Origin of the sequence: Rhodococcus sp. 105337, assembly GCF_012844225.1 — a bacterium.
Taxonomy (GTDB): Bacteria; Actinomycetota; Actinomycetes; order Mycobacteriales; family Mycobacteriaceae; genus Rhodococcus.
Map to the genome: position 1 here is coordinate 57,672 of NZ_JABAGQ010000007.1, position 57,671 is coordinate 115,342.

Annotated in this window: 54 protein-coding genes and 2 tRNA genes (2 of these 56 cut by a window edge); 19 read left to right on the forward strand and 37 right to left on the reverse strand. The window is 67.1% G+C overall.

The window, feature by feature from the left end:
* The 3 genes from HF886_RS12925 to HF886_RS12935 all read right to left on the reverse strand — a co-directional run.
* Nucleotides 1-442 carry the beginning of a PhoH family protein gene (locus tag HF886_RS12925; RefSeq protein WP_169652573.1) on the reverse strand. It extends 839 nt beyond the left edge of the window, so 442 of the gene's 1,281 nt are visible here — the first part of the coding sequence; it begins with the start codon at nt 440-442; its stop codon lies beyond the left edge, outside the window.
* A 329-nt stretch (nt 443-771) separates the two neighbouring features.
* A complete protein-coding gene (glyA, locus tag HF886_RS12930; protein WP_169652505.1) occupies nt 772-2,067 on the reverse strand; it encodes a serine hydroxymethyltransferase in 1,296 nt (431 codons plus the stop codon).
* A 94-nt stretch (nt 2,068-2,161) separates the two neighbouring features.
* Nucleotides 2,162-3,352 (reverse strand): DUF885 domain-containing protein, encoded by a 1,191-nt coding sequence (locus HF886_RS12935; RefSeq protein ID WP_169652506.1) that lies wholly within the window; start codon nt 3,350-3,352, stop codon nt 2,162-2,164.
* 174 nt (nt 3,353-3,526) lie between these two features.
* Between HF886_RS12935 and coaA the strand changes: the two genes are divergently transcribed.
* Nucleotides 3,527-4,459 (forward strand): type I pantothenate kinase, encoded by a 933-nt coding sequence (coaA, locus tag HF886_RS12940; protein ID WP_169621542.1) that lies wholly within the window; start codon nt 3,527-3,529, stop codon nt 4,457-4,459.
* Nucleotides 4,460-4,477: 18 nt separating this feature from the next.
* Here the strand turns inward: coaA and HF886_RS12945 are convergent, their stop codons facing one another.
* Nucleotides 4,478-5,245: an isoprenyl transferase gene (locus HF886_RS12945; protein WP_169621541.1), complete on the reverse strand. Its 768-nt coding sequence runs from the start codon at nt 5,243-5,245 to the stop codon at nt 4,478-4,480.
* Between the two features lie 159 nt (nt 5,246-5,404).
* On the opposite strand from HF886_RS12945, the gene HF886_RS12950 reads away from it, so the two are divergent.
* Nucleotides 5,405-6,076: a hemolysin III family protein gene (locus HF886_RS12950; RefSeq protein ID WP_169621540.1), complete on the forward strand. Its 672-nt coding sequence runs from the start codon at nt 5,405-5,407 to the stop codon at nt 6,074-6,076.
* 75 nt (nt 6,077-6,151) lie between these two features.
* A complete protein-coding gene (locus HF886_RS12955; RefSeq protein WP_169652507.1) occupies nt 6,152-7,081 on the forward strand; it encodes a mechanosensitive ion channel domain-containing protein in 930 nt (309 codons plus the stop codon).
* Between the two features lie 48 nt (nt 7,082-7,129).
* Here HF886_RS12955 and HF886_RS12960 read toward each other — a convergent pair whose 3' ends face one another.
* Nucleotides 7,130-9,214, reverse strand: a complete 2,085-nt coding sequence (locus HF886_RS12960; protein WP_169652508.1) for an ABC transporter permease — start codon at nt 9,212-9,214, stop codon at nt 7,130-7,132.
* A 145-nt stretch (nt 9,215-9,359) separates the two neighbouring features.
* Between HF886_RS12960 and HF886_RS12965 the strand changes: the two genes are divergently transcribed.
* A complete protein-coding gene (locus HF886_RS12965; RefSeq protein WP_296551030.1) occupies nt 9,360-10,055 on the forward strand; it encodes a TetR/AcrR family transcriptional regulator in 696 nt (231 codons plus the stop codon).
* 19 nt (nt 10,056-10,074) lie between these two features.
* Here HF886_RS12965 and HF886_RS12970 read toward each other — a convergent pair whose 3' ends face one another.
* Genes HF886_RS12970 through mca form a run of 3 tightly spaced genes read right to left on the reverse strand, consistent with a single transcriptional unit; the run spans nt 10,075 to nt 13,302 of the window.
* Nucleotides 10,075-12,069, reverse strand: coding sequence for a thioredoxin domain-containing protein (locus tag HF886_RS12970; protein ID WP_169652509.1), 1,995 nt, complete (start codon nt 12,067-12,069; stop codon nt 10,075-10,077).
* Between the two features lie 34 nt (nt 12,070-12,103).
* On the reverse strand, nt 12,104-12,445 hold the full coding sequence (locus tag HF886_RS21085) for a hypothetical protein (RefSeq protein WP_240955116.1): 342 nt from the start codon (nt 12,443-12,445) through the stop codon (nt 12,104-12,106).
* Complete coding sequence (gene mca, locus HF886_RS12980; protein ID WP_169621707.1) at nt 12,442-13,302, reverse strand: mycothiol conjugate amidase Mca; 861 nt, start codon at nt 13,300-13,302, stop codon at nt 12,442-12,444. The genes HF886_RS21085 and mca overlap by 4 nt, the downstream gene beginning before the upstream one ends.
* Before the next feature lie 180 nt (nt 13,303-13,482).
* On the opposite strand from mca, the gene HF886_RS12985 reads away from it, so the two are divergent.
* Entirely contained in the window at nt 13,483-13,911 is a 429-nt protein-coding gene (locus tag HF886_RS12985) for a DUF4307 domain-containing protein (protein ID WP_169621536.1), read from the forward strand.
* Between the two features lie 226 nt (nt 13,912-14,137).
* Complete coding sequence (gene greA, locus HF886_RS12990; RefSeq protein WP_072700355.1) at nt 14,138-14,632, forward strand: transcription elongation factor GreA; 495 nt, start codon at nt 14,138-14,140, stop codon at nt 14,630-14,632.
* 75 nt (nt 14,633-14,707) lie between these two features.
* Here the strand turns inward: greA and HF886_RS12995 are convergent, their stop codons facing one another.
* The 7 genes from HF886_RS12995 to HF886_RS21090 form a co-directional block, all read right to left on the reverse strand.
* On the reverse strand, nt 14,708-16,066 hold the full coding sequence (locus HF886_RS12995) for a bifunctional lytic transglycosylase/C40 family peptidase (RefSeq protein WP_169652510.1): 1,359 nt from the start codon (nt 16,064-16,066) through the stop codon (nt 14,708-14,710).
* Between the two features lie 150 nt (nt 16,067-16,216).
* Entirely contained in the window at nt 16,217-18,127 is a 1,911-nt protein-coding gene (locus HF886_RS13000) for an SEC-C domain-containing protein (RefSeq protein ID WP_346765360.1), read from the reverse strand.
* A 108-nt stretch (nt 18,128-18,235) separates the two neighbouring features.
* Nucleotides 18,236-19,387, reverse strand: coding sequence for a cystathionine gamma-synthase (locus tag HF886_RS13005; protein ID WP_169652511.1), 1,152 nt, complete (start codon nt 19,385-19,387; stop codon nt 18,236-18,238).
* Nucleotides 19,388-19,401: 14 nt separating this feature from the next.
* Complete coding sequence (locus HF886_RS13010) at nt 19,402-20,787, reverse strand: cystathionine beta-synthase (RefSeq protein WP_169621533.1); 1,386 nt, start codon at nt 20,785-20,787, stop codon at nt 19,402-19,404.
* Nucleotides 20,788-20,897: 110 nt separating this feature from the next.
* Nucleotides 20,898-21,749: a Bax inhibitor-1/YccA family protein gene (locus HF886_RS13015; RefSeq protein ID WP_169652512.1), complete on the reverse strand. Its 852-nt coding sequence runs from the start codon at nt 21,747-21,749 to the stop codon at nt 20,898-20,900.
* Nucleotides 21,750-21,867: 118 nt separating this feature from the next.
* Nucleotides 21,868-22,995 (reverse strand): methyltransferase, encoded by a 1,128-nt coding sequence (locus HF886_RS13020; protein WP_346765361.1) that lies wholly within the window; start codon nt 22,993-22,995, stop codon nt 21,868-21,870.
* Complete coding sequence (locus tag HF886_RS21090) at nt 22,989-23,348, reverse strand: hypothetical protein (protein ID WP_240952338.1); 360 nt, start codon at nt 23,346-23,348, stop codon at nt 22,989-22,991. Before HF886_RS21090 ends, HF886_RS13020 begins: the two co-directional genes overlap by 7 nt.
* Nucleotides 23,349-23,509: 161 nt before the next feature.
* On the opposite strand from HF886_RS21090, the gene HF886_RS13025 reads away from it, so the two are divergent.
* Nucleotides 23,510-26,995: a serine/threonine-protein kinase gene (locus tag HF886_RS13025; protein WP_169652514.1), complete on the forward strand. Its 3,486-nt coding sequence runs from the start codon at nt 23,510-23,512 to the stop codon at nt 26,993-26,995.
* Nucleotides 26,996-27,110: 115 nt separating this feature from the next.
* Nucleotides 27,111-28,130 carry a magnesium transporter CorA family protein gene (locus HF886_RS13030; RefSeq protein ID WP_169652515.1) on the forward strand — a complete coding sequence of 340 codons (1,020 nt, stop codon included), beginning with the start codon at nt 27,111-27,113 and terminating at the stop codon, nt 28,128-28,130.
* 27 nt (nt 28,131-28,157) lie between these two features.
* Here HF886_RS13030 and HF886_RS13035 read toward each other — a convergent pair whose 3' ends face one another.
* A complete protein-coding gene (locus tag HF886_RS13035) occupies nt 28,158-28,319 on the reverse strand; it encodes a hypothetical protein (RefSeq protein ID WP_169621528.1) in 162 nt (53 codons plus the stop codon).
* Nucleotides 28,320-28,457: 138 nt separating this feature from the next.
* Here HF886_RS13035 and HF886_RS13040 point away from each other — a divergent pair, with 138 nt between their 5' ends.
* Nucleotides 28,458-28,658, forward strand: coding sequence for a CsbD family protein (locus HF886_RS13040; protein ID WP_169621527.1), 201 nt, complete (start codon nt 28,458-28,460; stop codon nt 28,656-28,658).
* 72 nt (nt 28,659-28,730) lie between these two features.
* Here HF886_RS13040 and HF886_RS13045 read toward each other — a convergent pair whose 3' ends face one another.
* On the reverse strand, nt 28,731-28,922 hold the full coding sequence (locus HF886_RS13045) for a hypothetical protein (RefSeq protein ID WP_169621526.1): 192 nt from the start codon (nt 28,920-28,922) through the stop codon (nt 28,731-28,733).
* A 281-nt stretch (nt 28,923-29,203) separates the two neighbouring features.
* On the opposite strand from HF886_RS13045, the gene HF886_RS13050 reads away from it, so the two are divergent.
* Nucleotides 29,204-29,344 (forward strand): hypothetical protein, encoded by a 141-nt coding sequence (locus HF886_RS13050; protein WP_169652516.1) that lies wholly within the window; start codon nt 29,204-29,206, stop codon nt 29,342-29,344.
* A gap of 4 nt (nt 29,345-29,348) precedes the next feature.
* On the opposite strand, the gene HF886_RS13055 is transcribed toward HF886_RS13050, so the two are convergent.
* A complete protein-coding gene (locus tag HF886_RS13055; RefSeq protein ID WP_240955117.1) occupies nt 29,349-31,070 on the reverse strand; it encodes a hypothetical protein in 1,722 nt (573 codons plus the stop codon).
* A gap of 1,150 nt (nt 31,071-32,220) precedes the next feature.
* Between HF886_RS13055 and HF886_RS13060 the strand changes: the two genes are divergently transcribed.
* A complete protein-coding gene (locus tag HF886_RS13060; RefSeq protein ID WP_169652517.1) occupies nt 32,221-32,967 on the forward strand; it encodes a GAF and ANTAR domain-containing protein in 747 nt (248 codons plus the stop codon).
* A 163-nt stretch (nt 32,968-33,130) separates the two neighbouring features.
* On the opposite strand, the gene HF886_RS13065 is transcribed toward HF886_RS13060, so the two are convergent.
* A complete protein-coding gene (locus HF886_RS13065) occupies nt 33,131-34,789 on the reverse strand; it encodes a sensor histidine kinase (RefSeq protein ID WP_169621524.1) in 1,659 nt (552 codons plus the stop codon).
* A 385-nt stretch (nt 34,790-35,174) separates the two neighbouring features.
* On the opposite strand from HF886_RS13065, the gene HF886_RS20905 reads away from it, so the two are divergent.
* Entirely contained in the window at nt 35,175-35,711 is a 537-nt protein-coding gene (locus tag HF886_RS20905; protein ID WP_206038762.1) for a hypothetical protein, read from the forward strand.
* A 341-nt stretch (nt 35,712-36,052) separates the two neighbouring features.
* Here the strand turns inward: HF886_RS20905 and HF886_RS13080 are convergent.
* The 7 genes from HF886_RS13080 to HF886_RS21395 form a co-directional block, all read right to left on the reverse strand.
* Nucleotides 36,053-36,126, reverse strand: a tRNA-Leu gene (locus HF886_RS13080).
* A 12-nt stretch (nt 36,127-36,138) separates the two neighbouring features.
* Nucleotides 36,139-37,086 (reverse strand): Ppx/GppA phosphatase family protein, encoded by a 948-nt coding sequence (locus HF886_RS13085; RefSeq protein WP_169621705.1) that lies wholly within the window; start codon nt 37,084-37,086, stop codon nt 36,139-36,141.
* A 2-nt stretch (nt 37,087-37,088) separates the two neighbouring features.
* Nucleotides 37,089-37,616, reverse strand: a complete 528-nt coding sequence (locus tag HF886_RS13090; RefSeq protein ID WP_169621523.1) for a DUF501 domain-containing protein — start codon at nt 37,614-37,616, stop codon at nt 37,089-37,091.
* The gene (locus HF886_RS13095; protein ID WP_169621522.1) at nt 37,613-38,320 is read right to left on the reverse strand and encodes a septum formation initiator family protein; all 708 of its coding nucleotides are present in this window, start codon (nt 38,318-38,320) and stop codon (nt 37,613-37,615) included. The genes HF886_RS13090 and HF886_RS13095 overlap by 4 nt, the downstream gene beginning before the upstream one ends.
* A gap of 8 nt (nt 38,321-38,328) precedes the next feature.
* A complete protein-coding gene (gene eno / locus HF886_RS13100) occupies nt 38,329-39,615 on the reverse strand; it encodes a phosphopyruvate hydratase (RefSeq protein WP_169621521.1) in 1,287 nt (428 codons plus the stop codon).
* Nucleotides 39,616-39,754: 139 nt separating this feature from the next.
* On the reverse strand, nt 39,755-40,516 hold the full coding sequence (locus HF886_RS13105; RefSeq protein ID WP_169652518.1) for a lytic murein transglycosylase: 762 nt from the start codon (nt 40,514-40,516) through the stop codon (nt 39,755-39,757).
* Nucleotides 40,517-40,563: 47 nt separating this feature from the next.
* Nucleotides 40,564-41,745: an EAL domain-containing protein gene (locus tag HF886_RS21395; RefSeq protein WP_346765362.1), complete on the reverse strand. Its 1,182-nt coding sequence runs from the start codon at nt 41,743-41,745 to the stop codon at nt 40,564-40,566.
* A 188-nt stretch (nt 41,746-41,933) separates the two neighbouring features.
* On the opposite strand from HF886_RS21395, the gene HF886_RS13120 reads away from it, so the two are divergent.
* A complete protein-coding gene (locus HF886_RS13120) occupies nt 41,934-42,119 on the forward strand; it encodes a hypothetical protein (protein ID WP_169652519.1) in 186 nt (61 codons plus the stop codon).
* 133 nt (nt 42,120-42,252) lie between these two features.
* Here HF886_RS13120 and HF886_RS13125 read toward each other — a convergent pair whose 3' ends face one another.
* The 5 genes from HF886_RS13125 to HF886_RS13145 form a co-directional block, all read right to left on the reverse strand.
* On the reverse strand, nt 42,253-43,098 hold the full coding sequence (locus tag HF886_RS13125) for a hypothetical protein (RefSeq protein WP_169652520.1): 846 nt from the start codon (nt 43,096-43,098) through the stop codon (nt 42,253-42,255).
* Between the two features lie 114 nt (nt 43,099-43,212).
* Nucleotides 43,213-43,548 carry a hypothetical protein gene (locus HF886_RS13130; RefSeq protein WP_169652521.1) on the reverse strand — a complete coding sequence of 112 codons (336 nt, stop codon included), beginning with the start codon at nt 43,546-43,548 and terminating at the stop codon, nt 43,213-43,215.
* Between the two features lie 71 nt (nt 43,549-43,619).
* Complete coding sequence (locus HF886_RS13135; RefSeq protein ID WP_346765363.1) at nt 43,620-44,801, reverse strand: diguanylate cyclase; 1,182 nt, start codon at nt 44,799-44,801, stop codon at nt 43,620-43,622.
* Nucleotides 44,802-44,869: 68 nt separating this feature from the next.
* Nucleotides 44,870-45,295, reverse strand: coding sequence for a hypothetical protein (locus tag HF886_RS13140; RefSeq protein WP_169652522.1), 426 nt, complete (start codon nt 45,293-45,295; stop codon nt 44,870-44,872).
* Nucleotides 45,292-45,756 (reverse strand): GyrI-like domain-containing protein, encoded by a 465-nt coding sequence (locus HF886_RS13145; RefSeq protein ID WP_169652523.1) that lies wholly within the window; start codon nt 45,754-45,756, stop codon nt 45,292-45,294. The genes HF886_RS13140 and HF886_RS13145 overlap by 4 nt, the downstream gene beginning before the upstream one ends.
* Before the next feature lie 312 nt (nt 45,757-46,068).
* On the opposite strand from HF886_RS13145, the gene HF886_RS13150 reads away from it, so the two are divergent.
* Complete coding sequence (locus HF886_RS13150; protein WP_169621518.1) at nt 46,069-47,175, forward strand: methyltransferase domain-containing protein; 1,107 nt, start codon at nt 46,069-46,071, stop codon at nt 47,173-47,175.
* A gap of 19 nt (nt 47,176-47,194) precedes the next feature.
* Here HF886_RS13150 and HF886_RS13155 read toward each other — a convergent pair whose 3' ends face one another.
* The 6 genes from HF886_RS13155 to HF886_RS13180 form a co-directional block, all read right to left on the reverse strand.
* A complete protein-coding gene (locus HF886_RS13155) occupies nt 47,195-47,839 on the reverse strand; it encodes a MazG family protein (protein ID WP_169621703.1) in 645 nt (214 codons plus the stop codon).
* Between the two features lie 8 nt (nt 47,840-47,847).
* Nucleotides 47,848-51,501 (reverse strand): transcription-repair coupling factor, encoded by a 3,654-nt coding sequence (gene mfd / locus HF886_RS13160; protein WP_169621517.1) that lies wholly within the window; start codon nt 51,499-51,501, stop codon nt 47,848-47,850.
* Between the two features lie 102 nt (nt 51,502-51,603).
* The gene (locus HF886_RS13165) at nt 51,604-52,185 is read right to left on the reverse strand and encodes a PIN domain-containing protein (RefSeq protein WP_169621516.1); all 582 of its coding nucleotides are present in this window, start codon (nt 52,183-52,185) and stop codon (nt 51,604-51,606) included.
* Between the two features lie 20 nt (nt 52,186-52,205).
* Nucleotides 52,206-52,535, reverse strand: a complete 330-nt coding sequence (locus HF886_RS13170; RefSeq protein ID WP_169652524.1) for a helix-turn-helix domain-containing protein — start codon at nt 52,533-52,535, stop codon at nt 52,206-52,208.
* Between the two features lie 90 nt (nt 52,536-52,625).
* A complete protein-coding gene (locus tag HF886_RS13175; RefSeq protein WP_169652525.1) occupies nt 52,626-53,261 on the reverse strand; it encodes a ScbR family autoregulator-binding transcription factor in 636 nt (211 codons plus the stop codon).
* Nucleotides 53,262-53,374: 113 nt separating this feature from the next.
* On the reverse strand, nt 53,375-53,980 hold the full coding sequence (locus HF886_RS13180) for a TetR/AcrR family transcriptional regulator (RefSeq protein ID WP_169652526.1): 606 nt from the start codon (nt 53,978-53,980) through the stop codon (nt 53,375-53,377).
* Nucleotides 53,981-54,216: 236 nt separating this feature from the next.
* On the opposite strand from HF886_RS13180, the gene HF886_RS13185 reads away from it, so the two are divergent.
* From HF886_RS13185 to HF886_RS13205, 5 genes are all read left to right on the forward strand, one after another.
* Nucleotides 54,217-54,288, forward strand: a tRNA-Gln gene (locus tag HF886_RS13185).
* An 83-nt stretch (nt 54,289-54,371) separates the two neighbouring features.
* The gene (glmU, locus tag HF886_RS13190; protein WP_169652527.1) at nt 54,372-55,847 is read left to right on the forward strand and encodes a bifunctional UDP-N-acetylglucosamine diphosphorylase/glucosamine-1-phosphate N-acetyltransferase GlmU; all 1,476 of its coding nucleotides are present in this window, start codon (nt 54,372-54,374) and stop codon (nt 55,845-55,847) included.
* Entirely contained in the window at nt 55,844-56,821 is a 978-nt protein-coding gene (locus HF886_RS13195; RefSeq protein ID WP_169621511.1) for a ribose-phosphate diphosphokinase, read from the forward strand. The genes glmU and HF886_RS13195 overlap by 4 nt, the downstream gene beginning before the upstream one ends.
* 56 nt (nt 56,822-56,877) lie before the next feature.
* Entirely contained in the window at nt 56,878-57,507 is a 630-nt protein-coding gene (locus HF886_RS13200) for a DUF2461 domain-containing protein (RefSeq protein WP_169621510.1), read from the forward strand.
* A 155-nt stretch (nt 57,508-57,662) separates the two neighbouring features.
* Nucleotides 57,663-57,671, forward strand: the 5' end (the start) of a protein-coding gene (locus HF886_RS13205; protein WP_169621509.1) for a hypothetical protein. It continues 675 nt past the right edge of the window; 9 of the gene's 684 nt are visible here — the first part of the coding sequence; the start codon lies at nt 57,663-57,665; the stop codon falls past the right edge of the window.

The window sequence follows — 57,671 nt, forward strand, 5'->3', positions numbered from 1 at the left end:
TCCACCCCGACGGGACGACGTCCTGCGCGCGGTACTCGTCGGCCGTCAGCCCCACGGCACCGGCCTTGACGCGGAGCGGGATGTCCTTGCTGACCAGCGTCACCTCGCGTCCGTCGCCCGCCAGATTGAGCGCGCACGCCAGGATCCGCGAATCGTTGGTGTCGGTGCGGAAGCCCGCGGGCAGGACCGCCTGATCGGTGTGGTTGAGCTCGACGTGCAGGGTTCCGCCGGACTCCCCGATGGGAATCGGCTGGTCGAGCCGGCCGTATCGCTGTCGCAGGTCGTCGAGCAGTCGGAGCGATTCGCGGGCGAACCATCCCAGTTCGTGATGGTGACGTTTCCCCTCGAGTTCGCCGATCACGACGAGTGGAAGCACCACCTCGTGCTCGGCGAACCGGGTGACCGCCCAGGGATCGGAAAGCAACACCGATGTGTCCAGCACGTAGGTACGAACGAGGGGTTTCGTCGCTGGGGACGCACTCGGGCGTTCGGAGCGGGGGGAGACGGAGCGTGTTGCGTTCACGTGAGGCTCCTCGGTCTGCACGGCACCGCGGCAGACGTCGTTCGGTGGGCCGGTAGTCCCTGGTGTCGTCACGACCACGAGAGCCTGGTGCCGGCCCCCTCGCTCGGACTGTGTCAGCCACACGATCAGGGACCTCCCGCGTACCCGGCACCTGCGCCGACTACACCCCCGACGCTAAACCCGACACGCCCCCTCCGCCGGGTAGCGGAGGGGGCGTGTCGATGAAAATTGCGTTAACGCGGAACCGGTCAGACGAGCTTCCAGTCTTCGAGTCCCTCGTACAGCGGCAGATCCTGCGCGAGCTTGCTCACGCGAGCCCGCAACGCGTCCTTGTCCGCGTCGCCGACGAGCGTCTGCGCGATGATGTCGGCAACCTCGGTGAACTGCGCGTCGCCGAAGCCCCGGGTCGCGAGCGCGGGGGTTCCGATGCGCAGGCCGGACGTGACCATCGGGGGCCGCGGGTCGAACGGCACGGCGTTCCGGTTGACGGTGATGCCGACCTCGTGGAGGAGGTCCTCACCCTGCTGGCCGTCGAGCTGCGAGTTCCGCAGGTCCACGAGCACCAGGTGCACGTCGGTGCCTCCGGTGAGCACGGAGATGCCCTTGTCGGCGACGTCGGGCTGCGACAGGCGGTCGGCCAGGATCCGCGCGCCGGACAGGGTGCGCTGCTGGCGGTCCTTGAACTCGTCGCTCGCGGCGATCTTCAAGGAGACGGCCTTCGCGGCGATGGCGTGCATGAGCGGTCCGCCCTGCTGGCCGGGGAACACCGCGGAGTTGAGCTTCTTGGCCCACTCCTTCTTTGCGAGGATCAGGCCCGAGCGCGGACCGCCGAGCGTCTTGTGCACGGTCGTGGAGACGACGTCCGCGTAGGGCACGGGCGACGGGTGCAGGCCTGCGGCGACCAGTCCCGCGAAGTGCGCCATGTCCACCCACAGGTAGGCACCGACTTCGTCGGCGATCGCGCGGAACGCGGCGAAGTCTTCGTGGCGGGGGTAGGCGGACCAGCCGGCGACGATGACCTTCGGCTTTTCGCGCAGGGCGATGTCGCGCACCTCGTCCATGTCGATGCGGTGGTCTTCCTTGCTGACCCCGTAGGACGCGACGTCGTACAGCTTGCCGGAGAAGTTCAGCTTCATGCCGTGCGTGAGGTGACCGCCGTGCGCGAGGTCGAGCCCGAGCAGCTTCTCTCCGGGGGTCATCAGGGCCATGAGCACCGCGGCGTTGGCCTGGGCGCCCGAGTGGGGCTGCACGTTGGCGAATTCCGCACCGAAGAGTTCCTTGGCGCGGTTGCGGGCGAGGTCTTCGATGATGTCGACGTTCTCGCAGCCACCGTAATAGCGCCGGCCGGGGTAGCCCTCGGCGTACTTGTTGGTCAGGACGCTGCCCTGAGCCTGCAGTACGGCGCGCGGCACGAAGTTCTCCGACGCGATCATCTCGAGGGTGTCGCGCTGGCGCGACAACTCCCCTGCCATGGCCTCGGCGACCTCGGGATCGAGGTCGGCGAGTGCGGCGGTATTCATGTCGTTGCCGGGCACAGCGGTCATCGAGAATTCTCCAAGCGAAGGGCGGCAGGATACGTATTCCAGTCTACGAACCCCGTCGACCCCGCCGGACGGCGGACCCCGGTCGAGACGCAGGTCACCGCAGGCTGCTGGGCACGAGAGGTTCGTCGAGAAGCCGGCGGAACCGCTCGGCACGGTCCGCTCCGGCAGGAGCCCGGTCGAGCCACCCGCCCAGCAGGCGGTATCCCTCGACATACGTACTGATGTAGGCACGCCACAACGGAGACGACAGGAATCGCAGCGCCTGCCGGGCACGTTGCGGGCTCGACAGCGACCAGCGCTCGAGGAACCCGGCGACCTCGTCGACGTCGCGGCCACGGTCGTGCAGGAGAAGCGCCGCGTCCTGCCGCACCGACAGCAGGCCCGCCGACGCGTCGTGCAGTTGTTCCGCGAGTTCGCCGTCGAACCGAAGGCCGAGATCGGCGTAGATGTCCTGCGCCCACTTGCCCCAGCCCGGTCCGACGATCGCGTCGAGCGCGAGGTCGGCGAGACCTTCTGCCATCAGGCACTGAGGGGTGTTGACGAGGAACAGCGTCTGCTCGGCCTGGCCGGCCGCGACGAGTCCGGCCTCCTTGCGGCAGTGCTCGGTGTGGTGCCCCGGGTACGACTCGTGGGCGATCAGGTGCGGCAGGTGCGGCATATGTTGCTCGAGGTCGGAGTTGATCGCCACCCGCGACCGGTAGTCGCCGAGGTAGTAGTTGAATCCGGACCACGGCTTGTCGCCGACGACCTCGTACTCGACTCGTTCGGTGTCGGGCAGGGGATACACCGCGCGCACCTTCTCGCGCAGCGCACCGGAGAAAGCCTCCACACACTCTGCGAGGCGATCGGCGGGCACCACCTCGGATGCGCGGTGTGCCTGGAGACGTTCGGCCAGCGGCCCCGGGCCGGGGAGAAGGGCGTCGAGGCGCCGGTGCGCGTCGCGATAGTCGTCCTCGTTGCCGGGGGCGATCCGCACGTCGAAGTACGCGTCGACTTCGTCGACGAATCCGATGTCCTCACCTGCGAACTTGCGGGCGGAACACTCCATCGCGCGCAGGTGCACCTCGAGAAATCGGGTGCGCTCCTCCGGCAACGATGCCGACGGAAGTTCCTCGCGCAGACGACGTGCCGTGTGGGATAGGTCACGGGGATCGGGCCGGGGGGCGTTCTCGATCCGCCGGCGCAGTTCCGGATTCCCGGTATACGCATCGACGAATCCCTCCTCGAGGCGGTCGAAAGACAGCCCCAGCAGCAGGTATTCGGTAACGACGTCGTCCGTTCGCATAACGTGCAACCCTAGTCCCCCACTCGTCCTCCGGAGGCGGTCCGGGGCGCACGACGGGACCCCGACGAGGCATCGCGCTGTGTCTGCGAGCACAATTCGTTCCATGGACATGCATCGCCGCTCCTGCTCCGTGGGAGGTACCGACGAGTCACCCGTCGTCGAGGGACGGTGCCGATGGCTCGCCTGAGCGAACCCAGCCCCTACATCGAGTTCGATCGGAAGCAGTGGCGCACACTGCGGAAGTCGACGCCGCTCGTCCTCACCGAGGACGAATTGATCGGGCTCCGGGGACTCGGCGAGCAGATCGACCTCGCCGAGGTCGCGGAGGTGTATCTTCCCCTCGCCCGCCTGATCCATTTGCAGGTGGCCGCGCGTCAGCGGCTGTTCGCCGCGACCGCCACCTTCCTCGGAGAGAAGCACCCGGACCAGCAGGTGCCCTTCGTGATCGGTGTTGCGGGATCGGTCGCGGTGGGCAAGTCCACCACCGCGCGCGTGCTGCAGGCGCTGCTCGCGCGCTGGGAACACCATCCGCGGGTGGACCTGGTGACCACCGACGGATTCCTGTATTCGTCGAAAGAACTGATGCGGCGCAACATCATGCACCGCAAGGGCTTTCCCGAGAGCTACGACCGGCGCAAACTCCTTCGGTTCGTCACCGAGGTCAAATCCGGTGCCGAGGAAGTCACGGCGCCGATCTACTCACACATCTCGTACGACATCATTCCCGGCCAGTACCACATCGTCCGGCAGCCCGACATCCTCATCATCGAGGGCCTCAACGTGCTGCAGACCGGGCCCCGGCTGATGGTCTCCGACCTCTTCGACTTCTCGATCTATGTCGACGCCCGCCTCGAAGACATCGAACAGTGGTACGTAGAGCGGTTTCTCGCGCTCCGGAAGACGTCGTTCGCCGATCCCCAGGCGCACTTCCACCACTACGCGAACTTCTCCGATCGCGATGCGATCAGCGCCGCGAAAGAGATCTGGCACTCGATCAATCTGCCGAACCTGGTGGAGAACATTCTGCCGACCCGTCCCCGCGCGACACTGGTGCTGCGCAAGGATTCCGACCACTCGATCAACAGGCTGCGACTGCGCAAGCTGTGACGGCCGCGGGGCGCGGACTCAGATGCCGAAGCGCCGGTGCCGGGCCGCGTAGTCGCGCAGTGCGCGAAGGAAATCGACGCGCCGGAACTCCGGCCAGTACGCCTCGGTGAACCAGATCTCGGAATAGGCGCTCTGCCACAGCAGGAAGCCCGAGAGGCGCTGCTCCCCCGAGGTGCGGATGACGAGATCGGGATCGGGTTGCCCGGAGGTGTAGAGGTGGTCGTCGACAGCTTCGACGGTCACCGATTCGATGAGATCGGTGCCGGTGAGACCCTCGGCATTCTTCGTGCGCAGCAGAGACTGCACTGCGTCCACGATCTCCTGCCGGCCGCCGTATCCGACGGCCACGTTGACATGCGTCCCGGTGCGTCCAGCGGTGCTCGCGGCCGCGTCGCGAAGCCTCTTCGCGTGGTCCTCCGGCAGCAGATCGGGCGCCCCGACGATCTTCACGCTCCAGTTCTGGCCCGGCGCCGAGATCTCCTCGACGACGTCGGCGATGATTTCCAGAAGGACGTCGAGTTCTTCCGGGTCGCGGCGCAGGTTCTCGGTCGAGAGCAGGTAGATCGTCGCCGTGTCGATCCCGGCCGCGTCACACCAGCCGAGTAGTTCGGCGATCTTCTTCGCGCCCTCGCGATGACCGTGGCTGACATCGGTGAACCCGTTCTCCCGTGCCCACCGGCGGTTCCCGTCGCACATCACCGCGACATGACACGGGCGCTGTGCGCCCTCCAGTTGCCTGAGCAACCGGCGCTCGTAGAGTCGGTACAACACGCCTCGAGCGCTCACCCCGTCATCACCACGTGGGTCACATTACGCCCACCCGAGTGACGGGTCGCGGCGGTGGTCACACTGCCGGTCGCGACGCTTCCACAGGCGGTATCGTGACCTCGAACTCGACCTACGGCACCGTAGGTTACCTGCGAGTCGAGAAGGTGGGGCGTCCTCATGACGGCTTTCGGCATCGAAGAACTGCCGGTCAAACCCCGTATGCGGGGATGGATTCACCTGTGGGCTTTCACGATCGCCGTGGTCGCAGGGATCACCCTCGTCCTCGCGTCGGTCTTCCTCGCCGATCGGCCGGACGCGGTGTGGCCGACCGCGATCTACAGCGCTACGGTCTGCGGCGTCTTCGGAGTGAGCGCGCTCTATCACCGGGTCCATTGGACCGATCCCGGCGCGCGCATGTGGATGAAGCGAGCCGACCACTCGATGATCTTCGTCTTCATCGCCGGGAGTTACACGCCGTTCGCCGTGCTGGCGTTGCCCGCCGAGACCGGCCGGACCCTCCTCGTCGTGGTGTGGGCGGGAGCGCTCGCGGGCGTGGCACTGAAGATGCTCTGGCCCACCGCGCCCCGATGGGTCGGCGTTCCCCTTTACCTGCTGCTCGGCTGGGCCATCGTGCCGGTCGCGGGCGACCTGGTCGACGAGGCGGGACTGGTGCCGATGCTGCTCCTGCTGGCAGGCGGTCTGCTCTACAGCGCAGGAGCCGTTCTCTATGCGACGAAATGGCCGGATCCCTGGCCCTCGACGTTCGGGTATCACGAGTTCTTCCATGCCGCGACGGTGCTCGCCGCGCTCTGTCATGCCGTCGCGGTGTGGCTTGTCGTGTTCGGCTGAGCGCTCTCGCTGGGCTCACGTGTCACATCTCACAGCAGGCGCCCCACAAGTCACAGATTTGTACACTCGCGAACGATGTCTATGCCGAACCTGCCCGGCTGGAGCCTGGCCTTCGAACTGACCGAGACCAACCGTGAGTGGCTCATCGAACGCCCGTTGGCGATCGCAAGCTATATCGTCGCGGCGATCGTGCTCCGATTCGTGTTGCACCGCCTGATCGACCGGATGACCAAGCCTCGCGACCCCTCGAAGGGGCCACGGCTCTCGATCCTCAAGCCGCTGCAGCAACGCGCAGGCAAGGCCGTCGGCGACCCGCACGCGCGCGAACGCCGGACGCAGCGCGCGCAGACCATCGGCTCGGTCTTCAAATCGGGTGTGTCGATCATCGTGCTGGTCTGGGCAGTGTTGCAGACTCTCGACAGTCTCGGCTTCAACGTCGCACCGTTCATCGCCTCCGCCGGCATCGCAGGCGTTGCGCTCGGTTTCGGTGCACAGAACCTGGTCCGTGACTTCATCTCCGGAATGTTCATGCTTCTCGAGGACCAGTACGGCGTGGGCGACGTGGTGGACGTGGGCGACGCCGTGGGCACGGTGGAATCGGTGGGTCTGCGTGTGACCACGATCCGCGACATCGACGGCACCCTGTGGTTCTGCCGCAACGGCGAAATCCTCAGGGTCGGCAACATGAGCCAGGGACACGCGGTCGCCGTGGTCGACATCCCGATCGCGCCGACGGCCAACGTGCACCGGGCCTGTCAGGTGGCGCTGCGTGCGGTGCTCGACCGGGTCGAGGGCGACGACATCGTGGCCGACGTGCTCGACAAGCCCGAATTGCTCGGGGTCAACTCTGTGAGCGCCGGTGTCGTGACGCTGCGGCTGACGGTGCGGGTGCGTGCCGGCAAGCAGTGGGGCGTACGTCGCTCGCTCACCCGTGCCGTACTCGAGGCGTTCGATAAGGAGGACATCGACTCGGCGTCGGTGATGCTCACGCCCGCACACACCTGACCGGCGACGCGCGGGTGCGCATCGCCGGCCGGGGTGGGACAACCGGGGTCAGGCGTCGACGGCCTGCTTCCGTGCGGCCGACCGCGCCCGCACGGCGTCGATCACGACGACGCACACGAGCGAGACCGCGCCCCAGATCGCGAAGGTGACGAGGTGGCTTCCGACCGTGTCGCCGCCGAAGTAGAGAATCGACCGGACGGACTCCACGGCGGCCGGCATCGGCAGCACCGCGTGCAGCGTCGTGAAGATCTCCGGCGTCATGTACACCGACAGCGCACCGTTGGACGCGGGGACACCCAGGAACATGAGGATGGCTACCGCCGGGAGCACCGCCAGCAGCCCGAACAGTCGAGCCGGAACCGCGGTGAACAGCGCCGTCGAGAAGATCGCGACGATACCCGTGGCGAACAGCTGCCAGAAGTGGCCGTCGACGGCTCCCACGATCGGGTCGGCAATGACCCAGATGACAGTCGACATGAACACCGACCACCCGGCGGCGATGGGCAGAAGCCGACGCAGGCGCATCGCGGCGGGCTGCGCGCTGCTCGCCACCACGACGAGCATGAACCCGGACATGATCCAGCCCATCGCGACGTAGAGCGTCACCGTCCCCATGGAGTCGGCACCCGGCAGCGGCGCGAGGTTCTCGACGGTGAGCGGCATCTGGGAACCGGCGGCCACCTGACCGAAGACCGTCGTCACGACCTGCTGCTGACTCACACCCGCGGCTTCGTTGGTGACGAGGGTCGCGGTGGGCGACGTCGCGGACGGGAGGACGTAGGCGGCGACGGCCGTCCGGTCCTGGACGGCGGCGCGTGCCGCGTCCACCGAGTCGGATGCCTCCAGGGCGAACAGGCCGGTCATGTTCTCTTCCAGACCCGCAACCACCTGCTCGGCCTGCTCGGTGGTCGCGGCCACCACCGTGACGGGCATGTCGCGCGGAGCCGGCTGGTACATCGCACCCAGCATGAACGAGAGCATCATCACGACCATGCCCAGCGGGAAGAACGCCAGCGTCACATAGCGGACGCGGTTGCTGGCCGGACGCGGTCCGGCGGTCAGCGACGGCAGCGTGATCTCGGGGTCGCCCGCGTCAGGGTTGCGACGACGCTTCAGCGCGTCGACGCCCACGGTCGCGACGAGCGCGAGCAGGGCTCCGACGGCGAGAACCAGCAAGTGACCGCCGAGGCCGTCACCTCCGAAGTACAGGACCGAACGCAGCGCTTCACCGGTGGCCGCGGTCGGCAGGAAACCGTGCAGCGTCGCGTACAGCCCCGGCAGCGCATGCACCGACATGCCCATGTTGGATGCCGGAACGCCGAGGACCATCAGGAACAACATGCCGGCGATGACGGCCATCGGTCCGAGGATGCGGGTGAGGAACAACTGCACCGCACCGACCGCGAAGACGGACAGCCACGAGATGCCCAGGACTGCGGCGGTGTTGCCCTCGACCGCGCCGAGGACCGGGCCGGCCACGAGCCACACGAGGAAGGCGATGAGGGCGGACCATCCCGCGAGCAACGGGACCACACGTCGGATCCGCAGGAGTTCCGGAGAGTTCGACAGCATGACGCTCAACGGCATGTAGCCCGCGAGCATGAGTGCGGTGGCCATGAACATCGCCGCCAGTCCGGCGGTGTCGTGCGCAGGCAGCGGGGCGAGATCCTCCACCACGAGATCGAGGCCCTGTCCCAGCACCGGCGGCGCGAGCAGGCCGCTGACCATGGAGGACTGCGAGGCACCGGCGGCACCGGCCGTGTACACCGTCGCGGTGCCGTTCTCGGCGAGTGCCACCGCGCCCGACACCTCGCGGGCCAGGACGAGATCGCGAGCGGCGTCGGCGCCGGAGACGACACGGACGTCCACAGCGTCGGGGTCGGCGTCCTCGAGGGCGCGAGCGAACTGCTCCGCTTGCTGGGCCGGCCCGGCCACGGCGATCGGCATGTTGTTGGGGGCAGGCGAGTGCATCGCGGCCAGGTAGCCCGTGATCATCATCGAGACCATCACGAACGGCAGCAGGATCATCGCGACGTAGCGGCCGATGTGTTCCTTGCGAGCACGTGCGAGGTCGGCCTCGTCGGCGTCACCTCCCGGCGGGCCGCTCTTCTCGGGCGCGAGTGTGTCGGTCAATTCGTATCTCCTCGGGTGTCCGGGCTGACGCGGCTCCCGGTGTGCTCCAGAAATACGCTGCCCGACTTAAAAAGTTACGCGGCATGTCTTAAACTCGACAAGCCGAACGTTGGTGACCTTCGTCCCATCGGCACTGGGCACACTGGTGACCCGACACAGAAAGGCGGCGGCAACGACCGTGGGCACATACGGCGACCAGGCACGACAGGCGCTCCTCGATTCGGCCGAGGAACTCTTCGCCACGTTCGGAGTGGACGCGGTGTCGAACCGGCGCATCGCCGAGCACGCCGGCAACGCGAACCATTCCGCCGTCAGCTACCACTTCGGCAGTCGCGACGCTCTCGTGCGCGCGACGATGATGCGGTATTCCGAGGACGCGCGACGTCGGCGGCGGGAACTGGTCGAGTTGCTCGGTCCCGAGCCGGGACTACGAGACCTGTTGAGCTGCCTCATCGTTCCGCTGACGGACCAGCTGGCTTCGCTTCCCGCCCCGAGTTGGCGAGCGAGATTTCTCCGGCAACTGCGCACGGTGCCCTCGATGGTCGCCACCGTGGCCGCGAACACCACGGCGGACCCGGACATCGTCCACCTCATCGGCCGGGCGCGCGCGACCGTGTCGGATCTTCCCGCGTCGGTCATCACCGGCCGGTCGTGGCTTCTCGGGCACATGGTGATCGACGCGTGCGCCGAGTACGAAGAACGTCTCGAGCGCGAATCCGTCGAGCCGAACTGGACCGGCTTCGCCTACTTCCTCGTCGACGCGTGCGCGGGCATGCTCGAGGCACCCGTGACCAGCGAAGGCGACTTCCTCGGCTCCCGGGCCGAGTCCACCTGGGCATGACGAGCGCGTCGCGCGTCGTTCACGAGGCCGCGAGTACGTCCAGGAGATCGGGCACCGACGTCACCGGACGGTCGCACACGAACCCCCGGCACACGTAGGCGGTGGGTACGCCGTCGACGAGCGGCCTGTCCACGAGCAGCGGTGACGAGCCCGGATCACCGCCCACGACGATCGCGCCACCGGGTGCGGCGTGCCGTGCGGCCCGCAGGAGGTCGCCGCCGCCGGCGACGGCGATCTGGAGAGGCCCTCGAACGGCCGCCTCCGCCACGGTCAGCCAATGGCCCGCCGACCGGGGGGCACGCTCGAGCAGTATCGACGCGGCGGCCAGGGACGCATGGGCAGCGGTGGCGTACCGGCCGTCACCGTCCTCGAGTGCCGACAGCAACAACAACGCCTCGGCGATCAGCGACGCGCCCGCCGGAGTCGCGCCGTCCATAGGATCTCGCGGCCGCGCGACGAGTGTCGTGGCGTCGTGTGCGGTGTCGAACCAGCTACCCGGTTTCTCCTGGTCGGCGAAGGCGGCCAGAGCAGTATCGGCGAGCCCGCGGGCGGGAGCGAGCCAGCTCGCATCGCCGGTTGCCTGGTGCAGGGCGACGAGCGCGGTGACGAATGCTCCGTAATCCTCGAGCACCCCGGCAGGCTCACCGACCACCCCACCGAGCGATGCCCGTCGCAGACGGCCGTCCACCAGGTGCCGGTCCAGCAGCGTCCGGGCGCAGGTCGCGGCGGCCTCGATCCACTCGGTGACGCCGAAGGCCACTCCCGCCTCGGCGAGCGCGGTGACGGCGAAACCGTTCCAGACGGTGACGACCTTGTCGTCGCGGGCTGGTTGCGGCCTGGTCTGCCTCGACAGGAGCAGCCGTTCGCGCACCCGCGCGAACCGCTCCGCGTCATCGGGATCGTCGCGCAACTGCAGCACGGAGGTGCCGGCTTCGAAGGTTCCCTCCCGAGTCACGGAGAAGACGTGCGCCGCCCAGGCGCCGTCGTCCGGCCCGAGCACCTCGGCGAGCTGCGCGGGTGCCCACGCGTAGGTGAGGCCTTCGATGCCGTCGGTGTCGGCGTCGAGCGCCGAGGCGAAGCCGCCTTCGGCGGTCAGCAGGTCGCGCAGGAGAAAGGTGGCGGTCTCCTCCGCTACCCGCCGGAAGAGCACCGCACCGGTAACCCGGGCGAGATGGGCGTAGAACCGCAGCAGCAGCGCGTTGTCGTAGAGCATCTTCTCGAAGTGCGGCACCACCCAGCCGGCGTCGACGCTGTAGCGCGCGAATCCGCCCCCGAGCTGGTCGTAGATACCGCCGCGCGCCATCGCCTCCGCGGTACGGGAGACGAGATCGAGCGTGTCGGTGCGGCGCGTGCGCTCGTACCCGCGCAGGAGACCTTCGAGCAGATTCGACGGCGGAAACTTCGGCGCTCCCCCGAATCCGCCGTGTTCGCGGTCCTCGTCACGCGCGACCGCCGACACGGCGGCGTCGAGCAGTGCGGCGTCGACTCTGCCCGCGCCGGGCGGTAGTCCACCGCTGCTGCGCTGCAACTCCCCGACGATCGCGGCCGCGGCCTTTCCGACGTCGTCGCGTCGCTGGTGCCACGTGTCGGTGATCGCGTGGAGCAGCTGCTGGAAGGACGGCATCCCCCCGCGCGGCGTGCTCGGGTAGTAGGTGCCGCAATAGAACGGCGCACCGTCGGGAGTGAGAAAGCACGTCATCGGCCATCCGCCCTGCCCGGTGGTCGCGACGGTCGCGTTCATGTAGATCGCGTCGAGGTCGGGACGTTCCTCCCGGTCGACCTTGACGCACACGAAGTGCTCGTTCATGACCGCAGCGGTCGCCTCGTCCTCGAAGGACTCGTGCGCCATGACGTGACACCAGTGGCACGCGGCGTAGCCGATGGACAGGAGTATCGGCACGTCGCGCTCACGCGCCTCCGCGAGTGCTGCCTCGCCCCACTCGTGCCAGTCGACCGGGTTACCGGCGTGCTGCCGCAGGTAGGGACTCAGTGAATCCGCAAGGAGATTCGCCATTCCCCCACGTTACGTCGAAGCGCGGGCGACGACGTCAGTTCGACGCGGTGGGAGGCGTGCGCTCCGGATCCGCCGGCGACTCCGTCTTTCCGAGCTCGACGGCGGTGGCTCCCGTCGTGGTGGACGGAGATGCCGCATCGCCGGCCTGCACGACGCCCGGCAGGGTGCCGTCGTCCACCAGCTGGTCGGGCTCGGGATTCTCCGGCTCGAAGGTCTCGGGCAGCTTGCCGAGACGCTTGTTCATGTTCCAGATCAGCAGGGCCGTCGCGATCAGCAGCACCACGACCAGCGCGAGACCGAAAGGCGACGCCTTGCCGAACTCGGGACCGGTCGGGTCCTGTGCCAGGACCGCGACCGCCAGCGTGTCTACCGTCATTTCACCCGTCCGTCCTCGATGCCCGCGAACAGATCCGTCTCGGGAATCTGCGTGACCACGCGGGTCTTGGCCAACTCGAACTCCTCCGTCGGCCAGACCTTCTGCTGGATGTCCAACGGCACCGCGAAGAAGGAGCCATTGGGATCGATCTGCGTGGCGTGTGCCCGCAGCGCATCGTCACGCTGCGGGAAGTAGTCACCACAGGTTATCTGGGTTGTCACCCGGGCCATGAGGTCGCCCTGCTCGGTCTTCCACCGGCTGAGCCATTCGTCCATCGGGAACTTCTCGCCGCGACGCACGTACTCGTCGCGGAAGAGCTCGATCCGCTTGCGGATGAAGCCGTGCGAGTAGTAGAGCTTGGCCACTTCCCACGGCTCACCGAGTTCGGGATGGAACTCGGGGTCCGCTGCGGCGTCGAACGCGGCGACCGACACCTCGTGGCACCGGATGTGGTCCGGGTGCGGGTAGCCGCCGTTCTCGTCGTAGGTGGTCATCACGTGGGGCCGGAACTCGCGGATGACCTTGACGAGCCTGCGTACCGGTTCGTCGAGCGGGATCGCCGCGAAGCTGCCTTCGGGCACCGGGGGCTTGGGGTCTCCCTCGGGCAGCCCGGAGTCGACGAAGCCGAGCCAGAGTTGCTGAACGCCCAGGATGCGGGCGGCTTCGGCCATCTCCTCGCGTCGCACTTCGCTCATCCGGTCGCGGACGCCCGCGACGTCCATCGCCGGATTGAGGATGTCACCGCGTTCGCCGCCAGTGAGCGTGACGACGAGAACATCGTGACCCTCTGCCGCATAACGCGCCATCGTGGCCGCACCCTTGCTCGACTCGTCATCGGGATGGGCATGCACGGCCATGAGCCGTAGTCCGCTCACGTGTTTTCCTCCACCTCACGTCTTGTGCATGGTCGTGACCGCACCGGCGACCGCCTCGCGGGCCGTTCGGGTCCTTCCCCTATAGTTCCACCTGATAATCCCTCCGTCAGCCGTGACCCCGCGGCACCGCCCGCCCGCCTGCACGGGCTCGAAGGCAAAGTGATGAGCAACACCACCACGACCGACCGTTACCCCTCCGATCGCTACCCCTCGAAGAAGGGGTCGATGCGGGGCAGACGCTGGGGCTTCACCGCGGCGGGTCTCGTCGCGGGCCTGCTGCTCGCGTTCGTGTTGTTCCAGAACAACTCGGCGCCGATCGAGTCGGAGATCGTGGCGTTCGATGTCGTCGACGATCACGCCATCGACGTGCAACTCAAGGTCACCCGCGACGATCCCACGCAAGACGCGGTGTGCGTCATCCGCGCGCGGTCGAAAGACGGCAGCGAGACGGGCCGGCGCGAGGTTCTGATCCCCGCATCCGATTCCCCCACCGTCGTCCTCACGTCGCGGATCACCACCACGCAACGCCCCGGAATGGCCGACGAGTACGGCTGCAGCACGGACGCCCCGGACTACCTGCGCGCGCCCTGAGTTTCATCGCTCTCAGCAGCGGTTTTCCCGGCACCTCACCGCGATGGTGCTAGAATATCGGGATACACGGTTCCACCCATTGGGGCCGTGTATTGCTGCATAGAAGCACAGTGCGGCCCTGCTCACCTGCATACCAGGGGGGATTGCGGGGGTCGTGCTCGTAGTCGTTGCACGTGCACGACTTGTCCACGGAGCCGGGGGCTCCAACCCGAAGGAAGTGATCGAGATGACCGAGACCCAGGTGACCTGGCTGACCCAGGAGTCGTACGACCGACTCAAGGCCGAACTTGACCAGCTCATCGCCAATCGTCCCGTCATCGCGGCCGAGATCAACGAGCGTCGCGAAGAGGGTGACCTCAAGGAGAACGGCGGCTACCACGCGGCGCGCGAAGAGCAAGGCCAGCAGGAAGCCCGCATCCGTCAGCTCCAGGAGTTGCTCAGCGCCGCCAAGGTGGGAGTGGCACCGACTCAGTCCGGTGTCGCACTCCCCGGTTCGGTCGTCACCGTCTACTACGACGGTGACGAGACCGACACGGAAACGTTCCTGATCGCGACGCGCGAAGAAGGCGCCCGCAACGGCGACCTCGAGACCTACTCCCCCGGTTCGCCCATCGGTGGCGCGCTGATCTCGGCGAAGGTCGGCGAGACCCGCGAGTACACGCTGCCCAACGGCAACACCATGAAGGTGACGCTCGTCAGCGCGGAGCCGTACCAGGGCTGATCCCTGAGTCGCACAAAAAGGACCAGGCCGGATTTTCCGGCCTGGTCCTTGTCGTTTCCGGCGAACTGCCGACTCTCAGATGATGCGGCGTGCCTTCATATCCGGGAAGACCGCGCCGACGCGGACGACGTCTCCGGTGGTGGGTGCGTGCACCATCTGTCCTCCACCGATGTAGATCGCCACGTGTCCCGGACCGCCTGCCTGCCAGTTTCCGAACAGCAGGTCGCCCGGCTGCGCGAGTTGGAGCGGAATCTCGGTGCCGACGCGCCACTGCGTCTCGGATGTGCGCGGGAGCGTCATTCCGGTCGCCGCGAACACCGCGTGCGACGTCAGTCCCGAGCAGTCGAACCCGCCGCCCGACGGGCCGTGGATGTTGCCGCCGCCCCAGACGTACGGAAGGCCGAGGAACTTGAACGCGAGGTCGACGATGCGATTGCCGGTGTCGGTCGAGCCACCGATCCCCAGCCCCAGGAACGGCGAGAGCATGCGCGCGAAGACCGGTTCCGACGCGCGGATCTTCGCGACGTAGGGCTTGGTCTGATTTTCGTAGTCGGGATGCCCGGACGGCATACCCCCGGATCGGCGCACGGCGCCGACTCCCGCGTTGTAGGCGGCGAGCGTCAGGTCGAGGGTGTCGCCCTGGACGAGTCCGCGCCGCTTCCAGTCGTCGATGAGCTTGTAGTTGTCGCAGAGCAGGTTGCCCGAGGCCATCACGGGGTCGGCGATGCCGAGAATGTCGGCTCTGCCGTCGCCGTCGACATCTTTGCCGTATTGATCCCAGGTTCCGGGCATGAACTGCCCGGGCCCCTTGGCGCCCACCGGTGAGACGGGTGCGGTGGACCCGTACCGGAATCCGTTCTCCGCCGAGTAGAGCGCGGCCAGCACCGGTGCGGTGACACCGTCACAGAGCGCACCTGCCTTCTTCAGCCACGGAGCGAATACCGCGATCGCGCCGATCGGGGCGAGCGTCGTGCCGGGGAGGGTCGCCGGCATCGACGGGAGGGTGACCCCGCCGCCACCTCCGGGAGCCGCGGATCCCGTGCCCGGACCGGGATTCGGCGCGAGAGGCGGAGGCGGAAGCGGAAGGGACGGTGTCACTCCGAACGGCGTCGGCCGAGCGGCAGGCGGTGCCGGTACGAGTGGCGGCGCGGGTTCCAGTGCGGCTGCCGCCTCGGCGGGAAGGTGCGGCTCGATGGCCTCCGCGACCGACCGCGTTGCGTCTGCGACGGCCTGTTGCGCACTCTCCTGCATCGGCTCGGGCAGCGCGGCCACCAAGTCCTGAGCACCTGTATCCGTTGCCGGAGCCGCAGCTTCGAAAGACTCGATTACCTGTGTGGCCTGGTCCTTTACTTCCGCTGGTATGTCGGCTCCCTGCACGAGTGCGCTTGCTGCCGTGGCCACCGCCACGATGACCGCAGACGGGTCGACTGACATCCACAACCCCCACATCCCGATGACCGAACACCCTCACCGTACTTGTGACGCCCGTCACCGGTACGAATACTGCTACTTCATATCACATATATTCGAGAACAGGTTCCAGTTTTGGGGCTGGTGAGATCACTGGGACGGGAGGGCTGAGAGTTACTCGTCCACGGAGGCGAAAAAGTCGGCCGCGTCGGCTCCCGTGAGGGCCTCGACGAGGTCCACCGCGTCCACCGGATCGTCGCCGAGCATCTCGAGCAGCACCTCGCGTTGCTCTTCCGTGACGACCTCGGCGCCGCCCGGCATCACGTGCAGCTCACCGGCAGGCAGGACCCGCGCGCACAGCAGCGTCCCGGCCGGGAGTTCGCCCGTGATCGTCGGCACGTGGACCTCGGTTACGGTGTCGCTCCGGACATCTCGCAAGGCCATTCCCTCGCCTGGACGGACGTCGAGCACCTCGAACACCGACCGCGCGACACCGGTCCATCGCCGCGCCAGCTCCGCCTCGTCCTCGGGAAGAAGCACACCCCGGCGCTCGACGAAGTCCGCGAAAGCTCCCGCCTCGTGGAGGAGTACGTCGTCGACCAACGGGTCGTGGACGGCATCGGCGACCGCGTCGTCGTCTCCGTATCCGGCGCGCGCCTCCGCCAGCGCGACCCGTTCGTCGGCCCACGACGGGTCGAGCGCGTGCATGGTCGCCTTGACGTACAGCCATTCCGCCCGCTCCGAGAGCGGATGATCCGCCTTGCCGAGATGGCACACCTTGTACTTCCGGCCCGACCCGCACCAGCACCGGTCGTTGCGCCCCAGGCCTGGTCGCTCGACAGGCTGAAAGTGCTGGAGCACGTCGTAGAGCGGATGCTCGTCCCCGCCCGGAATCCGGGAGAGCAGCGACAGGCCGCGTACCGCGTCCCCCCGATCCGACGCATAGCGAGCCAGATCGAACAACGCGAGGTCGAACTCGCCACCCTCGTCGGCGGACTTCTCGTACAGTCGCTCGGCGTCCGTGATCCGGCCGTCGGCCTCGGCCGCACGCGCGGCGAACCAGTACGCGGCAGCGGCCGATCGGCGGGGCGCATGATCGAGCAGCCACAACGCGGCTTGTTCGATGGACGCGGGAGCGAACTCCTCGCCGATCAACTCGTCCAGTACGGTCTCGGCGATCTCGGGGTCTGCCAGGACCGCGAACAAACCGGATTTGCCCTCTGCGAAACGTTCTTCGAGATCGGCATCGTCACCGGAGTCGATCGCGTCGACGAGCGATGCGAACAGAGCGACACCCGGGACCGCGTCGACGGGGATACCGAGCTGGTCGGCGTACTCGTCGAACATCGTCCTGCTGATGTACCCCTCGAAATCGAACCCTTCGGGAGCAACGAGGTCACCCGACCGCTCCAGACCGGCCGCTTCGATCGCCTCGGTCAACGGCGGGGCCGGTTCGGTGAACGCCGACGGGGTGTCGGCCAGCACCTGGAGAAGCTCGTCGTCGAGACTCGCGGCGGCGCCGTCGGCGCTCCGGCGTCCGAGGACGGCGAGCAGAGCGGGCACGGGAGTGGGATCGGCGACAACCGGCACCAGCGAGAGCCTGCCACCACCGGCGGTGAGCGCCACGAGATCACCCGGGGACCGGCCCGCGAACGTCCCGCGCGGAAACAGCAGGACTTCCGGCGGCAGCGGATCGTCGTAGGTCACGCCGCGCTCGGCGAGGCGGTCGCGTTGCTCGTCCACCGCGACGAGTTCGAAGTCGTCGTCCTCGGAGACGAGCAGCAGCAACGGTTCGACGTCGTCGACAGCGATGAGGTCACGGGTGATCTCGTCGGCCGAGAGCCGATGAGTGAAGACACGTCCTTCGAACAACGCATCGAGAGCCGCGAACCGGCCGTCGGGCAGAGACAGGACGAGGGGATGCGGGGGTAGCTCCTCGAGGTCCTGAACCAGGGCGTCGGCCTGGCCCAGACCCGCATCCTCGAGGTGCTCGGCCAGCTCTTCGGTAGCGAGGGGACCGTTCATCCTCAGTACCTCGAGAGCGGCGTGCATCAGGGCGTCTTCGGGGGCTGCACTGTCCGTCACGTTCGTGATCGTACGGGGTCGGCCACCTGGTCGGCGCCACGTCGGTATCGACGGCGAAAGGCGCCCCGAAGGGCGCCTTTCGTCGTGGTGATGCCGGGAGAAGCAGGATCAGCCGAGAGCCTGCTCGACGTCGGCCAGCAGGTCGGCGGCGTCTTCGATACCGACCGAGAGACGGACGAGATCGTCCGGCACCTCGAGCGCGGAACCGGCGGTCGACGCATGCGTCATCGCACCCGGGTGCTCGATGAGCGATTCCACCCCGCCGAGCGACTCGGCGAGCGTGAAGATCTCGGTGCGCTTGCAGAAGTCCAGGGCCGCCTGTCGGCCGCCGGCGAGTCGTACGGAGATCATGCCGCCGAAACGGCGCATCTGAGCGGCCGCGTACTCGTGACCCGGATGGTCGTCGAGACCGGGGTAGAGCACCTTGGTGACGGCCTTGTGACCCGACAGCAGTTCGACGATCTTCTCGGCGTTGTCGCAGTGCCGCTCCATGCGGACGGCAAGGGTCTTGATGCCCCGCAGGGTCAGGAAGGCGTCGAACGGACCGGGCACCGCGCCCGCACCGTTCTGCAGGAATGCGAACGCGGTGTCGAGTTCCTCGTCGTTCGTGACCAGGGCGCCGCCGACCACATCGGAGTGACCGCCGATGTACTTGGTTGTCGAGTGGAGCACGACGTCGGCACCGAGCGTGAGCGGCTGCTGCAGGTACGGCGAGGCGAAGGTGTTGTCCACGACGAGCTTGGCGCCGCCCTCGTGTGCGACGCCGGCGAGAGCCTCGATGTCACCGATGTTGAGCAACGGGTTGGTCGGGGTCTCGAGCCACACCAGCTTCGTCTCGGGACGGAGTGCGGCCCGGACGCCGTCCGCATCGTTGACGGAGACCGGCGTGTACTCGATGCCCCACTGCGTGAACACCTTGTCGATGAGCCGGAACGTGCCACCGTAGGCGTCGTTCGGGATCACGAGGTGGTCGCCGGGGCGCAGCACCGACCGCAGGAGGCAGTCGGTGGCGGCCATACCCGAGCCGAAAGCCCGCCCGTACGTGCCGCTTTCGAGCGCCGCCAGATTGGCTTCGAGGGGACGGCGGGTGGGGTTACCGGTGCGCGCGTACTCGAAACCGTTCCGCATCTCGCCGACGCCGTCCTGCGCGAAGGTCGACGACGCGTAGATGGGGACGTTGACGGCACCGGTCTGCGGGTCGGGTTCGAAGCCCGCATGGATGGCGCGGGTGGCGAAACCGTGCTGATTCTGATCGGTCATGAAGTATCTGTGTCCTATCGGCCTTGGGAGATGAATCCGAGGAGGTCGTGCCGCGTGATGACGCCGACGGGCTTGCCGTCGTCGATGACCATGAGCGCATCGGTGTCGCCGAACGCCTTCGTCGCGTCGGCAACGGACTCGCCGACGCCGATGTTGGGCAGCGGCGCACTCATGTGCTTCGCGACCGGGTCGGCGAGGTTCGCACGACCTTCGAAGACGGCGCTGAGCAATTCCCGCTCGCTGACGGACCCGGCGACCTCACCGGCGGTGACGGGCGGCTCCGCGCCGACGACGGGCATCTGGGACACGCCGTACTCACGGAGGATCTCGATCGCGTCGCGGACCGTCTCGGAGGGATGGGTGTGCACGAGATCGGGCAGGTCACCGGACTTGCCCCGCAGCACGTCGCCGACGGTGGAGGCGTCGGGCTTGCCGTCGAGCGGCGCGCGCAGGAAGCCGTAGCTGGCCATCCACTTGTCGTTGAAGATCTTCGCCAGGTAACCGCGACCGCCGTCGGGCAGCAGCACGACCACCACCGCGTCGGGGCCTTCCCGCTCGGCGACCTGCAGCGCGGCGACCATGGCCATGCCGCACGAGCCACCGACGAGCAGACCCTCTTCCCGGGCGAGCCGGCGAGTCATCTCGAACGAGTCCGCGTCGGAGACGGCGATGATCTCGTCGGGGATGGACGCGTCGTACGCGCTGGGCCAGAAGTCTTCGCCCACGCCCTCGACGAGGTAGGGGCGGCCGGTTCCGCCCGAGTACACCGAGCCCTCGGGGTCGACGCCGACGACCTTGACCTTGCCGTCCGAGACCTCTTTGAGGTAGCGGCCCGCACCGGAGATGGTGCCACCGGTACCGACGCCCGCGACGAAGTGCGTGATCTTGCCGTCGGTGTCGGCCCAGATCTCGGGGCCGGTGCTCTCGTAGTGGCTTTCCGGGCCGGCGGGGTTGGAGTACTGGTTGGGCTTCCAGCCTCCCGGCAGTTCGGCGGCGAGCCGGTCGGAGACGTTGTAGTAGCTGTCGGGATGCTCCGGCGGCACAGCGGTCGGGCACACGACCACTTCTGCGCCGTACGCGCGGAGCACGTTGCGCTTCTCCTCGCCTACCTTGTCGGGGCACACGAACACGCATTTGTATCCGCGCTGCTGGGCGACGAGGGCAAGGCCGATGCCGGTGTTACCGGAGGTGGGCTCGACGATGGTGCCGCCCGGCTTCAGTTCGCCCGAGGCTTCGGCAGCGTCGATCATCTTCACCGCGATGCGGTCCTTGGAGCTACCGCCGGGGTTGAGGTATTCGACTTTCGCTGCCACCAGGCCGGACCCCGGTTTCACCACGGAGTTGAGTTTGACGAGTGGGGTGTTTCCGATGAGGTCGACGACCGAATCCGCAATGCGCATGTCCCCATGATCCCACGACCGCCTCCGGCGCTGCGGGGACGGTCGCGGGGATGCTCGATACGAACGAAGGCCCCGGGCGCATCGCCCGGGGCCTTCGTTCGTGGTTGTTGCTAGTCGTTCTGGAAGTAGCTCAGCAGACGCAGGATCTCGACGTAGAGCCACACCAGGGTCACGGTGAGGCCGAGGGCGACGCCCCACGCGGCCTTCTCCGGAGCCTGAGCGCGGATCAGCTGATCGGCGGAGTCGAAGTCCAGCAGGAAGCTGAACGCCGCGATGCCGATGCACACGAGGCTGAAGATGATGGCCAGCGGGCCACCGTCACGCAGCCCGAGGCCGCCGTCGATGAAGAAGCCCGCGATGATGTTGCCCAGCGCGAGGATCAGGACACCGACGAGAGCGCCGACGATCATCCTGGTCAGACGCGGCGTGACCCGGATCGCGCCCGTGCGGTACACGACGAGCATGCCGAAGAAGACACCGAACGTGCCGAGGACGGCCTGAGCGATGAGTGTCGAGCCACCGGCGCCACCGAACGTGATGTCGGTGAACATGAACGACAGCGCGCCGAGGAAGAAGCCCTCCGCCACGGCGTACGCGAGCACGATCGCCGGATTGTCCATCTTGCGGCCGAAGGTGGCTACGAGCACCAGGACGAGACCGAGGAGACCGCCGCCGATGACGAACGGTGCGGCCAGGCCGGTGTTCATGGTGACGAGGACGTAGGAGATCAGCGCAGAGACGGTGAGCACGCCGAGCGTGATACCGGTCTTCGTGACGACGTCGTCGATGGTCATCGACCGCTCGGTCGTGGGCCGCGCCCACGGGTCCGTAGGAGAATACTGCGGCTGGCCGAATTGCTGGGTGACCTGCGCGGCGCCTGCCGACGCAGAGCCGAAACTGGCGTATCCGCCGCCCTCTTGCTTGGGCAGGTTACGGAACACCGGGTTACTGGTGGTGCGCACCGTGCACTTCCCTTCTGGTGGTCGCTTCTGTCCGCTCAACGCGTAAGCCGGGGCAGAAGTTCCCTCCCTCCGACCGCTGTGACGGTCGCCGCAGAGCAGACCCCGGACGAATCGGACTCTACCGGGTGCGCACCGATCGAGTCACGGTGAACTTGGGGTTGCGGCCCTCGACACTCGTGGCGCCGACCACCCGTTTCAGGATGGGGCGGTAGCGCAGGTGCGAGTTGTACACCGTCCACATCTCTCCTCCCGGACGCAGGATGCGACCCGCCGCGGCGAACATCTTCTCCGCGGCGCCGGTGTGGACGGCCGCACCGATGTGGAAGGGCGGGTTGCACACCACGAGGTCGACGGAGGCGTCGGGCAGCGAGCCTGCGACGTCGTCGCGCAGCGCATCGACGCGGTCGGCGACGCCGTTCGCGGATGCGGTCGCCGCGGCCGAGTCCACCGCGGCGGCCGACTGATCGGTGGCGATCACCCGCATGTCCGGGTGCTGCCGCGCGAGCACGGTCGCCAGGATGCCGGTGCCGCATCCGAGGTCCACGGCGACGGATGCGTCCGGTGCCGTTCGCGGCAGGAAGTCGAGGAGGAAGCGGGTGCCGATATCCAGTCGCGGGCCGGCGAACGCGGCGCCGTGCGCGACGACGACCAGGGCGAGTTCGGGGAGGGTTTCCCGTACCGGATAGGTGCTCGGGCCCGGGATCGGCCCGCGCGCGGTGACCACGCGCGACTTCTGCCTCCCCCGTGACGCCCGGACCTCGGCGAAAGATCGTGCGAGCACGTCGTTCATGGCGACGGTGATGTGCTTGTCCCGGCCACCGGCGAAGACGACGACTTCCGGGTCGGCGTGCCGGGCGATCGCTTCGGCTGTCTCGGTGAGCGCGCCGAGCGAACGCGGCAGGCGCAGGAGCACGACGCGGGCGCCGCGGAGGAGTTGTTCGTCCAGACCGTGTGACGCGTACCGGTCTGCGAGGTTCTCACGGGAAGCGTTGGCGGCCAGGGCGCGCTCGGCCACGATCGAATCCTGATGGACGTGCAGGCCGGATATCTCGTAGCGGACCGCCGCGCCGAGGGTCAGGGCACCGTACTGGTCGTCGATCACGACGACGGTGCCGTCGGGAGCCGCCTCGAGGGCCGGGCCGGCTTCGTCGAGGATCAGCCGGTCCGCGGCATCGACAGCGAACAGATTGGGCGCTTCCACATCCGGGAAGCGCCGCAACCTGTCGAACAGCGGGTCTGTCAGCACTCGCCCTTGCCGGCGTTCTCGATGGCGCGGAGCGTGTCTGCCTGCTGCTCTACGTCGAGCTCCTGCCACTGCGGGAGCTGCTGCTGCGCATCCGCGACGGCCTGCGCTGCCTGGGCACGATCCTGTCCCCATTCCTCGAGCTCGTCGAGGTACGGAACGAGAGCGTCGCAGTTCTCGTCGTAGCTGTTGCCGAGCTGCACACCTGCACCACCCTGCGCCGACGAGGCGCTCGTGGTGGTTGTGGTGGTCGTGGTGGTGGTCTCGTCGGCCGATGCGGTTCCGTCCGAGGATCCGCACGCCGACGCGAGCAGGACCACGCCTGCGCCGAACAGCGCCGCGACAGTCTTCTTCATTGATGTCCCACTTCTGATAGCAGTGTTGTTGGACCGGTCCGTTGGCATCGTTGCCAGGGTCCGGTCGGATCACGGTAAACGAGGGCGTGCGAACGATCCGCGTCGGGAGTGCACATTTCGGGACTACGCTGAAGAAACGGCCCCGCGAGGTGATCGAAACGATGCCTGATTACGAGTTGATCTCCACCCAGCGCGCCCCGGCGCCGACGGTGGACACTGCCGAAATCGTGCGTTCGCTGGCCGATGCGGGATTCACCGACGCCGAAGAAATCGGCCGCGGCGGTTTCGGAATCGTCTTCCGCTGCCGACAGGAGTCGCTGGACCGGACGGTCGCGGTGAAGGTGCTCCGCACGACCCTCGATCCCGACAACCTCGAACGATTCCTGCGGGAACAGCGCGCGATGGGCCGGCTCTCGGGCCACCCGAACATCGTCAACGTGCTGCAGGCCGGGACCACGGACTCGAACCAGCCGTACCTGGTGATGCACTACCACCCGCACGACTCGCTCGACACGCGGATCCGCAAGCACGGCCCTTTGCCGTGGCCGGAGGCGATACGGATCGGCGTGAAAGTCGCCGGGGCACTCGAGACCGCCCACCGTGCAGACGTCCTGCACCGGGACGTCAAGCCCGGCAACATCCTCATCACCGAATACGGCGAGCCCCAGCTCACCGACTTCGGCATCGCGCACGTGGGGGGCGGCTTCCGCACGACACCCGGGATGATCACCGGATCGCCCGCGTTCACCGCCCCCGAGGTCCTGCGCGGCGGGCAGCCGACACCGGCGTCGGATCTGTACGGGCTCGCCGCCACCTTGTTCTGCGCGATCACAGGTCACGCGGCCTTCGAACGCAAGGTGGGTGAGCGGGTCGTCGCCCAGTTCGTGCGGATGACGTCCGAGCCCGTCCCGGACCTTCGGGGCTCCGGTATCCCGGATGATCTGTGCGTCGCCCTCGAGAGCGGAATGGCGCCCGACCCCGAGGATCGTCCGGCGTCCGCCGCGGAGTTCGGTGAGCTTCTCCGTGCAATCGAGTGGCGTCACGGTCTGAAGGTCGACGACATGGCGCTGCCCTCGTCGCCGCCTGCGGATCTCACGGACGCGCGGGCGGACGCACCTCCGGAGACGGGCCACCCGCCTACCGCTGCCGTCACGCCGCGGTCGACTGCCCCCGCCACCCGTTTCCGTCCTCCGCTGCCTGCCCGGCCGCTCGTCCACCGAACCCGCTTGCTTCGACTGCTCCGCTCCGGGCAGAGTCGGCGGCTCACTGCCATCCACGGCCCGACCGGATTCGGGAAGTCGACTCTCGCGGCGCAATGGCGGGACGTGCTCACAGCCGAAGGTGTTCCCGTCGCGTGGCTCACCGTGGACAGCGACGACAACGACGTCACCTGGTTTCTCGCGCACCTGATCGAAGCCGTCAAGCAACTCCACCCCGCGCTCGCCCGCGACCTCGCGCAGATTCTGCAGGCGCACGGTGACGAGGCGACCCGTTACGTCCTGAGTACGCTCATCGACGAGATCTTCCGGACCGGTGAGCCGACGACGCTCGTGGTCGACGACTGGCATCGTGTCACCTCACAGGAAACCGTTGCGGCTCTCGAACTTCTGATCGAGCAAGGGCCACCGAACCTGCACGTCGTCGTCACCAGCCGCAGCCGGGCCGGATTACCGCTCAGCCGCATGCGCGTGCGCGACGAGCTGCTGGAAGTCGACTCGGCCGCATTGCGTTTCGACGACCAGGAGTCCGAGGCGTTTCTTCGCGACGTCGGGGGCCTGCATCTGTCTCCCGACGACGTACAGCGATTGAACAACACCACCGAAGGCTGGGCCGCTGCCCTGCAACTCGCGTCGTTGTCGTTGCGGGACAGCGACGATCCGTCGGCCATGATCGAGAATCTGAGCGGTCGCCACCACGCGATCGGTGAATACCTCGCCGAGAACGTACTTTCCACGCTCAAGCCGGAGATGTACGAGTTCCTCACGGCGATTTCGGTCACGCACTCCATCTGTGCCGGACTCGCCACAGCACTGACCGGCGAGCCGCACAGCCAGGCGATGCTCGAGGACGCGGAACAACGCGACTTGTTCCTTCGTCCGGTGGACGACGAACGCGTCTGGTTCCGCTTCCATCACCTGTTCCGCGAGTTCCTGCGCCGACGCCTCGAACGCGACCATCCCGAGCGCATCCCCGCACTGCACCGCGCCGCCGCGCAGTGGTGCGCGCGGCACCACCTGATCCGCGAGTCCGTCGACCACGCGCTCGCCGCCGGTGACACGGCATTCGCGGTGGATCTGGTGGCCACGGACGGCATGTCCCTGATGGAGCAGGGGCATATGGGCACTCTCCTGGCCCAGATCGACAAGCTGCCACCTCGGGCGGTCGCCGACGACCCCCGTCTGCTGTTGAGTCGAAGCTGGGCCGACGCTGCGCTGCAGCGGTTCTCGGAGGCACGGGGGGCGCTTGCCGCCATTCCGGCCGCATGCGCCCGAAGCACTCTCCCCTCGTCCGAACTCGATGCGCTCCTCGTCGAGACCCGCGTGGCCGAAGCGGCGCTCCTGATGAACGCCGATCAGGTCCGGGGGATCGCAGAGTTGGTGGAACCGGTCCTCGCCGAACCCCAGGATGCCCGTCCCTGGGCGGTAGGCTCCGCGTCCGTCCTCGCGTCCTACGCGGACCTCCTGTGTTTCGAATTCGACAGTGCGCGGCGCCGTCAGGAGTGGGCCCGGCCTTACCACGAGCGCGCACGCGGGCAGTTCGCGTCGATCTACGGGATGTGCCTGTGCGGCATGGCCGCGAACGAACAACTCGACGTTGCGGGCGCCGAGGAGTACTTCCGCAGGGCATTGCGCGCGGCTCGGAACAGCAGCGGAATCCACAGCCACGCGGGTCGGCTGTCGGCTGCGATGCTCGGCGAGATGATGTACGAGCAGGGACGAATCACTGAGGCGGAAGCCTTGCTCGACGAGAGTAAATTACTCGGAATCGAGGGTGGCATAGCCGATTTCATGATGGCTCGCTTTGCCACCGCAGCTCGGCTGAAGTTACTGCGCGGAGACAGGGATGCCGCCCTCGAACTGCTCGACGAAGGACTTCGGGCGGCGTCGACACACGAACTTCCGCGCCTGCGAGCACGAATCGAGAACGAACGTCTGCGTTTGGGTTTCGACCCCGAGGTACCGCCGCACCGAACGATGCCGGATCCCGATACGCCCCTCGCGGTGGGACCGGAAGAGGTCACCGCGCAATACGAGGACGCTACCGCGATCCGTCTGCTCTACCGCACCGGCGAGCCGGCCGCCGTGGCCGAATCCGTGGAGTGGGCGCGGTGGTGGCAACGCCGGACCGCAGGCCGTCGCCCGCGGACTCACATGAGTTACACCCGGCTCGTCGTGGCATGCCTCCACGCCGCCGGGCGGTACGAGGAAGCGGAGCGAACCGTTGCGCCGCTCGTCGCGCTGTGCGGGGAGCGCGGATTGGTGCGGCATCTCATCGACGGTGGCCCGCACGTGGTCGCGGTGCTCCAGTCGTTGCAGGACAGGGTGCGCACCGGCACGCTGCCCGGAGGGTGGCCCATCGTCGACGAGGCATTCCTCGCCGAAATGCTCCGACTGGCCGACGCCGGAGGTGTCGGCACCCGAATGTGACGGCCGGAACGGTTGCACGCAGGGACACGCGCCCCGTCGTCACCCGCGACGAACCGGTTCGAGAACACGGGCTCGACCCTGCACACACCGGGAGCGAGTCGGGCAGACTGCGAGAATGACCACCATCCACGACGGCCAGGTCCGCACACGGGTGTGGCGCAGCGGAAGAGTCGAGGGTGACAACGTCCCGTTCGCCGACATCTCGGACTACCTGCAGGACCCCGACTGCCTCGTATGGGTGGATCTTCTCGATCCGAAACCGGAGAGACTGTTCGCGCTGGCGGAGGAGCTGAGCTTCGACCCCCACGCGGTGGAAGATGCGCTCGCGCGCGGCGAACGCACCAAAGCGACGCGCTATGCGACGCACACCTTCCTCACCGTCTACGCCACGCACCTCGCGACCGGCCCTGATCCCGCGGTGGAGGCGTACGAATCCCGGCTGAGCACGACGCGGATCTCGGCATTCCTTCTGCCCGGGTGCCTGGTCACCGTCCGTAGCCGCGGCCCGTTCGACATGGACGATGTGGTGACCCGCTGGGACGCAAACCCCGACCTGCTGAAATTCGGCACCGCTGCGTTGCTGCACGGCCTGCTCGACGTGGTCGTCGACGGGCAATTCGACACCATCCGTGACCTCGACGACGCGATCGAGGAGATCGAGGACGGGTTGTTCGCCGACGAGGCCCAGCCGAAGCAGATCCAGCGGGCTGTCTACAGGCTCCGCAAGGAACTGGTTCAGCTGCGCAGGGTCGTGCTGCCGATGCGAGAGGTCGTCAACGCGGTGATGCACTTTCGCGCCGAACACGGTATCACGCCCGGGCTGGACGGTTGGTACACCGACCTCTACGACCACGTTCTCCGTGCCACGGAATGGACCGAATCGCTACGCGACATGGTCACGACCGTCTTCGAGACGAATCTGTCGCTGCAGGATGCCCGTCTCAACACCGTCATGAAGAAGCTGACCGGCTGGGCCGCGATCATCGCGGTGCCGACCGCTGTGACCGGCTGGTTCGGGATGAACGTGCCGTTTCCCGGCTCGGGAGAGGAAATGGGCGTCCTCGCGGTCGCTGTCATCGTCTTCTTCTCCGCAGCCGTGCTGTTCGTGCTGTTCAAACGCCGCGACTGGCTCTAGGCCGACCGGTCTCCGCTCGGGCGATCGCTAGAGGAAGACCATGATCAGCGCGATGATCAGCGCAATGATCACCAGCACCGTGACCACGCGCCACACCGCCGCTGCCCCGCCACCGGACCGGTTGCGCGTCAGTTCGGGATCGGCATCGGGGGCATCGCCGATGGGGTCGCCGCTGTTCGGGTCGGACATTTTCTCCTCCTCATGGGTCTACCCAGGCAGTGTTACACGGTCGGCCGCATTCGGCGCCGCTTGCCGGTTCGCGGTTTCGCTGCGTGCCGGCCGGGTATCCGGAGAGAGAACCGTCCGTCAAACAAGGAGGACCGACCGATGGCCGATTTCATCGACAAGGCGAAGCACAAGGCAGAAGAACTGGCCGGCAAGGCCAAGGAGCACGGTGGCAAGGCCACCAACGATCGTGATCTCGAGGCCGAAGGCAAGGGCCAGCAGACCAAGGGCGGCATGAAGCAGGCCGGTGACAAGGTCACCGACGCCGCAGACGACGTCAAGAGGTCGTTCAAGCAGGACTGACATCCCTGCCGACATCCGGGCCGGGGGCCGCGCATCGTGCGCGGCCCCCGGCCCGTTTCGCGTGGGACAACCTCAGGACGCGCCCTCGGTGTCGTCGAAGAAGTGCCAGGTTCCGTCTTCGTCGTTCTGGGCCTCCATCCGCCAGCCGAGTTCGCTGTTGTCGGCACGCTTGTCGACGAACCACGCGTGCGCGTCATCGGCACTGGCGATTTCCTTGGTCTCGACGATGTCGCCCTTGGGATCGATCACTCTGTAATTAGCCATGCCCGAGTACTTCCCGGCGGAGCCCCGGCCCTAAACCTCCTTTTCCTCCCCGCTCGCGCCGCCCCGCTCCCGCCGTGTCGCACAGCGGGACCGCGACCCAGGGGTGTAGGGTGGAGAAATCGCACGGCTCGCAGCCTCCGAGCTATCTTCTTCGGACGGGCCTCGATGATCTTCTTCGATCTGCACCCGAGTACCCGCGCATACACCGCGCGACCTCGCTGTTTGCACCTCGTCGCTCCCCTTCGGCCGGAGTTGTCCGCGCCGAACCCGAAAGGACCACCATGAGTAGCTACACCGAAGCCAACAATCCCTTGTTCCTGCAGCCGGTCAACCCGAACGAGCCGGAGCAGGCCGAGCCTGTCGCGCCTGCCGCGCAGGTCGGCCCCTACGACTACAGCTCGATCTTCTCCGGTCGCCCCTGACGGCCTACGGTGTCGCGAACTCCACGAGAGCTCGCGACACCGGTTCGCCGTGCCCGTCGTTCTGATCGGCTGCCGCGGTGAGAACGTCGATGTGGTTGTACCCGGGAAGGGTGATCGCCACAGCGTTCGGATGGTTCGACGCCGGGAGCGTGATTCCACCGCTCCCGCGCAACGTGAGGACCGGGTTCCTCGTCACCCCGTCGCGGTACAGATGATGCGCCGCAAACGACGGGGCCGTACTCTGCGCGAGATCCGACGGTAAGCGCATCGGGAAGTACCACTCGGTGAAATCCAACGGCGGCTCGGACAGGTTGCGCGCCAACTCGTTTATCGATGTCACCTCACCGGCCCGAGAGGTATACCGGCTTTCCTCCGGCAACGACGCTTCGGTACCCACCTCGTCGTAATCGAGCCACCGGTAGATCACCTCGGGGTCGCCGTATACCGCCGGCGACGCCTTCGGGGCGTCCCCGAAGGATCCCGATTCGAGTATCTCCGGAGTGGACGGCACCGGGAACACCTTGTCCTGCACGGGCCCTCCGGTCATGAACCCGACACTCGCCTGCAAGAACCCCAGCGGCTGTGAGTTGTCGTCCAGGAGGGCGCCGAGCACCGCTTCATTGGTGGCGTTGAGCGTCCGCACATCGGGTACACCCGTCGCGAACATCTCCGGATCCTTCGCCAGCAACGTACGCAGCGTCCAGTTCACGTTCGCGTTGTCGGGCATCCGCGACACGATGTCGTTGACCCCGTCGGGGTCCAACCGTGCCGCAAGCCCTGCCAGCGCAAGGGTATTCGTGGTTTCGGGGTTGATGACCGCGGGAAGTTGCAGGACCGGACTCGCCGTGGAGGCCGCTCCGAGGAAGATCTCGAGCGGTGCGGCCAATGCTTCGGGTACGTCGGGTTGCTGCCCGGAACTCGGGAACGGCGCGCCCGCACGAATAACGGTATCGAGCGCGAAATAGCCCGAGCACTGGTTGTAGCCGGCGTCGTCGGTGGTGGCAGGGTCGGCGTCGAAATCCCATTCCGCGAAGTAGCCGGTGATGAAACCGCCCATCGAGTGCCCACCGCAGAGCACCTTCTCCTTGCGGACCTTCTGGTCCGGAAACTCGTGTCGCAGAAGGTCGTACTGGTCGCGCAGGGTCTGCTCGAGACCCACATGTGCGAGCCACGCGACATCCGACCCTGTCGCATGTCCTTCGAAGCGTGCGCCGTCGATCTCGGCGTCGCGGAAGTAGTAGTCGGCGGCCGTATCCAGATCGCCCGTCTCGAGCGCGGCGCGCATCCCGACGTGGTCCTCGAGACAGTTGGAGCGCCGGTCGAGGGCCCAGAACTCGACGTGCAGGCCGCGCTCTGAGGCCGCCACCACCGTATTGCGAGCCACACTCTCGAATGCCCCTGCGCCCTCGAAGATTCCGGGCTGTGCGACGAAGATGCGATCGGCATCCCCGGACTCGACGGGGCCGTCGACCGACCGCCACCGCAGATACGACAGTCGGTCGCACTCCGGTGGGTGCGGCCCCACCTCCGGCGGTAACGGCACGGCGATGGACACGACCGACCCCGCAACCTTCTCGGCGAGCGGCGCTGTGGACAGGTACGGAACCTCGGTCCGGTCTCCGGCCTGCGCGTGGGCCACCCCCGGGAGGACCACCATGCCGGCACCGGCCGTCGCCGCGAGCAGCACCGACATCGACGCCCGCGCGACCGCATCCACGATCTTCATGTGTCCCCCCACCGAGTCCCTCGGATCGAACCGCACCGGGTGGCGTATGGCAACCCCGCCGTCCGGAATCTGTCGATTCCACCACGGTGGGTGCGACGGTGACGTGGAATACCGCATTCGGCGGCAGCGCTCCGCAGGTTCGGTCAGGCGCGGCGCTCCGGGACGGTCCCGGCCCCCGGCCGGGTGGCTCGTCGGCCGATCCGGACCCCGGCCGGGGTCGAACGATCCCGGAGCGCGCGTCGTATTACCCGTTCACCTTCGCCGAAGGTCCCTATCGGTAAGGCCGTTCGTCCTCAATCCTGACGACCTTCGGCGCGAATACGTATTGCCGGCCCAGATTTCCCCGCAGGGTGACGGAGGCGGCCGGCTGGGGATATGAGATTCCGGCGTCACTTGCCCGTGTTCGAACGGCCGTGATCACTCGACCCGCGGTTGCGCCGCCTGCGGAGGAAGTTCGACACCGCCAACAACGATTTCGACGTCTTCGTCGGGTGCCCTTTTCGGCGCTGCAGAACACCGGCAACGAGAGACAAACCCCCGGCGACCAGCGGAACTGCCAGCGAGAGCAGCACCCATCGACGGACCGGCTTACTGAGCAGAGCCCACATGTGAAGTCCTTTCACCCATACGCCGCCTCGTCGATCGAGGCGACGGTCGTGCCATCCATGGACGGCCGACGTCTTTCCCTCTTATCTATGCCCAGAGTGCCCTCCACCTATTCCCTCCTGCGGCGATGAAGATCATCCGGCACAACGCAATCGGATTCGGCGTCACGGCAGGCGAAAGCCCCCTCGAGGGCCCGGCACGGAAAGATCGGCGCCCCTTCCGCTCGGGTACGATTCCCCGGGGTTAAAGAGAAGCCCTTGATCGTCAATCGTGTCCGCGGTGTCGAGTGCGAGTTTTCGAACCGGCGGGATCGGGTCTGTTTCAGGAGAAACCCTTCAATGAGAGTTGTTCCCGCGTCGAATGCTCGGCCGGTCTCCCCTCCCCGCGGTCCAGGGGGAATCGGGGCTTCGGATCGCCGTGCGTCGCGTCACCGGTGGTGCCCGCCGAGCACAGTCGGCCGACACCCGTGTTCGTCTGAGCCGGTAGAGATCTCGAGTGCTTCCGAGTGCATGCACCGAGATTCCGGTCGCCCGGTGGTCACCGCATGACGGACCACGACGGGAACGGATCCTCGACCGTCACCCCGGCGTCGAACAACGCCGATCCCGCAACTGTGTTCACTGCCCTGGCCGAGATCCTGTACGGCGGCGCCGACGCTTCCGAGGTGTACTCGGCGATCTGCGTGGCCGCAACCCTGCTCGTGCCCGGCTGTGACCACGCGAGCGTGATGCTGCGCCGCAACGGAGAGTTCGTCCTCGTCGCCGCCAGCGACGATGTCGCTGCGGCCATCGATTCCCACGAGCGGCACCTCGGTGAGGGACCCTGCCTGGACGCGATCGAGGAAGAGGTTCCGCAGATCGAGGCAGATCTGCGGAACGGCTCGTCGTGGCCCGCACTCGCCCGGGCGGTGGTCGAGTCCACCCCCGTGCGCGGAGCAATGGGTTTCCGGTTGCTGATCGACGAACGGAAGGTCGGGGCACTGAATCTGTTCTCGGATACTGTCGGCGCGTTCACTTCCGCGGCCGCGGCCGACCATGCCAGCATGCTGGCGGCGTTCGCCTCGGTCACTGCCACCGCAATCGGCCGCGGCGAAGACATCGACTCGCTGCGTAGCGGTTTGGTGAGCAATCGGGAGATCGGCAAAGCAGTCGGCCTCGTGATGGCGGCCCAGGACCTCACAGCCGACGAGGCGTTCGACCTTCTGCGGCGCACGTCGCAGCAAGTCAATCTCAAGGTTGCGGATCTGGCCCGCACCGTCGTCGAGAATCATTCCGTCGGCAAGGACCGCTGAGCCCCGACGGCGGCGTGAGCTACTGCTCTGAACTCACGCCGCCTGGGTCCGACCACCCGCCCGGGCAGATGTCAAACCTCTCTCTCCGGTACCCCGCCCTCACTGCACGGAAACCCGCGGGATCGACAGCACCGCCATGTCCCCCGGCGGCGCCGGAACTGCGCTAGGAGCGCGCCGCGCCGGGCAGGCCCGCGGGGTGAACGGCTCCCGATGGTCCCAGCTCGGTCTGGGTTTTCGCGCCGACGAGTGTGAAGCACACGCGGGCTCCCTCCGTCCACGTGGTGTCGATCCAGATGTTGCCCCCGTGGTAGTCGACGATCTTTCGGCATACGGCCAGACCGATACCGGTCCCGGTGTAGACGTCCCGGGCATGCAAGCGCTGGAAGATGACGAAGACTTTTTCCGCGAATTCGGCGGGGATACCGATGCCGTTGTCGCTGACGGAGAACTCCCAGCCGGCCGCGTCGTCCTCCGCGTCCACCCTCTCGCACGTGATCCGGACGACGGGAGTCCGGTCGGGATGCCGGAACTTGATCGCATTGGCCAGCAGGTTCTGCCAAAGCATCGTCAGCAGGGTGGGGTCACCGGTCAGCTCGGGCATCTTCTCGGGCCGCTCGATGCGGGCCTGTGCCTCGTCGATCATGATCGCGAGATTGGACTGCGCCTTGTCCAAGGTCTTGTCCAGGTCCACGCGCAGACGCGCGTCGTTGACCCGGCCCACGCGGGAGAACGCCAGCAGGTCGTTGATGAGGACCTGCATACGTTTCGCCCCGTCGACCGCGAAGGCGATGTACTGGGCACCCCGGTCGTCGAGTTTGTCTCCGTAGCGCTTCTCGAGCAACTGGCAGAAGGAGGCAACCTTGCGCAGCGGTTCCTGCAGGTCGTGCGACGCAACGTAGGCGAACTGCTCCAGTTCGGTGTTGGAGCGTCGAAGCTCGTCGGCCTGGGCATCGAGATCGGCGGTCTGACGAGCTAGCTTGTCCTGCTGCCGGCGTGCATCGGTCAATGCCTGGGCGATGTGCCCGCGCATCGCCTCCACGTCCGTCGCAAGGTCCCGGATGTCCTTCGGGCCCTGCGGGTAGATGTGCTGATCGAAGTTCCCGTCACCGGCAACCCGCCGCGTCGCCGCCCGGAGCCGGAGAAGTGGCGTGGCGACCAGGTTGTGCACGAGCACGACCATGAGTGCGCCGGTGAACAGGAAACCGACCACCATCGCCACGAGGACAGAATTGCGGACGGTGCGGGCTTGCACGAGCCCCTCGTAACCGTCCGCCTGAGCCTGGACGAGGATCGTGTTCTGGTCCTCGAATTGGGAGCGCAGCACGTCGAAGGCGGCACGTCCGCGTTCGATCTCCGCGATATCGGTTCGCTCGGTCCCGCTCGGCGGTGCATCCACGAGCGGCTCTGCGTACTCGGCACGCCATGCCGCCGCATTCGAGGTGATGGTGTCGAGGTTGGCGAGCGCATCGTCGTGGCCGGCCATCAGGGTGCGCAGCCGCTCCACGGAGTTCCGCTCGGCCTCGAGCCCGGTGAGGTACGGCTCGAGAAAGCCCGGGTCTCCGGTGAGGGCATAACCACGCGCTCCGGTCTCCTGGTTGAGCAGAGCAGACTGGAACCGGTACGCCTCGACCTGTGCCGGCTGGATGTCCACGACCAACTGGTCGGTGATCCGGGCGGTCCGGTCGATGAAGTAGGTACCGATAACCGTGCCCACCAGAAGGAACACCGCCAGGGCTGCGAACGCAACCTGGAACCAGCCCTGGACAGTCATCCGGGAACGGATCTGTTCGCTCTTGGGTTCGGGTAACGAAGGATCTCTCATGCTCGCTTAGGTCCTGTTCTTTCCACTTCGCGCCGCACACCGGTCCGATGTCCGCGTGCGTTTCCGATCCGAGCGAGACGGGACGACCCTGCACGCGGCAGGGGTACCGACATCGAGAACACCGCCGTAGCGTACTGGGAGGAATCGGACACGGGTAATCGCACGGCATCGATGGTCTTTTCCTGCCCGTCCGAACGAATTGCAGCCGGACACGCTCGGGTCCCGGGCGGCTCGGGACCGATCCCGGCCGGCGTCCGGGCATGAGCGGACGAGCCACAACGGGATCGCGACGAGCGGAGCGTCACCGTGCCCGAATTGCCGCCATCATCATCGAACCGAGGACGCGAGCACGACCACGTGGCATCGTTGAAGAGCGGGTACCTGCATGTTCACCGAGCACCACACCGTAGGCCTGGAGGCCACCATGCTCATTCTCCTCGGACTCGTTCTCCTGCTCGCAGCCGTCGTCGTCGGGGTTGTCGGCGTATTGACCAACGGCGGCGAGGAACACACGATCACCGACGGGTTCTCCGTCTTCGGCTACGAGGTCACCGGCTCCACCGGGACCCTGTTCCTCTACGGCATCGTCGTGGGCGCTGTCGGCCTGCTCGGGCTGGCTCTGCTCATGTCCGGGGCGCGGCGATCGTCCCGGCGTACCAGAACTGCCCGCCGCGAGGCGAAGGACGCCCGCAAAGAAGCAGCGAAAGCACAAAAGGACCGGGATCGCATCGCGGAACAGAACAGCACGCTCGTCTCGGATGCGAATACCGCCCGCACCACACCTGCCACCGACACCGCGTCCACCACCGGCACCGCACCCACCACCGGGACGACACCCAGCGGAACGACATCACCCACCGACACGACGTCGCACGGAGCCCATCAACGCGGCGCGCGGTACACGGGAGAAGAACGGCCCTGAACGCCCCTGGAGGCGCCATGGGCACCGAGTCCTGTCCATCGGCGAAGTGGACGCCCGCACACGCCTGAGCATCGACGCGCGCCGCTTCCACGAACGGGGAAGGCGCATATCGTCCGCCGCAACGAAGTACTTCGGGTCGCCGCGAACGTTGCTGCCACACCGAAGCTCCGACGCCCAAGGATCGGCCGGGGCGCTTTGTGTGCGGGACGACACCGACGACACCAACTCGTTCGCGGTCGGTGGACTCAGTCGTCGGGCGACGGCCCCGGTCCGGTCGTGGCGTACCGGGCGGCGATGGTGCGGACCGCCTCGTCGACCACCTGGGCGACGGTACACATAGGTGCCCCCAGTGGGACTCGAACCCACACTTGGCGGATTTTAAGTCCGCTGCCTCTGCCAATTGGGCTATAGGGGCGTCCGGAACACCCTAGCGCGTGACGGACTGGGCGATCCCGTCCAGGATGTCGTGCTCGCTCACAACGAGTTCGGTGATGCCGGCGCGGCGTCGGAGTTCGTCGGCGAGGACGGTGGTGACGATTGCGCCGCCGCCGATGACGTCCACCCGGCCGGGGTGCATCGGCCCGAGAGCAGCACGTTTCTCGCGGGTCGCGGCGAGCAGTCCGTCGCACACCTGCCGGAGGCGGTCGAACCCGACGGTCGACAGATGCACCCTGTCGGGATCGTAGGTGTCGAGGTCGTTGCCGAGCGCGGCAAGGGTGGTCATGGTGCCTGCGACTCCGACCCAGGTACGGGCGCGCTCGACCGGAACGTGCGCGAGCGCCTCTGCGATCTTTGCCGCGGCGATCTCCCGCGCCTCCGAGACCTGCTCGGCGGTGGGCGGATCGTCGTGCAGACACCTCTCCGTGAGGCGCACGCACCCGATGTCGGTGGAATACGCTGCGTGAACACCGTTCTCGTCGCCCAGCACCACCTCGGTGGAGCCGCCACCCAGATCGACGACGACGAAAGGTCCCCTGGCGGCATCGAGTTCACCGACGGCACCGGCGAAGGACAAACGCGCCTCTTCGTCACCGGTGATGACTTCGGCTTCGGCGCCGGGAATCACGGCTCCGAGCACCTCGCGGGTCATGGAGAAGAAGTCTTCCCGATTCTGCGCGTCGCGTGTCGCCGATGTCGCGACCATCCGCACCCCGGTCGCACCGGTGTCGCGAATGATGCCGGCGTACTCGGTGAGCGCCACACGGGTTCGCTCGATCGCCTCGGGAGCGAGACGGCCCGTCGCATCGACGCCCTGCCCCAACCGGACGACGCGCATCAGCCGGGTGACATCGGTGAGGGTGCCGTCGTCGGCGATGTCCGCGACGAGCAGGCGAATGGAGTTGGTCCCGCAGTCGATGCCCGCTACGCGAGACACGCTCACTGCGCTTCCCCACGGAGTTCGGCGTAGGTGGGCCAGTCGGCAGGAACAGCGGTGCCGCGCAATCCGGCGTCTGCGGCGAGGGCGACGGATTCGTCGCCGAGCCGGTTGAGACCCGGGCCCTTCGCGAGCGAATGTGCGATCAGAACGTGCAGGCACTTGACCCGATCGGGCATGCCTCCGCCGGTGAAATCGGTACCCAGCGACTCGATGGCGTTACGTTCGGCGAGGTACGACTCGTGGGCACGCCGGTACGAGGACGCGAGTTCGGGATCGGTGCCGAGCCGTTCGGTCATTTCCCGCATCACACCTGCGGACTCCTGCCGGCTCGCTTCCGCGGTGAGGCGGGGATCGGTCAGGTAGTACAGCGTCGGGAACGGTGTGCCGTCCGGCAGCTTCGGCGCGGTTTTGACCACGCCGGGCACGCCGTCGGGGCAACGGTAGGCGATGGCCAGGACGCCGCGGGGTTCGCGCCCGAGCTGTGCTGCGACGGCGTCGAGGTCTTCCTGCGTCACTGAATCGGTCACCCGGGGATATCTCCTGGTTCTGGGGGTGCCACAGGCATCGGCTGCGGCAGTGGTTCGGTTTCGGGTTCGGGAGGCGGTTCGGCCACCGAACGCCACAGGTCGCTGTACCAGGCTCCGGTGGTCGGCGACTCCGGTTCTTCTTCTTCGAGTTCGGGCGGCACGTCGCCGGGCAACTGCACCATGTACGGAATGTCGCCGGGCATCACGAAGCGCAACCGCTCACGTGCCTGCGCCCGGATCCACGCCGGGTCTTCGATGTGCGCCTTCATCTCTTCGAGCGCGGCGATCTCCGTCTCGAGCTGCTCCCGTTCGCGAGCGAGCTGCTCGGCTTCGGAGCGCTGGCTCACGTACGTGCGCAACGGCACCGCGAGCGTCAATGCGAGCGCACACACGACCAGCGCGAGGATGGCCGCGCGCCCCGTGGACAGACCGAGAAAGGTGCGTTCCCGGTGGTCCCGGCGCGCGGCGTCGGTCGCACCGACCCGGGTGGGCCGGGCGCGACCGGAGGCTCCGGAACGCCCGCGGCCGGGCGACGAATGGACGGGGTCCTCGCGTCCGGCCGGACGGGCTCCGGCGCTCTCGGTACCGCTGTCGACCGGAGCGGTAGATCCCGTGGGGCGTGCCCGGCTGGGCCGCCGCGCACTTGCCGCACCTTCGGTGCGGGCTCGACGGGCGCCGGGCCGGGATCTACCGCGCTGGTTCATACCGGATTTCAGCCCTCGAGGTTGAACCGCGGGAAGGCGACTTCGCCCGCGTAACGGGCAGCGTCCCCGAGGGACTCCTCGATGCGCAGCAGCTGGTTGTACTTCGCCACGCGCTCGGACCGTGCCGGTGCACCGGTCTTGATCTGGCCGCTGCCGACCGCAACTGCGAGGTCGGCGATGGTGGTGTCCTCGGTCTCGCCGGAACGGTGGCTCATCATCGTCTTGTACCCGTTGCGGTGCGCGAGATCCACGGCATCGAGAGTCTCGGTGAGAGTGCCGATCTGGTTCACCTTCACGAGCAGCGCGTTGGCGGCACCCTTGACGATGCCTTCTTCGAGCCGCTCGGGGTTGGTGACGAAGAGGTCGTCGCCGACGAGCTGCAGCTTGCCGCCGAGCTTGTCGGTGAGCGCGACCCAGCCGTCCCAGTCGTCCTCGCTGAGCGGATCCTCGACGGAGACGAGCGGGTACGCGGCGAGCAGTTCGGCGTAGAAATCAGCCATCTCGTCGGCGGTGCGGTTCTTGCCCTCGAACGCGTAGCCGGTGCCCTCGGTGTAGAACTCGGTGGCGGCGACGTCCAGTGCCAGAGCGACATCGGTGCCGAGCTTGAGACCGGTCTTCGCGACGGCCTCGCTGATCAGGTCGAGCGCTTCCTTGGTGCCTGCGACGTCCGGCGCGAAACCGCCCTCGTCGCCGAGCCCGGTGGCCAGCCCCCTGCTCTTGAGCACGGACTTGAGCGAGTGGTACACCTCCGCACCCCAGCGCAGCGATTCCTTGAACGTGGGCGCGCCGATCGGAGCGACCATGAACTCCTGGACGTCGACTCCGGTGTCGGCGTGTGCGCCACCGTTGAGGATGTTCATCATCGGCACGGGCAGGATGTGCGCGTTCGGGCCGCCGAGGTAACGGAACAGCTCGAGGCCCGCAGATTCGGCACCGGCCTTGGCAACGGCGAGCGACGCTCCGAGAAGTGCGTTGGCGCCGAGACGACCCTTGTCGGGCGTGCCGTCGGCATCGAGAAGCGCCTGGTCGACGGTGCGCTGTTCGGTTGCGTCGAGTCCGATGATCGCCGGAGCGATCTCTTCGAGGACCGATTCGACGGCCTTCTCGACACCCTTGCCTCCGTAACGGTCGCCACCGTCACGCAGTTCGACGGCTTCGTGCTCACCTGTGGAGGCCCCGGAGGGTACCGCAGCGCGGGCGAAACTTCCGTCCTCGAGCAGCACCTCGACCTCGACCGTCGGGTTGCCCCGGGAGTCGAGGATTTCGCGGGCTCCTACCTGCTCAATGATGGCCACTGGCTGATTCTCCTTCGATGGACTTCACGCTGCGGTGTCTGCACGCTGGGGACAGCCTAACCGGCGCGACCAGGGTGTGAGGCACAGGCGCGCGTCTGGGACGCGGCCGCGACCCGCCTGGACCGTGCTCGACGGTCTGCTACGGACGTACGCCCACACCGTACGCAGCCGCGCGGTCGCGTACGAGCGTCATGTACTCCCCCGAAAGGTTGTAGGCCATCAGAGCCCGCGTCCACCCTTCCGCACTGTCGAGATCGCCGCCGCGCTCGCACAGGTAGCGTCCCGCGCTGAGAGCGGCGTCGTCGATGTTGTCCGGGTCCGCCACGCCGTCCCCGTTGGCGTCCACACCCCACCGCTCCCATGTCTCGGGGATGAACTGCATCGGGCCCATGGCCCGGTCCAGCAGTGGGTCGCCGTCGAGCCTGCCGCCGTCGGTGTCGCGGATTTCGGCGAGGCCGGGGCTTCCGTCGAGCGGCACACCGCGGATCTCGGGTGTCGCGGTGCCGTCGGGGGCGAGGGACGCGCCGCCGTGCCGCCCGTGCCGGCTCTCGACGCTGCCGATCCCGGCGAGGGTCGTCCAGGCCAGGCCGCACTCGGGCCGCGTCGCGGCCAGCACCGCTGCGGCGTGTCCGTACGCTTCGAGCGCCACCACCGGGATGTCGAGCGCGTCGGCCTGCGGTTGCGCCCACTCCCTCAGCAGTCCCGCGGTGCGCCCGGGACCTGCGAAGTCGATGGGCGGAACTTCCGTACCACGCGCGGGCGGCACTCCGTCCGGGACGGCGATCCGGGGCTCCTGCGGCACGGTGAGGCTGACACCCACGGCAAGGAGGACGACCACCCCGAAGATGCCGAAGAGAGCGAACGGCCAGGGGGAACGACGTCGGCGCGGGGCTTGGTACACACCTCCATCCTCCACACGTCGGATCGGACGGCGCGCGATCGGCGCCGTCAGTAGGCGCCGTCCCTGCGCAGGACTGCGCCGACGGTACGACGGAGGATCGACAGATCCATGGTGAAACTCCAGTTCTCCACGTACCGGAGGTCGGCGCGGACGGACTCCTCCCGGGAGAGGTCGCTGCGTGATGCGCGGATCGTCGTGCGCCTTGAACAGCACGCCGGCTCCCGCATCGAGTTCGAGAACATCGTGCAGTCGCTGTTCCGCGCCCGGCACCATGCTCCGGAACGTGTACATCGTGAACCGCGCTCCGCGGGTCTGCCGATACAGCACCCGTTCCGGGACGGGTCTGCTCGTCTCGATCCGGTCCCGTGCCGGCTTCCTGTGACGCGCTTTCCTTCGGTGGGCCGCTTCGGCCGTAGTCGCCTCGGCCCCGGCGGTGCCCGTCGGAACAACGCGCAACAACAGACCATTTGTTTCCAGGTCACCGGGCCCGGAACCCACCGCTCCCCCGCCCCGTCGCCCAGGGCAGGTCGATGTACCCGGCCCTCACCATGCCCTCCACCACCTCGGACGGCTTCGGAGCGCTGAGCAGAAAGCCTTGTCCCCGTCTGCATCCCAGCTCGAGGAGATAGGGGCACCGCCCCCTCCGCCTCGATACCTTCGGCCACGAGGTCCAGACCGAACGACGTCGCGAGCCCGGCGATGGAATTGACGATGACCCGGTCACCTTCGCTGCGATGAAGATTCTGGACGAAGCCCTTGTCGATCTTGAGCGTGTCCACCGGCAGGGACTTGAGGTGACCGAGCGAGCTGTATCCGGTGCCGAAGTCGTCGATCGCGATCCGGACTCCCAGCCGTTCGAGCCGCGAGAGGGTCGCCCTGGTTCGCCGCAGGTCGCCGACCACGACGTTCTCGGTGATTTCGAGACAGACCTCGGCACCCCTCAGTCCGTGACGCCGCAGCATCGACGCGACCGACTCGTCGAACCCCACGGTCACCAGCTGGACCGGTGAGACGTTGATGCCCATCACCAGATGGAGACCGGGGATCTTCTTCTTCCACGACGCGAGCTGGGCACACGCCGTCTCCATCACCCACCTGCCCAGTTCTGCTGCAAGATTGGTCGATTCGGCGACGTCGATGAATTCGGCGGGCGCAAGCGTGCCGAGAACCGGATGGTTCCAGCGCACAAGTGCCTCCACCCCGAGGATCGCTCCCGACCGCAGATCCACACATTACAACACTTCACCTGCGCTTTAACCTACACAGAGCGTCACCCGAGAAAATTTCTACGACTACTGTGCGGGATTTTCCTAGCAGCCTCGAATACAGGGGTCGACTGGACCCTGGGTACGCCGAACCACACGGCAGAGCCGGTGGCGGAATTGCTCTCGATAATCGCATCGAGAGGGGACAGTCAATGGCCGACATCAGGACCAGGATGGGCGACACGATCAGTTCGTGGACCGAGCGCCAGATCGCCGCCGGAGTATTGAGCCCGGGAGCTCGCAGCATGACGCCGCAGGACGCGGCAGATCAGCACAACGCTGCGAACGGCCTGGAACCCGGGCACCCCGACTACCTCGTTGCTCCGCGCCGGCGGTAAGTGCGGCAGCCAGAGACGATCCGCGGCGTGACCCCGAACAGGGACCGACGCGGATCCGCACACGAACATCCACCCGAACAGCAGAAGACCCCGCACCGATATTCGGTGCGGGGTCTTCTTTTCACGTCTCGATCTAGCGGCTGCTTTCCAGCTCTCCGACATACAGCTCGAGTGAATCCGGTACCACGAAGTAGACCTTCGCGGAACTCTCGCGCGGCTGCGTGGCCGCGAGCAGTAGTACTGTCTCGGCCCCCGTGGCCTTGTCTCTGCCCAGCGCCGACTCCGGAAGCTCGGAGGGGTTGGCCACCACCACATGAACCTTCTGAATATCCACCGACGTCCTCGATCCGACGGGTAGTTCGCGAGTCGAGTTCGCAGCACCAGCCACCGCGGGTTCTGCACCCGAGACGTCGAAGCTGACGCGATATACCTCTTGGCAGTCCTCACCGTCGGGATGGTTGGGGACGAACTCACAATTCCAGCTCAAATGCAGAGCACTATCTGAACCGGTATGCATGCTAACCGATTGGTTGCCGACCGGGAAGCTGGAGTCGGTGAACGCGTACTTCGTGTTCTTCGGCAGTCTCTGCTCGTTGGCGCCGTACCCGATGGACTCGGCCGCCTCGGTCAAATCGAGACTGCCGGTGATCCTGATGCGCTGTGGCGGGGTAACGGCCTCATTGGTCTTCTTGTCGAGCCACCCGTCCCCGAACTCTGCACTCAAAAGGTTCGGAACAAACGCCACCGCCGACGTAGTGGCGGCACCACTTGTGCCAGCAGCAGTCTCACCGGCACTGGCGCTGTCATCGCCGCTCTTACCCGTCAGTGCTATCACCACGGCCAACACCACCACCGCCACTGCAGACGCGCCACCGATGAGCACCGTCCGCGGGACACTTGACCACAGCCCCGGCTTCGGGTTGTACGGGGGTTGCGCCGGATCATTGTGGGGATTCGGCGTGTCATTCGGTGTGGTCATCGACTCGTCTTTCCGTATCTCTCCGAGACGACGTCTGCGTTCGGAAGGGTGAACAGTGCAGTTGGTGTGCCTGTACGTGTCCGATACGAAGTATCATCCTCAGTTTTGAAATTACTATGTCACATCAATAACAAACTCGTACAACCTGTCCTGGCCCGCAATTGTGACCCAGCCTTTGCTGGCGTCGCTCCTGTCGAGCGTCAAACTGGTGATCTGGGCGTCGTCGGCGATGCCATTGCCGCGCAACTGGAATCCCGCAACAGCGACACCTGTTCCCAGGTCGATAGCCACCGCATCGAGGCGGTCAGGCCCGGACCCGGTGGCCTGGCCGACCAAGGCGCCGGTGCTGTGTGTCCCTGCCGGATGCTTGGCGCCCGAGGCCTCCGCGACGAGGCTGGTGCCGCCGGCAAACCAGCCGTCGGCCAAAGCCCGATCGACGACCGCGATCACGGAGGCTCCGCGTCCTGGTCTGAGCCCGTCGGTGACCCCGGCTCGGTGTAGTTGCTCGACCTGTTCGCCACTCAGGCACGCCATGTCGGCGAGACCTCCGACAAGGAGCTCAGGTGCCGGCGCCAGCCTCGGCGGGGCGCCGGGGCCGGTCTGCCCCGCGATGACCTGTTGGCTGGCGCCTCCGGTTGATACTCGAGGATCAAATGGTCGTCGTCGATCGAGGCCCGCAGATCGAGTTCGATGCGGGTCCGTCGCTCGCCTTCGTGGTTCATGTCCTCCGTGAAGAAGCCGACGCTGTTGCCGCCCTGCACCTTCACCGCCATCATCGCCTGGTCGGCGCGACCGAGCAGCGCCACCGAGGAGATCTCCCCCGGCTCACCGAGCGCGATGCCGAGACTGACTCCTCGTCCCACCAATTGGCCGTCGAGCGAAACGGATTCGCCCACCACCCGCTGGATCTGCGCTGCTCGCTCCCACGCGTCGGCCGGTGTGGCCGGACCTGCCAGGACGACGACGAACTCGTCGCCACCGAGCCGGGCCACCACGTCGACCGGGCGGTTGACCTGCATCAGCCGCTCTCCGATCCTGCACAGGTATGTGTCGGCGGCACGATGCCCGAGGAAATCGTTGAGCGCTTTGAGGCGGTCGAGGTCCAGAAACAGCACCGCCACCGGTCCCGGGTTCCCGGGTCGCAGCCGTTCGTCGAGGTATTCGAGCAACGCCCGTCGACTGGCCAGACCCGTCAACGAGTCGTGATAAGCGGCGTACCGTAGTTCTCCCTCAGCCCGAACACGTGCTTGCACCTGCGCGAACAAGGCCGCGATGAGGCGAAGCGACTCCATCTCGTCTTCGGTCCAGGCGCGGTCCCGCTCCCCCACCAGACCAAGGGTTCCGGTGGTGATGTCTCCCCAGAGCAGTGGCACCGCGGCAATCGATTGTCCCGGCGCCGCCAACACCCGGGGATCCTTCGAGTTTTCGGAGTCGGCCATGATCGGACCCGCATCGCGGAACTGCAGGACCGCGGAAGAGTCCGGACCGGGGCTGTGCGCTTGCGGGGGCCATTCGGCGACGAGCACGGTGGCCGCGAGGTCGTGATCGTTGTACCTGAGGTAGCAGGCGTCGACCTCGAAGTGGTCGGCGAGGAGCTCGAGAACCCGGTCGAACACTTCGCGGTGCGTGGCCACGTCGGCCGGCATGAGAAGTGCCGCCACCCGGGTGACCAGGCTTTCGAGAGTCGAGGACGAGCGGACCACGCCTTCTCCCTTCGATCGCACTCACGCATGAGCTCACAGTGCCGTATCGACAAGCGGGCGAAGGCCCTTCATTCCAGGGAAATATACAGTTCCATTTCGCCGGCCGCGGGAAGATATGCGACCTCCTCGCGGAATGCCCGTGCGATGTCGCCCTCCTTTTCGGCGATATCCACCTGGGTCCACACGTCTTCCCACGGATCCGTGCTCGACCCGTCCGGCGTGAAGCGTGCGGCGTACTTGTCGGTCACGCGGATCAGCGAGTCACCCACCGCGAGACTGCCGATGTCGTCGCAGCGATATCCGGCCACCACCGTCCATCCGACCTCCGGGTGGGAGACGTAGACGACGGTGACGTCGCGTAGACCTCGTTCGCGGAACCGCTCCAGGGTGAAGGCCAGCAGATCGTCGCCGGGACGACCGGACCCCGGCTCGATCCCGGGCACCACCAGACCACCGACCGCGTATCCGGGCACCTTGACGATGGTGAAGGTCATTGCTGCGCAACCGATGTGGAATCCTCGATCGATATGTACAGCTCGATGCGATAGGCGTGTGGGTAGCACTCGAAATCGCCTGTGAACGCTCGCACGATGTCGCCGCGCCCCTCAGCCCTCCAGATCTGCCGCCACAGTTCACTGAACACGTCGGGAAAGTGACTCCCCACCGCGGAGAACTTCGCATACAGACCGGACGGGAGCCTGGACACGACATGCCCGGGCCGGACCTCTTCGAGCGTCCGGCAGCAGTACCCCACCGTTTGGGTGTAGTACGAACCGATGTCTTCCGCGTGATCGGTGTAGGTCGACGCCAGGGGCCCGCCGGCGTCCTGCTTCAACACTGCGGACCAGGCGCGCTCGAGGTGTGGGTCTCTCAGTTTTCCCAACGCGCGGCGCGGACTCCGCACCGGCAAGCCTGCTACCAAAGTTTCTTCACGCTCGACAATGCAGAACGCCATCGGGCAATCCCCCTCCAAGCCACTTACGTAGGCACCCACCCCGCGCTTGCCCGACCCGCACGCGTAATGGGAATTGCTTCGAGACTAAAGGCAACACCCACACCTTTCACGATAGCCATAAACAAACCTATGGTATGTTTTAGCTAGGTTTCAATCTTCCGGTCATTAATTCATCGCCACACACGTTATGCAGGTCGGCGCTGACGCAAAACGAGGAGGACGAAGTCCCATGGAAGAACCCCCGGCGCCCGCCCGGAGCAGGCATGCCCCGGTGCCGTCGGGCGCCGACCCCCGCTGGGCCGGACTCGCGCGGTGACGGGGTGCCGCGCATGCGGTCATCCGGATCTCGATCCCGCCCTCGACCTCGGCCGCGTGCCACTGCCCGGCCGATTCCCCGTTCGGGAGACTCCCGTTCGCTCCGACGAAGTGCGCAGCCGCCTGGCGATGCTGCTCTGCCGCGCGTGCGGGCTTGCCCAACTGGGCTGTGACGCCGGTCCGGACACACACCGCACTGCGGTCGCACCCGAATACCGCAACGTCGACCACGCTGTCCGGATCATCCGCAAGGCGGGCCTGCTCTCCGGGGGGACCATCTCCGAATTCGGATCACCGAAAGGCGAGCGATGGCTTCCACGCTTGCAGCCCTTCGGTTTTCGATCTCCCCGACACGGTGAGCCCGCGTCGGTCGTGGTGGACTCCTTCGCCCTCGAGCGAGAACTCGATCAGCGCCGCGCTCTCCGGGAGCGGGCGGCTGCGCTGACTCCCGACGGCACACTTCTCCTGGAATTCCGTTCCCTGTCCGCGGTCATCGCCCAACGGCGCTGGGATGCCCTGCAGTACGGACGTTTCGTGTACTACACGGTGACGACACTGCGTCGCGCCCTCGAGGATGCAGGACTGCTTCTCTGGAACGCGTGGCCGATCGGACCCACCGCGGACGTGATACTCGCGGCAGCGGTCTGCGAGGGCACCCTGTACCCGGAACCGTTCGTCCGCCGGCGACTCGCCGCCGAACGCGAGGAGGGCATCACCACCGTTCGTACGGTTCGAGTGCTCCAAGCCGCCGCCGACCGTGACGCTGCCGCACTCCACAGCTGGCTCCGGCAGATGGCCCTCCGGCATCGAACCGTAACAGCCTATGGAGCAACGGCTTCGACCGTCACTTTGTTCGCGCGCGCCCACGTGAGCAGGACCCTCGTCTCCGCCGTCGCCGACGGCACACCGGGCCACCACGGCCGCCGGATGCCCGGCACCGACGTACCCATCGTGGCGCCCGATCTGATGGTGTCTGCGGCACCCGACCACATACTGGTGACGGCGCCGCGGGAGCTGGCCGAATTGCGCTCGCGCTACCCGGAACTCGGCGACAGGTGGACGTTGCCGCCCCGCGGGACGGACGAGTTGCGCCGGGACCGTTGAGAACTCGCCGGGACGCCGGTCAGCCTCTCCAGTGACGCTTCCATGTTTCGGCGTCGTGCGGCCCGGCTCCCGCCGACCGCTCGGCCGTCCGGATCGCATCGGCGAACCGCAGCACGACGCCTCGCAACGCCGCCTCGGTGTCACCCGAATCGTCGATCCGGACCGTTCTCAGCTCGTCGGGTATCAGCTCGTCGGGGAATCCGGCGCGTCGCGCGCGTTCGAGCACCTTGTCGACCAGCGCCAGGCTCGGCTGTGCCATGGCGATCCCGTCGAGGCACGACTCGCGGGCCTTCTCAGCTCTCTTCGCGACCTCCCACGCGGCTTCCTGCTCCGCGACATCCAGCGGCCCGGTATGGCCGTTGGACAAGTGAGGGCTGCGCGCCGCGAGCTTGGCAACGAGCGTCGCGGCGACGTCGTCGACTGTGAAAGCTCCGGACTCCTCGGCGATCCGTGAATGGAAGAGCACCTGCAGCAGCAGGTCGCCGAGTTCCTCCCGTAGGGAATCCGGGTCACCGGACTCGATCGCGTCGAGCACCTCGTAGGTCTCTTCGACGAGATACCGGCGCAGCGACTCGTGGGTCTGGGTGACCTCCCATCCCCCGAACGCCCACAGCCGGTCCATCACCTCCGCTGCTTCGCGCAGCATGTCACCCGGCCCGGTCATCTCCGTACTCACACGCCCACCGATACCGGGGCGCTGATGTCCACCGAGCCCTGGGGCTTTCCGTCCATCGCGAGGAGGAAGTCCGCGATGAACTGGAGCAGTTCGACGTCGCGGACACGATCCGAACCGATACCGCCCGTGCGCGGGATCGGCAACTGCACGGTGCCGCTCGTCGGCCGGTACTGCGCGGACGGGTACAGCCGCTTGAGCCGCATCTGCTTCGAGTCCGGCAATTCGAGCGAACCGATCTTGAGTTGCGAGCCGACCACGGTGACCTCGTCGAGGCCGTACTCCCGGCACAGCAGGCGCAGCTTCGCGACCGACACGAGCCTCCGGACCTCCTCCGGCATCGGGCCGTACCGATCGACGAGTTCGTCGATGACCGTGTCGATGGCGTTGTCGTCGTTCGCGGCAGCGAGTTTCCGGTATGCCTCGAGACGGAGCCGGTCGGAGGTGACGTAATCGGACGGGATGTGCGCGTCGACGGGCAGGTCGATGCGTACCTCCTTGGGCGCTTCGTCCGTCGAGATCGGGCGGCCGTCGGCAGCAGCGCGGAATGCCTCGACAGCCTCACCCACCAGCCGCACGTAGAGATCGAATCCGACCCCCGCGACATGACCCGATTGTTCGGCGCCGAGCACATTGCCCGCGCCGCGGATTTCGAGGTCCTTCATCGCCACGGCCATGCCCGCACCGAGATCGGAGTTCTGGGAGATCGTCGCGAGCCGGTCGTACGCAGTCTCCGTGAGCGGCTTCTCCTGCGGATAGAGGAAATACGCGTACCCACGTTCGCGCGACCGCCCGACACGACCGCGCAACTGGTGCAGCTGCGACAGCCCGAGCGAATCCGCTCGCTCGACGATGAGTGTGTTGGCGTTCGGGATGTCCAGGCCCGTCTCGACGATCGTCGTGCACACGAGTACGTCGAAGTCACGTTCCCAGAAGCCCTGCACGGTCTTTTCCAGAGTGTCCTCGTTCATCTGCCCGTGCGCGACCGCCACGCGCGCCTCGGGGACGAGATCGCGGATCTTCTTGGCGGCCTTGTCGATCGAGCTGACGCGGTTGTGGACGTAGAACACCTGGCCGTCGCGCAGCAGTTCGCGCCGGATCGCAGCGGCCACCTGCTTGTCGTTATAGCCGCCCACGTAGGTCAGAATCGGGTGCCGTTCCTCCGGCGGAGTGAGGATCGTCGACATCTCGCGGATGCCGGCCATGCTCATCTCGAGCGTGCGCGGAATCGGCGTGGCGGACATGGTCAGGACGTCGACGTGGGTGCGCAGCGCCTTGATGTGCTCCTTGTGCTCGACGCCGAACCGCTGTTCCTCGTCGACCACGACGAGGCCGAGGTCCTTCCAGCGGATACCCGTCTGCAGCAAGCGATGTGTGCCGACGACGATGTCGACGGTGCCGTCCTCCATGCCCGCGAGGGTCTCGCGGGATTCGGCGGCGTCGGTGAACCGGCTCAGCCCCTTCACCACGACCGGGAAGGCCGCCATCCGTTCGGTGAAGGTCTGCAGATGCTGCTGGGCAAGCAGGGTCGTCGGCACGAGCACCGCGACCTGCTTGCCGTCCTGGACGGCCTTGAACGCAGCCCGGACCGCTATTTCGGTCTTGCCGTACCCCACGTCGCCGATGACCACCCGGTCCATCGGTACGGGCTTCTCCATGTCGCTTTTGACCTCGGAGATCACCGTGAGCTGATCCTGGGTCTCGGTGAAGGGGAACGCGTCCTCCATCTCCTTCTGCCAGGGAGTGTCCGGGCCGAAGGCGTGGCCGGGCGAGGCCTGCCGTGCCGCGTACAACCGCACCAGCTCACCCGCGATCTCACGGACAGCCTTGCGCGCCTTACGTTTCGTGTTCGCCCAGTCCGAGCCACCGAGCTTGCTGATCGACGGGAGTTCCCCGCCCACATAGCGCGAGAGCTGATCGAGCGATTCCATCGGCACGAAAAGGCGGTCGCCCGGCTGGCCACGCTTGCTCGGCGCGTACTCGATCACCAGGTACTCGCGACGGGCTCCGCCGATGGTGCGTTCGACCATCTCGACGAACCGGCCGATGCCGTGCTGGTCGTGGACCACGTAGTCGCCCGCGGTCAGCGCCAGAGGATCGACCTGGTTGCGGCGCTTGACCGGCGTCTTACGCGCCTCCGTCACCACCCGGTTGCCGGTGAGGTCGGCCTCGGTCACGAGGACCAGTCCCGGCACCACGTTGTCGCCGTTGCCGGTGAGGACGAGACCCTCGTGCAGCGCACCGCGGAGGACGCCGACCTGTCCCCGCACCGGTTCCGCGCCGGGTTCGAGTTCGGCCGCGGGGACCTCGTTCTCCTTCAGCCGCTCGAGCACGCGTTGACCCGTGCCGGTGCCGGCCACCACGATCGCGGCACGTCCGCCGGTGGTGACGTGGGCGCGCAGGTTCGCGAACAGCATCGACAGCAGTTCCTCGGAACCGCGGATCTCGGGTGCCGACTGCACCGCGAGGACGGTCTCGGTATCCGCACCCGACTCGAGCTGGCTCAGCGACCACCACGGTGTGCCCTGGGCCTGCGCAGCTTCGCGCACCTGTCGCAGCGACCTGTATGCCGACGCCGCGAGGTCGAGTGTGTTCCCGTCGACCCCGTTGATGTTCGACGTGTCCAGCGGCGCGGCCCCGCCGATCGACGCAGCGGTCCACGACGCCTCGAGGAATTCCTGGCCGGTGCGCACCAGGTCGGTTGCGCGGGTGCGCACCTTCTCCGGATCGCACAGCAGGACGTGGGTGCCGCGCGGGACGACGTCGGTGAGCAGCTGGAGTTCTCCCGGCTGCAGCACGGGCAGCAGCGCTTCCATGCCCTCGACCGGGATTCCGCCGGCCATCTTCTCGAACATCTCGGCGAGCGCGGCGTCGGCCGGGTTTTCCGCGGCGAGTTTCGCGGCGCGCTCCTTGACCGCGTCGGTGAGCAGGAGCTCCCGGCACGGCGGTGCGATGAGGGTCGTGATCTCCAGTTCGGGGATGGAACGCTGGTCGGCAACCGAGAACGGCCGCAGTTCCGTGACCTCGTCGCCCCAGAATTCGATGCGCACGGGATGGTCCGCTGTGGGCGGGAACACATCGAGGATGCCACCGCGCACCGCGAATTCTCCGCGCTTGCCCACCATGTCGACGCGTGTGTACGCGAGTTCGGCGAGCCGCGCGACGAGCTCGTCGAAGTCGTGCTCGGAACCGAGACGCAGCGTGATGGGCTCGATTTCTCCGAGTCCGGGCGCCATGGGCTGCACCAGGGAACGCACGGTGGCGACGACGATCCGCAGCTCCGGGCCGAGATCCCGATCGTCCGGGCGCGCGAGCCGACGCAGCACCTCGAGTCGCCGGCCCACCGTGTCGGCGCTCGGCGACAGACGCTCGTGCGGCAGGGTCTCCCAGGACGGGAACTGCGCGACGCTGTCCCCGACCATCTGAGCGAGTTCGGCCGTCAGGTCGTCGGCCTCGCGGCCGGTCGCGGTGACCACGAGAACCGGGGTCTTCTCCGCGAGGGCTGCGGCAACGAAGGGGCGAACCGCGGACGGCGCGACCAGCGACTGCTCGGCAGTGCCGACCAGTTCACCGATCCTCTGGAACTGGGAGTCCGACAGCGCGATCCGCGCCAATCCGGACAAGGGGGTGGCGACCGGGGGCACAGCAGACAAGGAAAGCGCTCCTGAGTTTGAGACGAGAACCTTATCGAGTCTATGCCTCGCGCGGGATCTGCGTCAGGACCGAGCGGGCAACAGGGATCACCCTCGGCACGCTCACGTCGCTGCCGCGTAGCCGCGGAGCAGATCGGCACTGTTGTCGCCCAGCGCCGAACGTGCCCACACTGCGAGCCGCACCAGCAGATCCGCGTCGCTCGGATTCGCCTCGGTTCCCGGCTCGAGCCACCGCCGGCGCACCATCCGCAGCAGCGACCGCTGTGCCCGCGCGGGGTCGGCGTCGAGCGCGAATGTGACGAACGCGTCGCGGGTCCACGCTTCGACGCCGGATCGTTCGAGTGCCCGCGCGGTCACAGCGTCGGCAGTGACCACGGCGTCCGCATGACAGAGCAGCGCCACGGAGGTGACGTGCGTTTCTCTCGGGTCGATCACGTACGGCACTTCACGCAGGACCGGGGTGGGCCAGGTCACCCGCGCGTCCGGGAACGCGCGGTCGAGTTCGGCGAACAGGTAGTCGCGGGTAGGTCGGGCGAGGTGTTCCGGCAGCCGGTGATCGGCCTCCGCGATGATGCCGTCGCTCCAATACGGCTGGTACAAACCGTCTTCCGCGAAAGCGAGTGCGACATCCCGGACCCGCGCGTTCGCCAGGACCGTCGCGTCGAGGACGACTCGGATCGGCACCGCTCTCCCTTCGTCGGGCGTCAGAACTTCTCGTACATGCCTTCGCGGCGGGTGAGATCGGCGAGGTTGTCGAGCACCTCGGTGCGGATCCTGGTGTGGCGTTCGCCGAGCGCGAGGACCTCGGTCCGGGGCACCCGGCGATGCAGGCCGTGGAATTCTGCGGTCAGCGCGCCGGTGTCCACCAAACGGGCGGCGTAGCGCCGCGAGCATCCGAGGACGTCGGCGACCTGCGCGATGGTCAGTAATGCGGGCACCAGCCCGATCGTGACGGCAGTGTCCGGGCCGAGCTCGTCGAGCAGACGTGCCAGTTCTCCCGGCGCCTGGCGCGCATCGAACGGTCCGAACGTCACGGCGGCGATGCTGTCAGCACGACGGAGGGAATGCAACGACCATCCGGGCCGGCCGGAGCCGAGGGCGCACTGCGGCCATCGCGTTCAGGACTACAACCGGAGTCTGCGGGTCGCGAACTGGCGGAAGTACTCGAGTTTGCTCGGCGGAACCACCGACGGCAGCAGCAGGCTCCACATCGCCTCGATCCGCTCGGTCAGATGCTTGGTGCCGCTCATCGCCGCTCCCACGGTGCGCGCACCGATACCGGCTTCCATCAGCAGCAACGCGAACGCGTCGGTGTCGACGTGTTCGGCCAGGTCGCCTTCGTCGCCTGCGCGCCTGGTGAGTTCCTTCAACTCTTCGAGCCAGACGTCGAAGGGGCGTTCTTCCGCACCGCGGTAGTCGCCGATTTCGACGAGCAGGCGGAACATCGCGCGGACCACCGGATCGGTTTCGGCGAGGTCGACGTTCAGCACCGACAGTTCGATGGCTGCTTCCAGCGCCGGCGCGCGCCGGTCGGTCTTCACGGCAGTTTCCGCGGCCATCCGGGCGTACCCGGCGTCGATCACGCCGCGAGCGAGTTCTTCCTTGGAACCGAAGTGGAAGTACAGGGCGCCTTTGGTGACACCCGCCTCTTCGATGATCTCGTTCAGGCTCGCGTTGGCGTAGCCTTCCCGCACGAATACCTCGGCGGCTCCTCGTAGTACCGCCTCGCGCGTCACTTCAGCGCGTACCTGCCGTCCCACAGAGACCCCGATTCTTCGTTCGCCACTGGGCGTCGGTCGTGCACTCCTGTGAAGACCACCGTAACACCGATTATCCTGTTCCCGATGCGTTGCAGCGCCTCGAAACAGAACGACTACGTGCCGAGATGCTGGTTTCCGAGCGCCGGGTCTGCTTCGAGACGGGTCAGCCCGTTCCAGCACAGGTTGACGAGGTGCGCTGCGACAACTTCCTTCGACGGCGTCCGTTCGTCCAGCCACCAGGTCGCCGTCGTGGCGACCATCCCTACCAGGGCCTGCGCGTACAGAGGCGCGAGTTCCGGATTGAGTCCTCTCCGGGAGAAGTCGCCGGCGAGCAACTGGCCGACCTGGCGCATCGCCTCGTTGAGGAGACTCGAGTAGGTGCCTTCCTCCGCGGCGACCGGCGAGTCACGCACGAGGATGCGGAACCCGTCGGTGCGCTCCTCGATATAGGTGAGGAGCGCGAGGGCAGCACGCTCGACCCGCACTCGTGAGCGGTTCCGGGTCAGGCTCTCGGTCACCATCGACATCAGCACCGTCATCTCGCGGTCCACCACCACCGCGTAGAGCCCTTCCTTACCTCCGAAGTGCTCGTACACGACAGGCTTGGACACCTGGGCCCGCTGCGCGATCTCTTCGATCGACGCGCCGTCGTAACCACGTTCGGCGAACAACGCGCGTCCGATCTCGATGAGTTGCTCGCGCCGCTGCGTTCCGGTCATCCGGATCCGGGGCGCGCGCTCGGTGCTTTTCCGACTGGCCTGCTCCGTACGGTCCTGCGACGATCGTGACACGGTTCGTCCTTTCCGACGCACCACGTCGGGGCATCACTCGGGGTCGGTCGCCGCCCAGACTATCGACAACGAGCAGATCACCCCCCACGTTCGACGCCGCGCGCCTCCCGTGCGAGGATCAGGGACGCATGCCCGGAGTGCGCCGCGCGCCGGGGGTGTGGCAGTCCGCCGTGGTGTAATCGGCAGCACCTCTGATTTTGGTTCAGATAGTTCAGGTTCGAGTCCTGGCGGCGGAGCGGGGACCGTTTTCGGGGAGCCGTCGCGCTCCCGTGCGCACGCGGCAATTCCGTGCGTATGCAGACCTTGTCGAGGGAGCTACATGCAGGTGCAGACCGCGATCATTGTCCTGGCAGCCGGAGCAGGAACCCGGATGCGGTCGAAGACCCCGAAGGTTCTGCACAGTCTCGGCGGGCGCTCGATGCTCGCTCATTCCCTTCGGGCGGCGAGCGCACTGGAGCCCGGACACCTCGTCACCGTGATCGGGCACGAACGCGACCGGGTCGGCGCCGCGGTGGCCGAGTTCGCCGAGGACACGGGTCACGAGGTGCGCATCGCGGTGCAGGAAGAGCAGCGCGGAACCGGCCATGCCGTCGCATGCGGACTCGCCGAACTGCCCTCCGACTTCGCCGGAACAGTGCTGGTCACCGCCGCCGACGTACCTCTGCTCTCGCCCGAGACGCTGCGCGAGTTGCTCGAGACGCACACGGAACCGGATTCCGCCGCGGTCACGGTCCTCACGACTACGGTGCCCGACCCCACCGGCTACGGACGCATCGTGCGGACCACCGACGGTGACGTCGCGGCGATCGTCGAAGAGAAAGACGCCACCCTCCGCCAGCGGGCCATCGTCGAGGTGAACACCGGCGTGTACGCGTTCGACGCGGCCCGTCTGCGGTCGGCGCTCGGCAGTATCGACACCGACAACGCCCAGGGCGAGCTGTACCTCACCGACGTCGTCGAGATCGCACACCGCGAGGGTCTCGCGGTCCGCGGACTGCACACCGAGGACTCGGTCCAGGTCGCCGGAGTGAACGACCGGGTCCAGCTCGCAGCGCTGACCGCCGAGCTGAACCGCCGGGTGCTGACGCAGTGGATGCGCGACGGCGTGACCGTCGTCGATCCGGCGTCCACCTGGGTCGACATCGACGTCGTACTCGGCACGGATGTCACCCTCCATCCCGGTGTCCAGCTGCACGGCCGCACCGTGGTCGCCGAGGACGCGGTCATCGGACCGGACACGACACTGACCGACGTGCAGGTAGGTGCCGGCGCGTCTGTCATTCGTACCCACGGGACCGGCTCGGTGATCGGCGCCGGGGCGACCGTGGGACCGTTCACCTACCTGCGTCCGGGCACCGAACTGGGCGCGAACGGCAAGCTCGGCGCATTCGTCGAGACGAAGAACGCCCAGATCGGTTCCCATTCCAAGGTGCCGCACCTGACGTACGTCGGGGATGCGGAGATCGGCGAGCACTCCAACATCGGCGCGTCGAGTGTGTTCGTCAACTACGACGGCGTCGAGAAGTACCGCACCGTGGTCGGATCCCATGTACGGACCGGCTCGGACACCATGTTCGTGGCCCCGGTGACGGTGGGTGACGGTGCCTACACCGGTGCCGGAACGGTGCTCCGTCGCGACGTCCCACCGGGGGCGCTGGCGGTGTCGGGCGCGCCACAGCGCAATATTGACGGGTGGGTCCAGCGAAACCGCGCCGGAACCGCCGCTGCCGAGGCAGCATCGAGAGCACAGCAGCAGCACGACCACGATCGGCAAAAGGACGGCCAGGACCAGTGACCAATTGGATCGACAACCAGAAGAACTTGATGCTCTTCGCCGGCCGGGCGCATCCCGAGCTGGCCGAGCAGGTCGCCAAGGAACTGGGTGTACCTCTCACCCCGCAGACGGCACGTGACTTCGCCAACGGCGAGATCTTCGTCCGGTTCGACGAGTCGGTGCGAGGCTCCGACGCGTTCGTGCTCCAGAGCCACCCGTTCCCGCTCAACCAGTGGGTCATGGAACAGCTCATCATGATCGACGCCCTCAAGCGCGGTTCCGCGAAGCGCATCACCGCGATCCTGCCCTTCTACCCGTACGCGCGGCAGGACAAGAAGCACCGCGGACGTGAGCCCATCTCGGCTCGCCTGATCGCGGATCTGCTCAAGACCGCGGGTGCGGACCGCATCATTACCGTCGACCTGCACACCGACCAGATCCAGGGCTTCTTCGACGGCCCCGTCGATCACATGCATGCGCAGGGTCAGCTGGCGGAGTACATCCGCGGCAAGTACGGCGTCGACAACATCGCGGTCGTCTCCCCCGACTCCGGTCGTGTCCGGGTCGCCGAGAAGTGGGCCGACACCCTCGGCGGCGCACCGCTCGCGTTCATCCACAAGACCCGCGACCCGCTCGTCCCGAACCAGGTCAAGTCGAACCGTGTGGTCGGTGACGTGGAGGGTCGTACCTGCATCCTGATCGACGACATGATCGACACCGGTGGCACCATCGCCGGAGCGGTTCGCGTCCTCAAGGAGGCCGGTGCCGGCGACGTCATCATCGCCGCGACCCACGGTGTGCTCTCCGACCCGGCCGCCGAGCGCCTCGCGGCGTGCGGTGCCAAGGAAGTCATCGTCACCAACACGCTGCCCATCCCGCCGGAGAAGCAGTTCGACTCGCTGACCGTGCTGACGATCGCGCCGCTGCTGGCACAGACCATCCGCGAGGTGTTCGAGAACGGTTCGGTGACTTCGCTGTTCAACGGCGTCGCCTAGAAACTGCACCACGAGGTGGTGACTCCCGGGCCGCACGGACCGAAAGGCGCTCCTCGATGTTCACCGGTTTCCCGACCGCGGCTCTCGACTTCTACGAGGATCTCGAGGCCGACAACAGCAAACCGTTCTGGGCCGCGCACAAGGCCGTCTACGACGACTGCGTGCGCGGCCCGATGCTTGCTCTGCTCGCCGATCTCGAGCAGGAATTCGGGCCGGGCAAGGTGTTCCGGCCGTACCGGGACGTCCGGTTCAGCAACGACAAGACCCCGTACAAGACCCATCAGGGTGGCTTCGTCGCGACCGGTCCGGGTGTCGGCTACTACGTCCAGATCGACGCGGCGGGCCTGACGGTGGCCGGTGGGTTCTATTCGGGGACGCCCGCACAGGTCGCGGCGTACCGCGCAGCCGTCGACGACGAACGACGTGGAACCGAACTCGGCAAGATTCTCCGGCGACTGCGGCGCGGCGGGTACGAGATCGGTGGTTCGACGTTGAAGACGCGACCGCGCGGTGTCGACCCCGATCATCCGCGTCTCGACCTGCTGCGGCACCGGTCACTGAACGCCGGTCGCAGCGACGTCTCTCCTCCGTGGATCGACAGCACGCGCACCCTCGACGAGGTCCGCAACTCCTGGCGCGCGTTCCGGCCGTTGGTGGAGTGGCTGACCTCGGCGACCGCTTCGTGACCTGCAGACCACCCGGTATGGAATTGCAGTGTGCCGCAATGGTTTGCCTCTAAACCTGGAGCGTGATGATCTTCGTCACTTCCGGTCGGCTCCGTCGCAGGTCACGCCGGACCGGGGTGCCGCACCGGTGGGGCCCTGACCTAAAGTTGCTCCTCGTGATCGAC

Bases quoted from the DNA above. Each gene is read 5' to 3' on its own strand.
- HF886_RS13030 (WP_169652515.1), top strand. From the start codon at position 27,111: ATGACCACCATCCACGACGGCCAGGTCCGCACACGGGTGTGGCGCAGC.
- HF886_RS12970 (WP_169652509.1), bottom strand. From the start codon at position 12,069: ATGGCGAATCTCCTTGCGGATTCACTGAGTCCCTACCTGCGGCAGCAC.
- HF886_RS13065 (WP_169621524.1), bottom strand. From the start codon at position 34,789: ATGAGAGATCCTTCGTTACCCGAACCCAAGAGCGAACAGATCCGTTCC.
- HF886_RS12995 (WP_169652510.1), bottom strand. From the start codon at position 16,066: ATGTCAGTCGACCCGTCTGCGGTCATCGTGGCGGTGGCCACGGCAGCA.
- HF886_RS21090 (WP_240952338.1), bottom strand. From the start codon at position 23,348: ATGAAGAAGACTGTCGCGGCGCTGTTCGGCGCAGGCGTGGTCCTGCTC.
- HF886_RS20905 (WP_206038762.1), top strand. From the start codon at position 35,175: ATGTTCACCGAGCACCACACCGTAGGCCTGGAGGCCACCATGCTCATT.
- HF886_RS13095 (WP_169621522.1), bottom strand. From the start codon at position 38,320: ATGAACCAGCGCGGTAGATCCCGGCCCGGCGCCCGTCGAGCCCGCACC.
- HF886_RS13025 (WP_169652514.1), top strand. From the start codon at position 23,510: ATGCCTGATTACGAGTTGATCTCCACCCAGCGCGCCCCGGCGCCGACG.
- glyA (WP_169652505.1), bottom strand. From the start codon at position 2,067: ATGACCGCTGTGCCCGGCAACGACATGAATACCGCCGCACTCGCCGAC.
- HF886_RS13180 (WP_169652526.1), bottom strand. From the start codon at position 53,980: ATGACCGGAACGCAGCGGCGCGAGCAACTCATCGAGATCGGACGCGCG.
- HF886_RS13055 (WP_240955117.1), bottom strand. From the start codon at position 31,070: ATGAAGATCGTGGATGCGGTCGCGCGGGCGTCGATGTCGGTGCTGCTC.
- HF886_RS13005 (WP_169652511.1), bottom strand. From the start codon at position 19,387: ATGACCGATCAGAATCAGCACGGTTTCGCCACCCGCGCCATCCATGCG.
- HF886_RS13200 (WP_169621510.1), top strand. From the start codon at position 56,878: ATGTTCACCGGTTTCCCGACCGCGGCTCTCGACTTCTACGAGGATCTC.
- HF886_RS13140 (WP_169652522.1), bottom strand. From the start codon at position 45,295: ATGACCTTCACCATCGTCAAGGTGCCCGGATACGCGGTCGGTGGTCTG.
- mca (WP_169621707.1), bottom strand. From the start codon at position 13,302: ATGGCCGTGCATGCCCATCCCGATGACGAGTCGAGCAAGGGTGCGGCC.
- greA (WP_072700355.1), top strand. From the start codon at position 14,138: ATGACCGAGACCCAGGTGACCTGGCTGACCCAGGAGTCGTACGACCGA.
- HF886_RS13120 (WP_169652519.1), top strand. From the start codon at position 41,934: ATGGCCGACATCAGGACCAGGATGGGCGACACGATCAGTTCGTGGACC.
- HF886_RS13045 (WP_169621526.1), bottom strand. From the start codon at position 28,922: ATGGCTAATTACAGAGTGATCGATCCCAAGGGCGACATCGTCGAGACC.
- HF886_RS13145 (WP_169652523.1), bottom strand. From the start codon at position 45,756: ATGGCGTTCTGCATTGTCGAGCGTGAAGAAACTTTGGTAGCAGGCTTG.
- HF886_RS12950 (WP_169621540.1), top strand. From the start codon at position 5,405: ATGACGGCTTTCGGCATCGAAGAACTGCCGGTCAAACCCCGTATGCGG.
- HF886_RS13125 (WP_169652520.1), bottom strand. From the start codon at position 43,098: ATGACCACACCGAATGACACGCCGAATCCCCACAATGATCCGGCGCAA.
- HF886_RS12955 (WP_169652507.1), top strand. From the start codon at position 6,152: ATGTCTATGCCGAACCTGCCCGGCTGGAGCCTGGCCTTCGAACTGACC.
- HF886_RS13040 (WP_169621527.1), top strand. From the start codon at position 28,458: ATGGCCGATTTCATCGACAAGGCGAAGCACAAGGCAGAAGAACTGGCC.
- HF886_RS13035 (WP_169621528.1), bottom strand. From the start codon at position 28,319: ATGTCCGACCCGAACAGCGGCGACCCCATCGGCGATGCCCCCGATGCC.
- HF886_RS21085 (WP_240955116.1), bottom strand. From the start codon at position 12,445: ATGACGGTAGACACGCTGGCGGTCGCGGTCCTGGCACAGGACCCGACC.
- coaA (WP_169621542.1), top strand. From the start codon at position 3,527: ATGGCTCGCCTGAGCGAACCCAGCCCCTACATCGAGTTCGATCGGAAG.
- HF886_RS12935 (WP_169652506.1), bottom strand. From the start codon at position 3,352: ATGCGAACGGACGACGTCGTTACCGAATACCTGCTGCTGGGGCTGTCT.
- HF886_RS12985 (WP_169621536.1), top strand. From the start codon at position 13,483: ATGAGCAACACCACCACGACCGACCGTTACCCCTCCGATCGCTACCCC.
- HF886_RS13010 (WP_169621533.1), bottom strand. From the start codon at position 20,787: ATGCGCATTGCGGATTCGGTCGTCGACCTCATCGGAAACACCCCACTC.
- glmU (WP_169652527.1), top strand. From the start codon at position 54,372: ATGCAGGTGCAGACCGCGATCATTGTCCTGGCAGCCGGAGCAGGAACC.
- HF886_RS13155 (WP_169621703.1), bottom strand. From the start codon at position 47,839: ATGACCGGGCCGGGTGACATGCTGCGCGAAGCAGCGGAGGTGATGGAC.
- HF886_RS13050 (WP_169652516.1), top strand. From the start codon at position 29,204: ATGAGTAGCTACACCGAAGCCAACAATCCCTTGTTCCTGCAGCCGGTC.
- HF886_RS13060 (WP_169652517.1), top strand. From the start codon at position 32,221: ATGACGGACCACGACGGGAACGGATCCTCGACCGTCACCCCGGCGTCG.